This window comes from Bradyrhizobium centrolobii (genome assembly GCF_001641635.1).
Classification (GTDB): domain Bacteria; phylum Pseudomonadota; class Alphaproteobacteria; order Rhizobiales; family Xanthobacteraceae; genus Bradyrhizobium; species Bradyrhizobium centrolobii.
Window position 1 is genome coordinate 1 of the sequence record NZ_LUUB01000094.1, and the last position, 57,671, is coordinate 57,671.

44 protein-coding genes and 1 pseudogene (1 of these 45 running past the window's edge) are annotated in these 57,671 nt (G+C 63.7%); 15 read left to right on the plus strand and 30 right to left on the minus strand.

Features of this window, described 5'->3' with window-relative positions:
• Window positions 1–245: pseudogene (locus AYJ54_RS34330) on the minus strand (IS110 family transposase); the annotation flags it as partial.
• A gap of 1,284 nt (window positions 246–1,529) precedes the next feature.
• Here AYJ54_RS34330 and argE point away from each other — a divergent pair.
• From argE to AYJ54_RS34345, 3 genes are all read left to right on the plus strand, one after another.
• Window positions 1,530–2,702, plus strand: coding sequence for an acetylornithine deacetylase (gene argE / locus AYJ54_RS34335; RefSeq protein WP_063706144.1), 1,173 nt, complete (start codon window positions 1,530–1,532; stop codon window positions 2,700–2,702).
• A 111-nt stretch (window positions 2,703–2,813) separates the two neighbouring features.
• Window positions 2,814–3,059, plus strand: a complete 246-nt coding sequence (locus AYJ54_RS34340; protein WP_063706146.1) for a hypothetical protein — start codon at window positions 2,814–2,816, stop codon at window positions 3,057–3,059.
• A gap of 191 nt (window positions 3,060–3,250) precedes the next feature.
• Window positions 3,251–3,547 (plus strand): GIY-YIG nuclease family protein, encoded by a 297-nt coding sequence (locus AYJ54_RS34345; RefSeq protein ID WP_063706148.1) that lies wholly within the window; start codon window positions 3,251–3,253, stop codon window positions 3,545–3,547.
• Between the two features lie 101 nt (window positions 3,548–3,648).
• Here AYJ54_RS34345 and AYJ54_RS34350 read toward each other — a convergent pair whose 3' ends face one another.
• Both AYJ54_RS34350 and AYJ54_RS34355 read right to left on the minus strand, forming a co-directional pair.
• A complete protein-coding gene (locus tag AYJ54_RS34350; protein WP_063706149.1) occupies window positions 3,649–4,707 on the minus strand; it encodes a phosphotransferase family protein in 1,059 nt (352 codons plus the stop codon).
• A gap of 133 nt (window positions 4,708–4,840) precedes the next feature.
• Entirely contained in the window at window positions 4,841–6,076 is a 1,236-nt protein-coding gene (locus tag AYJ54_RS34355) for an acyl-CoA dehydrogenase family protein (protein ID WP_063706151.1), read from the minus strand.
• Window positions 6,077–6,394: 318 nt separating this feature from the next.
• Between AYJ54_RS34355 and AYJ54_RS34360 the strand changes: the two genes are divergently transcribed.
• Entirely contained in the window at window positions 6,395–7,066 is a 672-nt protein-coding gene (locus AYJ54_RS34360) for a TetR/AcrR family transcriptional regulator (protein ID WP_063706153.1), read from the plus strand.
• 3 nt (window positions 7,067–7,069) lie between these two features.
• Here AYJ54_RS34360 and AYJ54_RS34365 read toward each other — a convergent pair whose 3' ends face one another.
• The 6 genes from AYJ54_RS34365 to AYJ54_RS34390 all read right to left on the minus strand — a co-directional run bounded on the left by AYJ54_RS34365 (window position 7,070) and on the right by AYJ54_RS34390 (window position 12,081).
• The gene (locus tag AYJ54_RS34365; RefSeq protein ID WP_063706155.1) at window positions 7,070–7,462 is read right to left on the minus strand and encodes a RidA family protein; all 393 of its coding nucleotides are present in this window, start codon (window positions 7,460–7,462) and stop codon (window positions 7,070–7,072) included.
• A 96-nt stretch (window positions 7,463–7,558) separates the two neighbouring features.
• Window positions 7,559–7,774, minus strand: a complete 216-nt coding sequence (locus AYJ54_RS34370) for a hypothetical protein (protein ID WP_063706157.1) — start codon at window positions 7,772–7,774, stop codon at window positions 7,559–7,561.
• Between the two features lie 159 nt (window positions 7,775–7,933).
• Complete coding sequence (locus AYJ54_RS34375; RefSeq protein ID WP_063706159.1) at window positions 7,934–8,218, minus strand: autotransporter domain-containing protein; 285 nt, start codon at window positions 8,216–8,218, stop codon at window positions 7,934–7,936.
• Between the two features lie 148 nt (window positions 8,219–8,366).
• The gene (locus tag AYJ54_RS34380) at window positions 8,367–9,245 is read right to left on the minus strand and encodes a beta-keto acid cleavage family enzyme (RefSeq protein WP_063706161.1); all 879 of its coding nucleotides are present in this window, start codon (window positions 9,243–9,245) and stop codon (window positions 8,367–8,369) included.
• Between the two features lie 219 nt (window positions 9,246–9,464).
• Entirely contained in the window at window positions 9,465–10,694 is a 1,230-nt protein-coding gene (locus AYJ54_RS34385) for a CaiB/BaiF CoA transferase family protein (RefSeq protein WP_063706163.1), read from the minus strand.
• Window positions 10,695–10,875: 181 nt separating this feature from the next.
• Window positions 10,876–12,081 carry an MFS transporter gene (locus AYJ54_RS34390; RefSeq protein WP_063706165.1) on the minus strand — a complete coding sequence of 402 codons (1,206 nt, stop codon included), beginning with the start codon at window positions 12,079–12,081 and terminating at the stop codon, window positions 10,876–10,878.
• Between the two features lie 185 nt (window positions 12,082–12,266).
• Here AYJ54_RS34390 and AYJ54_RS34395 point away from each other — a divergent pair, with 185 nt between their 5' ends.
• Window positions 12,267–12,524 (plus strand): type II toxin-antitoxin system Phd/YefM family antitoxin, encoded by a 258-nt coding sequence (locus AYJ54_RS34395; protein WP_063706166.1) that lies wholly within the window; start codon window positions 12,267–12,269, stop codon window positions 12,522–12,524.
• Window positions 12,521–12,904 (plus strand): type II toxin-antitoxin system VapC family toxin, encoded by a 384-nt coding sequence (locus tag AYJ54_RS34400; protein ID WP_063706168.1) that lies wholly within the window; start codon window positions 12,521–12,523, stop codon window positions 12,902–12,904. Before AYJ54_RS34395 ends, AYJ54_RS34400 begins: the two co-directional genes overlap by 4 nt.
• Before the next feature lie 79 nt (window positions 12,905–12,983).
• On the opposite strand, the gene AYJ54_RS51575 is transcribed toward AYJ54_RS34400, so the two are convergent.
• From AYJ54_RS51575 to AYJ54_RS34415, 4 genes are read right to left on the minus strand one after another with little or no spacing between them, the layout of a single operon-like run.
• A complete protein-coding gene (locus AYJ54_RS51575; RefSeq protein WP_201724295.1) occupies window positions 12,984–13,154 on the minus strand; it encodes a hypothetical protein in 171 nt (56 codons plus the stop codon).
• A 52-nt stretch (window positions 13,155–13,206) separates the two neighbouring features.
• Window positions 13,207–13,410: a DUF2188 domain-containing protein gene (locus AYJ54_RS34405; RefSeq protein ID WP_063706170.1), complete on the minus strand. Its 204-nt coding sequence runs from the start codon at window positions 13,408–13,410 to the stop codon at window positions 13,207–13,209.
• A 58-nt stretch (window positions 13,411–13,468) separates the two neighbouring features.
• On the minus strand, window positions 13,469–14,803 hold the full coding sequence (locus tag AYJ54_RS34410) for a PQQ-dependent sugar dehydrogenase (protein ID WP_063706171.1): 1,335 nt from the start codon (window positions 14,801–14,803) through the stop codon (window positions 13,469–13,471).
• Window positions 14,800–15,252: a DUF2231 domain-containing protein gene (locus AYJ54_RS34415; protein WP_063706173.1), complete on the minus strand. Its 453-nt coding sequence runs from the start codon at window positions 15,250–15,252 to the stop codon at window positions 14,800–14,802. The genes AYJ54_RS34410 and AYJ54_RS34415 overlap by 4 nt, the downstream gene beginning before the upstream one ends.
• Window positions 15,253–15,817: 565 nt before the next feature.
• Here AYJ54_RS34415 and AYJ54_RS34420 point away from each other — a divergent pair.
• On the plus strand, window positions 15,818–18,151 hold the full coding sequence (locus tag AYJ54_RS34420; RefSeq protein WP_201724296.1) for a polysaccharide biosynthesis tyrosine autokinase: 2,334 nt from the start codon (window positions 15,818–15,820) through the stop codon (window positions 18,149–18,151).
• A 15-nt stretch (window positions 18,152–18,166) separates the two neighbouring features.
• Here the strand turns inward: AYJ54_RS34420 and AYJ54_RS34425 are convergent, their stop codons facing one another.
• From AYJ54_RS34425 to AYJ54_RS34465, 9 genes are all read right to left on the minus strand, one after another.
• Window positions 18,167–18,535: a helix-turn-helix domain-containing protein gene (locus AYJ54_RS34425; protein WP_063706177.1), complete on the minus strand. Its 369-nt coding sequence runs from the start codon at window positions 18,533–18,535 to the stop codon at window positions 18,167–18,169.
• A gap of 245 nt (window positions 18,536–18,780) precedes the next feature.
• Window positions 18,781–20,241: an undecaprenyl-phosphate glucose phosphotransferase gene (locus tag AYJ54_RS34430; RefSeq protein ID WP_082905992.1), complete on the minus strand. Its 1,461-nt coding sequence runs from the start codon at window positions 20,239–20,241 to the stop codon at window positions 18,781–18,783.
• A gap of 155 nt (window positions 20,242–20,396) precedes the next feature.
• The gene (locus AYJ54_RS34435) at window positions 20,397–21,446 is read right to left on the minus strand and encodes a peptidylprolyl isomerase (protein ID WP_063706179.1); all 1,050 of its coding nucleotides are present in this window, start codon (window positions 21,444–21,446) and stop codon (window positions 20,397–20,399) included.
• Complete coding sequence (locus AYJ54_RS34440; RefSeq protein WP_063706180.1) at window positions 21,443–22,036, minus strand: hypothetical protein; 594 nt, start codon at window positions 22,034–22,036, stop codon at window positions 21,443–21,445. Before AYJ54_RS34440 ends, AYJ54_RS34435 begins: the two co-directional genes overlap by 4 nt.
• Window positions 22,037–22,038: 2 nt before the next feature.
• Window positions 22,039–23,850, minus strand: a complete 1,812-nt coding sequence (locus tag AYJ54_RS34445) for a putative porin (RefSeq protein ID WP_063706182.1) — start codon at window positions 23,848–23,850, stop codon at window positions 22,039–22,041.
• Between the two features lie 52 nt (window positions 23,851–23,902).
• A complete protein-coding gene (locus tag AYJ54_RS34450) occupies window positions 23,903–24,619 on the minus strand; it encodes a TonB family protein (protein WP_063706184.1) in 717 nt (238 codons plus the stop codon).
• A 9-nt stretch (window positions 24,620–24,628) separates the two neighbouring features.
• Entirely contained in the window at window positions 24,629–25,033 is a 405-nt protein-coding gene (locus tag AYJ54_RS34455; RefSeq protein ID WP_063706186.1) for an ExbD/TolR family protein, read from the minus strand.
• A 4-nt stretch (window positions 25,034–25,037) separates the two neighbouring features.
• Entirely contained in the window at window positions 25,038–26,984 is a 1,947-nt protein-coding gene (locus AYJ54_RS34460; RefSeq protein ID WP_063706188.1) for a DUF2341 domain-containing protein, read from the minus strand.
• Complete coding sequence (locus AYJ54_RS34465; RefSeq protein ID WP_245329202.1) at window positions 26,985–28,769, minus strand: ShlB/FhaC/HecB family hemolysin secretion/activation protein; 1,785 nt, start codon at window positions 28,767–28,769, stop codon at window positions 26,985–26,987.
• A 307-nt stretch (window positions 28,770–29,076) separates the two neighbouring features.
• Here AYJ54_RS34465 and AYJ54_RS34470 point away from each other — a divergent pair, with 307 nt between their 5' ends.
• Window positions 29,077–29,736 carry an RNA polymerase sigma factor gene (locus tag AYJ54_RS34470; RefSeq protein ID WP_063706190.1) on the plus strand — a complete coding sequence of 220 codons (660 nt, stop codon included), beginning with the start codon at window positions 29,077–29,079 and terminating at the stop codon, window positions 29,734–29,736.
• 16 nt (window positions 29,737–29,752) lie between these two features.
• Window positions 29,753–29,950, plus strand: coding sequence for a DUF4880 domain-containing protein (locus AYJ54_RS54150; protein WP_063706192.1), 198 nt, complete (start codon window positions 29,753–29,755; stop codon window positions 29,948–29,950).
• Between the two features lie 36 nt (window positions 29,951–29,986).
• Here the strand turns inward: AYJ54_RS54150 and AYJ54_RS34480 are convergent, their stop codons facing one another.
• The 3 genes from AYJ54_RS34480 to AYJ54_RS34490 form a co-directional block, all read right to left on the minus strand.
• Complete coding sequence (locus tag AYJ54_RS34480) at window positions 29,987–30,832, minus strand: lytic transglycosylase domain-containing protein (RefSeq protein WP_063706194.1); 846 nt, start codon at window positions 30,830–30,832, stop codon at window positions 29,987–29,989.
• Complete coding sequence (locus AYJ54_RS34485; RefSeq protein ID WP_136624119.1) at window positions 30,832–31,206, minus strand: hypothetical protein; 375 nt, start codon at window positions 31,204–31,206, stop codon at window positions 30,832–30,834. The genes AYJ54_RS34480 and AYJ54_RS34485 overlap by 1 nt, the downstream gene beginning before the upstream one ends.
• Window positions 31,207–31,406: 200 nt before the next feature.
• Window positions 31,407–32,537, minus strand: coding sequence for a polysaccharide biosynthesis/export family protein (locus AYJ54_RS34490; protein WP_063706197.1), 1,131 nt, complete (start codon window positions 32,535–32,537; stop codon window positions 31,407–31,409).
• A gap of 28 nt (window positions 32,538–32,565) precedes the next feature.
• Between AYJ54_RS34490 and AYJ54_RS50920 the strand changes: the two genes are divergently transcribed.
• Window positions 32,566–32,730: a hypothetical protein gene (locus tag AYJ54_RS50920; RefSeq protein ID WP_161491928.1), complete on the plus strand. Its 165-nt coding sequence runs from the start codon at window positions 32,566–32,568 to the stop codon at window positions 32,728–32,730.
• Between the two features lie 249 nt (window positions 32,731–32,979).
• Here AYJ54_RS50920 and AYJ54_RS34495 read toward each other — a convergent pair whose 3' ends face one another.
• Window positions 32,980–33,192 carry a hypothetical protein gene (locus tag AYJ54_RS34495; RefSeq protein ID WP_063706199.1) on the minus strand — a complete coding sequence of 71 codons (213 nt, stop codon included), beginning with the start codon at window positions 33,190–33,192 and terminating at the stop codon, window positions 32,980–32,982.
• A 193-nt stretch (window positions 33,193–33,385) separates the two neighbouring features.
• Between AYJ54_RS34495 and AYJ54_RS50030 the strand changes: the two genes are divergently transcribed.
• Complete coding sequence (locus AYJ54_RS50030; protein WP_136624120.1) at window positions 33,386–33,673, plus strand: hypothetical protein; 288 nt, start codon at window positions 33,386–33,388, stop codon at window positions 33,671–33,673.
• A gap of 26 nt (window positions 33,674–33,699) precedes the next feature.
• Here AYJ54_RS50030 and AYJ54_RS34505 read toward each other — a convergent pair whose 3' ends face one another.
• From AYJ54_RS34505 to AYJ54_RS34515, 3 genes are all read right to left on the minus strand, one after another.
• Window positions 33,700–47,310 carry a filamentous hemagglutinin family protein gene (locus AYJ54_RS34505; RefSeq protein WP_063706203.1) on the minus strand — a complete coding sequence of 4,537 codons (13,611 nt, stop codon included), beginning with the start codon at window positions 47,308–47,310 and terminating at the stop codon, window positions 33,700–33,702.
• A gap of 321 nt (window positions 47,311–47,631) precedes the next feature.
• Window positions 47,632–48,447, minus strand: a complete 816-nt coding sequence (locus tag AYJ54_RS34510; protein WP_063706204.1) for a hypothetical protein — start codon at window positions 48,445–48,447, stop codon at window positions 47,632–47,634.
• A 270-nt stretch (window positions 48,448–48,717) separates the two neighbouring features.
• Entirely contained in the window at window positions 48,718–50,223 is a 1,506-nt protein-coding gene (locus tag AYJ54_RS34515; protein WP_063706206.1) for a substrate-binding domain-containing protein, read from the minus strand.
• 582 nt (window positions 50,224–50,805) lie between these two features.
• On the opposite strand from AYJ54_RS34515, the gene AYJ54_RS34520 reads away from it, so the two are divergent.
• From AYJ54_RS34520 to AYJ54_RS34535, 4 genes are all read left to right on the plus strand, one after another.
• On the plus strand, window positions 50,806–51,753 hold the full coding sequence (locus AYJ54_RS34520; protein ID WP_245329203.1) for a peptidylprolyl isomerase: 948 nt from the start codon (window positions 50,806–50,808) through the stop codon (window positions 51,751–51,753).
• 47 nt (window positions 51,754–51,800) lie between these two features.
• Window positions 51,801–52,715: a glycosyltransferase family 2 protein gene (locus AYJ54_RS34525; RefSeq protein WP_063706207.1), complete on the plus strand. Its 915-nt coding sequence runs from the start codon at window positions 51,801–51,803 to the stop codon at window positions 52,713–52,715.
• Window positions 52,716–52,758: 43 nt separating this feature from the next.
• Window positions 52,759–54,954 (plus strand): glycosyl hydrolase family 28-related protein, encoded by a 2,196-nt coding sequence (locus AYJ54_RS34530; RefSeq protein ID WP_136624121.1) that lies wholly within the window; start codon window positions 52,759–52,761, stop codon window positions 54,952–54,954.
• Between the two features lie 125 nt (window positions 54,955–55,079).
• Window positions 55,080–56,849 carry a carbamoyltransferase family protein gene (locus tag AYJ54_RS34535; protein ID WP_063706211.1) on the plus strand — a complete coding sequence of 590 codons (1,770 nt, stop codon included), beginning with the start codon at window positions 55,080–55,082 and terminating at the stop codon, window positions 56,847–56,849.
• 115 nt (window positions 56,850–56,964) lie between these two features.
• On the opposite strand, the gene AYJ54_RS34540 is transcribed toward AYJ54_RS34535, so the two are convergent.
• Window positions 56,965–57,671 carry the 3' portion of a GDP-L-fucose synthase family protein gene (locus AYJ54_RS34540; RefSeq protein ID WP_063706213.1) on the minus strand. The gene runs 238 nt beyond the window's last position, so the window shows 707 of its 945 coding nt (coding positions 239–945); its start codon lies beyond the right edge, outside the window; it ends in the stop codon at window positions 56,965–56,967.

A 57,671-nucleotide genomic window follows, 5' to 3' on the forward strand; every position in this document is an offset into this window, starting at 1 on the left:
GGCTTCACCAATTGCGGCGCGATCAGCTTGGCCGTGTGCCCCAGCTTGCCAAGCTCTCGCGCCAGGTGGTGAGCAGCCCCGCAGGCCTCGATCGCCACCACCGTCGGCGGCAGCTTGGCAAAAAACGCCAGCATCGCCTTGCGGCTCAGCCGCTTGCGAAGCACGACCGATTCCGATGCATCAACCCCATGCAATTGAAAAATATACTTCGACGTATCCATCCCAATGCGGATAATCTGGCTCACGGACGGCTCCTGCGAATGAGTTTCTGACAACCTCATTCTGGCACACTGATGCCGTAGGGGGCCGTCCACACCATCAACCGCGGAATCTATCGAGCGCGGTTGGCATGAGTACCGAACAACTAATCTTCGCCAAACTACTCCCTGGGGTTATGGGTCCCGGCCTTCGCCGGGACGACGTTGGGGAGATGATGTGCATTCTGCCTCGACAGACACCGTCATTTGCGAGCGTAGCGAAGCAATCCAGACTGTCGCCGCGGAAAGACTCTGGATTGCTTCGCTGCGCTCGCAATGACGGAGTACGGGGTAACTACATCCATCACTCTTGTGTCCCGGACGCGCTGCAACGCGTCGGCGTTGCGGCGCAGAGCCGGGACCCAGAATACCGCGCAGACCACTGCCGCGTGGGCCCCGGCTCTGCAGCGCATCACTTCGTGCTGCGCTGCGTCCGGGGCACGAGACGTTTCCTTGAACGGGCACACCCTCGCATTCTCGCGGCGCGTTTCGCCCGAGCTTTGCTTCGTCGCCTCACCCTCAATGAAAGAGGGCGCAGGGAAGACCGGGAGCCGGCTGGCTCCGATGGCCGCCTGTGCACCAAAATGTGCGTGTGCTTAAGCACAGGCGGAGAAACCACAGGGCAACCGGAGACATCCCGGCCTTCCCTGCGCGATGGTTGGAACGGCTTATGTCGCGCTCTCCCCGGGGAGCGATGCACTATTGCCCCCGTCACCTTGCGGATGGCTGATGCGCGTGTCCGGTTGGATCGTCACATCACCGCAAGACTTGGCGCACAGGCTCCGGGCGCCAGGACCACACGTTTTTGCCGTACGCTGATCGCACCGGTCGTGTGCGCGACGCCTCCGCTCACGGTTGCCCGCCCTGCGAAGGCCTTCGCGCCGATGCTGCCAGCGTCCACCGCCGTCCGGCCCGCGTGTCGTGACGATCGCGATACGCCCACTCTTCCTTGGGCCGGAGTGAGGCGAAACATACGATAATTCCGAATTTCGGTAAAGTGAAATATCTTTGCACCGGCGAGTTGACCCAGCGCTCGTGTGCTTTGCCCGTCGGGCAGCGCAAGGTCTTGTAGCGCAAGGTCTTCCCGGATGGAGCGAAGCGCAATCCGGAGGCTTTGGCGAAAGGGAGGCCGAAGTCCCGGATTTCGCTCCGCTTCATCCGGGCGACGAGCTGCATCCGACCCACCGTCTTGATTTGCTCATCGGACCGCGGGGTTGGTATGGTGTGTGCAAGCCGCCTCAGCCTCCGCAATCCCCTGACCAGACCTGGAAAATGCCAAGTTCAAGACCCGATCGTATCCGCAAACTCCTCGCCGACCTCGTCGCCTTCGACACCGTCAGCGATCGTTCCAACCTGCCCTTGATCGCCCATATCGAGAGCTACCTCGCCTCACTCGGCGTCAGGTTTGAGCGCATCGTCGATGAGACCGGGCAGAAGGCTTCGCTGTGGGTCACGATCGGACCGGAGGATCGCCCCGGCCTGGTGCTGTCGGGACATACCGACGTGGTGCCTGTCGTTGGGCAGAACTGGAGCCACGATCCATTCAAGCTGGTCGAGCGCGACGGCAGGCTCTACGGCCGCGGCACCACCGACATGAAGGGATTTGTCGCCGTCTGCCTCGCCATGGTGCCGGAGATGCTGGAGGCGAAGCTGAAGACGCCGATCCATCTTGCGATCTCCTATGACGAGGAAATCGGCTGCGTCGGCGTGCGGCCGATGCTCGGCGAGGTCGCGAAGAAGAGGATCAAGCCGCTCGGCTGCTTCGTCGGCGAGCCGACGCAGATGCAGGTCATCATCGGCCACAAGGGCAAGCATGGTGTGCGCGCGAGCTTCCGCGGGCTTGCCCGCCACTCCTCGATCGCGCCTGATGGCGTCAACGCGATCGAATATGCGGCCGAGCTGATCACCGAGATCCGCCGCCGCGCCGTGAAGCTCGCCAGCAATGGTGCGCGTGACGATCTCTACGACGTCCCGCACACCACGCTGCTCACCAGCATCGTGCACGGCGGTGCTGCCCTCAACATCGTGCCCGATCACTGCACCGTGGAGTTCGAATGCCGCGGTATCGGCATCACCGAGTCAAAACAGGTGACGGACGCGATCATTGCCTGGGCCAGGGCCGAGCTCGAGCCGGCGATGAAGACGAAGCATCCGGAATGCGGCATCGATTTCGAGGAGATCCTCGACTATCCCGCGCTCGACACTGCCGCTGACGCCGCCATCGTCACGCTGGCCAAAAGCCTCGCCGGGCGCAACGACCACGCCAAGGTCGCCTTCGGCACCGAGGCCGGCCTGTTCGTCAGCATGGCCGGCGTGCCGTCAGTGGTTATCGGGCCGGGATCGATCGCGCAGGCGCACACACCGGACGAGTTCGTCGAGATGGCGGAGCTCATGAAGTGCGCGGGCTTCGTCGAGAAGCTGATCGCGCATTGTACGAAGGATTGAAGCGCAGCAATGAGCTGGGATCAATCCGAAGTAGTCGGTGCACGCCGATTGCTTCTCGAAACGGCCCGAGATCTGGTATCGGGGAGGACATCCCCAATAGAAGGTGCGAGAATGATCGCGAAGTGCCGTTTCAAGGCGAAGCTTGAGGACGATCCTGACATTCTTCCCTTCGTTGGCATCGCTTCGGAGACTGAAACTCTTCCGCTTGGTAACGATCGAATTCACTGGCAGGCGCAAGCGTTGGCCGATCTACAGCGCACGCTTAACGAAGCGCAGAATTGGGCGCGCGAGGTTGGGACCACCCACTGCCAAAATCTCTTGGCGCGCGAGGCATTTCTTCTACGTTGGCCCGATTAGTTTGTAGGTCGAGCAACGCGAAGCGCGCCTACCACTTTTTCGGGCCGAGTCCGTGAAACGAAGATATCGTGTCCCGGACGCGGTGCGGCACGAAGTGACGCGCCGCAGAGCCGGGACCCAGAAGGATTGGCGCCACCGCTCAAATATGCAATCCTAGGTCGTGACGCTCGTCAACGCCAGTTGCATGGAACATGCCCTTCTTCGTGTACATCCTCGCGAGCAAGCGAAACGGCACTCTTTATGTCGGGGTCACTAACGACCTCGCTCGCAGAATGACGGAGCACAAAGCCAAACTCATACCCGGCTTCACGCGTCAGTACGGTGTAACCTTGCTGGTCTATTTCGAATCCTTCGATTCGGTGCTTGAGGCGCGCGCGCGCGAGCATTCGCTTAAGCGTTGGCGACGTGCGTGGAAGCTCAAACTAATCGAGCAACTCAATCCGAACTGGCGCGATCTTACGCACGAGTTGAATTCTCTAGCGACATAACTGGGTCCCGGCTCTGCGGTGCATCACTTCGTGCTGCACCGCGTCCGGGACACGAGAGGAGCGCAAGAAAAAAGCGCGGCCATCGGCCGCGCCTTCGTTCCCTAAACCGCGCCCGCCTTCTGCGCGTATTCCCATGATGCCTTCGACAGCGGCACGGTGCGCTTGGCGGATTCGAGCGCCTTGGCGTTTGCGGCGGTGCCGTCGCGGATGCGGCCCGCGATACCCTGCGTGATGCCTGCGAGGCGGAAGAGATTGTAGGAGAAGTACCAGTTGAGGTCCGGCACGCTCATCCTGGTGACGTTGCAATAGATCTGCGCCGCCTCTTCCAGGCTCGGGATGTTGAGCGCCTTGAGATCGACGCCCTGCAATCCCGGCATGATCCACTGCATCAACAGATAGGTGAAGTCGGCCATGGGATCGCCGAGCGTCGACAGCTCCCAATCCAGCACGGCCTGCACGCGCGGTTCCGTCGCGTGGAAAATCATGTTGTCGAGGCGATAATCGCCGTGGACGATCGAGACGCGCGCCTGCTCCGGCACTGTCTTCGGCAGCCACTCGGCGACCTTCTCGAACTCCGGAATGTGCTGCGTTTCGGACGCCCGGTACTGCTTGGTCCAGCGGTCGATCTGCCGCGCGAAATAATTGCCGGGCTTGCCGAAGTCGGCGAGGCCAATCGCGTTGGGATCGAACATGTGGAGCTTCGCAAGCGTCTCGATCTTGCTGGTGAAGATTTTCCGCCGCGCATCCGGATCCTGGCTCGGCAGCGTCGGATCCCAGAACACGCGGCCCTCCTCCATCGACATGATGTAGAAGGCAGCTCCAATGATGCTGTCGTCCTGGCACAGCGCATAGGCCCGCGCGACCGGAAAGCCCTGCTTGCCGAGGGCTGCGATCACCCGGTATTCGCGGTCGACCGCGTGCGCCGACGGCAGCAATTTGCCAAACGGCTTGCGGCGCATCACGTAGGAACGGTTCGGCGTGTCCAGGCGGTAGGTCGGGTTGGACTGACCGCCCCTGAACTGCAGGACGACCAGCGGGCCCTCATAGCCTTCGACGTTCTCGCGCAGCCAGGCGTCGAGCCGCAGCTCGTCGAAACGATGCCGCTCCTCGACCGGCTTGGTGCCCGAGAACTCCTCGTCTTTCCTGACGCCGTCAGCCACGATGACGCTCCCTCTTCAGTCGGTGCATGATCCTAATCGGTAACCGCTGACGCACTTGCGTCAAGCGGTCATTCCGAATGCGGATCGTGCCCTGTCGTTTCTTCAAGTCGGGAGCACCACCGTGCTCTCCCGCTTAATGATTGGGAGAGTTTGCATACTTCCGGATCTCAAGTCTGGCAATGGCGCGATTGTGCACCTCGTCCGGGCCGTCGGCGAGCCGCAGCGTGCGGATGTGGGCGTAGTCCTTGGCAAGGCCCGCTTCGTCCGAGACGCCGGCGCCGCCAAAGGCCTGGATCGCCTCGTCGATGATCTTCAGCGCCATGTTGGGGGCTGCGACCTTGATCATGGCGATCTCGGCCTGCGCGGTCTTGTTGCCGACCTTGTCCATCATGTCGGCGGCCTTGAGGCACAGCAGACGCGTCATCTCGATGTTGGTGCGGGCTTCGCCGATGCGCTGCTCCCACACCGAATGCTCGACGATCTTCTTGCCGAACGCGGTGCGCGAGGCGAGCCGCTTCACCATCTTCTCCAGCGCCTCCTCGGCCTTGCCGATGGTGCGCATGCAGTGATGGATACGGCCCGGGCCGAGACGGCCCTGTGCGATCTCGAAGCCGCGGCCCTCCCCTAACAAGATGTTCTCCTTCGGCACCCGCACGTTCTCAAGCAGCACCTGGGCGTGCCCGTGCGGCGCATCGTCGAAGCCGAACACCGGCAGCATCTTCTCGACCTTGATGCCAGGCGTGTCGAGCGGAACCAGGATCTGCGACTGCTGCTGATGCTTGGCCGCCTTGGGATCGGTCTTGCCCATCAGGATCGCGATCTTGCAGCGGGGATCGCCAACGCCGGACGACCACCATTTGCGGCCGTTGATGACGTAGTGATCGCCGTCGCGCTCAATGCGGGTCTCGATGTTGGTCGCATCGGACGATGCGACCGCCGGTTCCGTCATCAGGAAGGCGGAGCGGATCTCGCCATCCATCAGCGGGCGCAGCCATTTGCGCTTCTGCTCCTTGGAGCCGTAGCGGATGAACACTTCCATGTTGCCGGTGTCGGGCGCGGAACAGTTGAAGACTTCCGAGGCCCAGGAGATGTGGCCCATCTGCTCCGACAGCAGCGCGTATTCGAGATTGGTCAATCCCGCGCCGCGGAATTCATCGTCCTCATGCTCGGACGGCGGCATGAACATGTTCCAGAGGCCTTCGGCCTTCGCCTTCTTCTTGAGGTCTTCCAGGATCGGAATGACCTTCCAGCGGTCACCGCTCTTGTCCTGCTGGTCGTAGATCGGCACCGCCGGGCGCACGTGCTTGGTCATGAAGGACTGCACGCGATCGAGCCATTCCTTCTGCTTGGGCGACAGATCGAAATCCATGGGACGCTCCTCGTCTTCTTTGCAAAGCGGTTTTGCGCCGGACTGTCCTCCCGCCGTGCGCGACCAGCAAGCGCCATTCGGCGGCTTTGCGGATGCTGGTGGAACCATCGCCGCGGGCGGCAGCATAATTCCATCAAGCGGATTGACTTTTCCCGGCCTTCAAACGATAGTTTCATACAACTGTTTGAATTGCAACCCTTGAGGCCCCGCCCTCGTCATTCCGGGGCGACGCGCCAGCGTCGAACCCGGAATCTCGAGATTGCGGCGCGAGATTCCGGGTTCGCGCTACGCGCGCCCCGGAATGACGGAAAAAGAGCCATGGCCAGCGATCACACCCGGTCCGCCATTCTCGCCGCCGCCGAACGGCTCTATGCCGATCGCGGCTTCGGCGACGTCACGCTGCGCGACATCGTCGCGGATGCCAATGTCAACTTAGCTGCGGTGAACTATCATTTCGGCTCGAAGGACGAATTGATCGCGGAGCTGTTCGTGACGCGCTCGATCGCGACCAACCGCGAGCGCTTGCGCGAATTGAAGGCAGCGGAAGAACAAGGCGGCGGCCGCGCGCCGATCGAGGTGATCCTGCATGCACTCGTCGGCCCGACGCTGCGCGGCTGCCTCGGCCCTGAGAACCAGCGCTCGACCGCGGCGCGCTTCATGATCCGTGCCTCGATCGAATCCGTGCCGCCGATCCGCCGCATCAAGAACCGCGAGATCGACCATTTGCGGAAATTCGTCTCGGCGATGCGCAGGTCCCTGCCCGACCGCAGCGACGTCGAGATCTATTGGGGCCTGAATTTTGCGCTCGCGATGGCGCACCACACCATCCGCGAGAGCGAGCGGCTGACCAAATTGTCCGAAGGCAAGTGCGACCTCGACGACGTTGAGGACGTGATCGCGCGCGTGGTCAGCGTCGCGACGATGGCGCTGACCGCCGGCAAGGCGGAGACCAGGCCCCCGGCGCGCGCGCTCGCACGCGACACGCGTTGAACCTCACACCATCGCGATGCAGTCGATCTCGATGTCGAAGGGACCGGTCCATTCGGGGATGCAGACGAAGATCCGCGCCGGCGGCTGCTCCGGGAAGTAGCGCGCATAGACGGCATTGAAGACGGCGAAGTGTTTGACCGAGGTGCAGTAGACGTTGCACTTCATGACGTCGTCGAGGCTCGCGCCCGCCGTCTGAAGGCACAGCTTCATCTGCTCCATGATGAGCTCGCTCTGCCGCTCGATCGGTGCCGCCGCGATCTCGCCCGTGTCGGGATCGAAGGGCGGCAGGCCGGAGACGAAGATCATGTTGCCGGCGCGCGTCACCGGCGAAGCCGGCGCCTTCCAGCGGTCGAGATAGGTCGAGATCGGTTCGACGCGGAGCGCTTCGCGTGTCATGGGCGGCCACCTTCGATTCAAGCGTGATGGCGGCTGCCTACATCATCTTGCGGCCGCCATGTTTCGCCTAAGCTCGAAGTGTGATCGCGGGCGGGACTACACCCGCTGCGGCATCTCCTCGGCCTCTTCCTTGGCGAGCAGCAGCAGCATCTCGATGCCCATGTCGCCTTCCTGCGGCGAGCGGATGAACTCGATGGCGCTGGCACTCTTCTGCAGCGCCGCAACGACGGCAACCGCCTGGTTGGCCGTGGCCGCCTCGGTCGCCATGACCGCCTTCTGGTTCTTGGCCTGGAACCCGATCGTGTAGGACATTTGTTCCCTCCCGCACCCTGATGCGCATGACGGGAAGATCGCATCAGAGTCGGGCGAGAAGTGGAAGCCGGGTCGACTACGGACCGGGTTCACCTGAGACTTATCGCAAGCCCCAGGCAAGCCCAAGCGACGCGCGCATCGACCGCGGTCACGATCCCGCTACCAGCTTATCCGCAACGATCCGGTTCCCGCATAGCTCTGGCCCGCGTTCGAGAATTCGCCGGAGAAGCGCGCCGAAAGTTCCGACCAGCGGTTCAGCGCGAGGCGCGAGCCGAGTTCGACGCGGCCGGCGTCGCTAGCCGCCCGCGCGCCTTCGGCGATGAAGGCCGGAACCGGCATTGACACCAGCGTCGCCGTGACGTCGCGGCTCGGCGAGAACTCATGCACCCAGGCGAGGCTTGCGAACGGCATCCACGTCATGCCGTTGCCGAGGAAGGTCGGCAACGAGGACACATTGCGCGAGGCGTAGCTCAGGCCAACCGGCGACGTCTCCTATTTCAACCGCGCCTTCCGTCGCCAGTTCGGCAGCCGCCCCTCGGATGTCCGCGAGGCGGCGAAGTGCATCTGGCGCGAGCAGCCGGAGTAAGGCGTTTCAGCCAAGCCTGAGCATCGCCCGCGCCTCGTCCGCGGTCGCGACGGACGCACCAAGGCTCTTCAGGATGCCCGCGGCATGCGCGACCAGCTCGGCATTGGTCTTCGCCAGCACGCCCTTGGACATATAGAGGTTGTCCTCCATGCCGACGCGAACGTGGCCGCCGAGCAGGTACGCCTGCGCGACCATCGGAAATTCAGCGCGGCCGATGCCGAAGCCGGACCAGATCGCGCCCGGCGGCAGGAGGCTGCGTGCATAGAACATCGTCTCAGGCGTGGCGGAGAAGCCGTACTTCACCCCTAACACGAGCGAGAACAGGCCCGGCCCCTTCAGCGTACCGTCGGCAAACAGGTCGCGAGCGAGATGACAGTCGCCGGAATCGAACAGCTCGATCTCCGGCAGCACGCCGGCCGCCTTCATGCGCTCGGCCATGATGCGGACGTTGCGCGGGGTGTTGATCACGACCTCGCCGCCGGAGTTCATGGTGTTGAGGTCGAGCGTGCAGATGTCGGGCTTGAGGAGCTCAATATGCTCGACGCGCTTCTCGGGCTGGAGCAGCGTGGTGCCGGGGCCGGCGATGCGCGGATCCTCGATCGACGGCACGAAGCGTCCGCCAGGGCCGGTCGTGAGGTTGATGACGAGACTCTTGTTGCGGGCGCGGATCTTCTCCATCACCTCGCGGTAAAGGTCGATCGACATCGAGGGCCGCCCCGTCGCGGGGTCGCGCACATGGATATGAGCGATCGCGGCGCCGGCTTCGGCCGCTTCCAGCGCGGATGTCGCGATCTGCTCGGGCGTGATCGGCAGATATGGCGACTGCTCGGGTTTTGTGAGATTGCCGGTGATCGCGCAGGTGATGATGGTCTTGCCGGTGGTCATGCAAATTACTCCGCCTTCGCAAACTCATTCACGTTAGCTAAATCCGTCGCCGCAGAGCAGCTGCGCCCCCTCGCCCCGCTTGCGGGGAGAGGGTTGGGGTGAGGGGGACTCTCCGCGGGGACGGTGCGAGTTGGACTCGCGGAGAGTCCCCCTCACCCGAATTCGAGCTCCGCTCGAATTCGGCCTCTCCCCGCAAGCGGGGAGAGGCGAAGAAAGCGGCTAAATCACGCCCTGCTGCTTCAGCGCTTCGATCTTGCCGGCATCATAACCGAGTTTGCCACCGAGCACCTCCTGGGTGTGCTCGCCGAGCAGCGGCGGGGCGCGGTAGTTCTTGATCGGGGTCTCCGAGAGGGTCAGCGCGTTGCGGATCAGCGAGAGATCGGGCTCGAAGGGATGGTTGACCTTCACCCGCATGCCGCGCGACTGAACGTGCGGATCGCTAAACACCTGCTCGAAATTGTTGATCGGACCTGACGGCACGCCGGCCTCCTCAAGCTTTTCCAGCCAGTAGGCCACCGGCTTCTTCAGGAACAGGCCAGCGAAGATCGCCATGATCTCCTTGCCGTGCACGACGCGGTCGTTGTTCTTGATGAAGCGCTTGTCGTTGGCGAGCTCAGGCTCGCCCAGCACGGCGCAGGTACGCTGGAACTGGCCGTCATTGCCGACCACCAGCATCAGTTCGCCGTCGGCGCAGCGGAACACGCCGGCCGGCATGCCACCGTTACCCCAGGTGCCGCGGCGCGGCGGTGTCTTGCCGTTGACGAGGTAGATCTGGAGCCAGTGGCTGAGCGAGGCAATCACGGTGTCGAACAGGCAGACGTCGATGTGCTGTCCTTGCCCGCCATTGGCGTCGCGATGGTAGAGCGCCGACAGAATCCCGATCGAGGTGTTCATGCCGGTCATGTAGTCGACGATCGACGGTCCGACCTTCATCGGGCCCTCGCCAGGCTCACCATCGATATGACCGGTGACGCTCATCAGGCCGCCCATCGCCTGCAGGATCGCATCATAGCCGGCGCGCGGGGCGTAAGGGCCGGTCTGGCCGAAACCGGTCACCGAGCAGTAGATGATGCCGGGGTTGATCGCCTTGATCGTCTCGTAGTCCAGGCCGTACCGCTTGAGATCGCCGACCTTGTAGTTCTCCATGAAGACGTCGACGTCCTTGGCGAGTTGCCGGATAATCTCCTGCCCTTCGGGCTTGGCGATGTTGACGGTGACCGACTTCTTGTTGCGGTTGGCGCAGAGATAGAACGAGTTGTTGTTGTTCGCCTTGCCCTCGGGATCTGTCAGATAGGGCGGGCCGAAGGCGCGCGCGTCGTCGCCGGTGCCTGGCCGCTCGATCTTGATCACCTCCGCACCGAGGTCGCCCAGCATCTGGGCCGACAAGGGCCCGGCGAGCACGCGTGTGAGATCAAGGATCTTGATGCCTGAAAGCGGCAAGGCCGACATGTAGGTTTCCTCCGGGGAACTGATCTTGGCGCGGCGGCTGAAGCCCTAGCCACGCCCCCTGCGGATACACCATTTTTGTCCCCTGAGCACTGCACTGGCGGCATGCGGCCATCCCCCGCCCCGGCAGCAAAAGCAGCCCGCGGCGGCGAATTTCCGCGCCACGAATATTATCCTGTCGGGGTCAGGTCGCGGCCGCAGCGGCGATCTGCGGACGACGACGCCCGAGCAGAACCAGGATCAGCACCGTTGCACAGGAAAATACCAGCGTCAGACCAAGCGCGCCGCGGCTGCCGAACTGGGTGAGCAGGCCGACGAGAACGGGCGGAGAGACGGCGGAGGCGAGATTGAGCGGCAGCGCGATCATCGACATCGCCTTGGCGAACTCGGCCTGGTCGTAGAAGACGAGCGGGATGGTCGCCCGCGCCACCGCCATCGCGCCGCTGCCGGCACCATAGAGCAGGATGAAGATCGCGACCGCCCAGGTCGCCCCCTCGCTCATCATCAGGAGCAGCATGGCCACGGGGAGCGCCGTGCCTGCGACGAGCCCGGTCGTGATTCCATCCCACCGCCCGCCGCCGAGGAAATCGAGCCCGCGGGCGCTGACCTGGATCACGCCGAGCATCGAGCCGAAGGCAAGCGCCTGCGCGGGCGCCAACCCCTCTGCCCTCAACAGCTCGATGAGGACAGCGCTCAGGCCGAAATTGACGAAGGCATTGAGGGTGATCGCGGCGACGACGAGGCCGAATGTGCTCCGAGGAATCGAAGGTGTATCCGCGCGCTTTGCTTGCGCGCCGCCATCATTCTTCGCGATGCTCCGGCGCGGAGCCGCGAAGGCATAGAGCGGAAGCGAAACGAGGATCAGCATGGCCGCATAGACCATGCACGTCCCACGCCAGCCGACGAGACCACTCAGGAATGACGTGGTCGGCCAGAAGATGCTGCTGGACAGCCCCGTCACCAGCATGAGCGCGCCGATCGCGCTCTTGGCCTGTCGTCCAGCGACCTCGTTGAGCATGATATAGGCGCCGGTCGAGAGCGTGGCGCTGCCGGCCGTACCGAGAACGACCCAGGCGGCGAAATAGAGCATCGGCTCCCGCGCAAAAGACAGAATGACGTAACCCGGCACGGCAACAACCGTGCCCACCATCATCACTTTGCGTGCGCCGTGCCGCGCAAAGGCCCTGGCGAGCCACGGCGCACACAGCCCCATGGTGACATAAAGGACCGACGTGCCGGCAAATACTGCCGGCAGGGTCATGCCGAGATCGGCCGCAAGGTCGCGGCCGACGATCGCCGGAAGGCCTATCGTGCCCCATCCGATGAGTTGGGTGATTGCGAGCACCAGCAGGACGCCGATGAGCCTACCGTCAGATTTCCAGAACCGCATTCCGCCAGTCGCCCGCCCCAAGGGTGCAGATCACATCGATAGACATCTCTTAGCTGTAGATCGCGGAGTCGAGGGATGTCGGTTCCGAATGGCATAGAGGCGTCATTCGCAGGGCAAAAACGCTGGCGCAGTTGATATGGACCATTATCTAGACCATTTTAAGAACTCATAGGAGAGGCAATAAGATGCGGGTCTCCGTCACGGACGCCAAAGGACAATTGACCGATCTCGTCCGCCGCGCAGAAGCCGGCGACGAGGTGATCCTGACGCGGCATGGACACGCCGCAGTGCGGCTCGTTCCGATCAAGCTTCCGCCGGACCGAGCCACCCGACGGTCCGTGCTTGAAGCGGCGCGGAGGAGCGGCGCAGCGAAAGCGACGCCCGGACCAAGTGCGGCGCGCAGCCAGGACTTCCTCTTTGGTGACGACGGCCTGCCCGAATGATCGCAGTCGACACGTCGGCGCTCATGGCGATTGTACTCGATGAGCCGCAAGCCGATGCCTGCATCGCGGCGCTGGAAACTGCCGACGAAATTCTGATCTCGGCCACTACGGTCGCCGAGAGCCTGATCGTTGCGGCCCGGCGCGGCGTGGACCAAGAGATGAAGAGCCTGATCAACGATCTGGGCTTGAACGTGATATTGGTGACGCAAGCTTCCGCCGAACGAATAGCGCAAATCTATTCACGTTGGGGCAAAGGCCTCCATCCTGCCAACCTCAACTTCGCTGATTGCTCAGCTTACGACGTAGCCAAAGAGCACGGCTGCGCGTTGCTCTATGTCGGCGACGACTTTGCGAAAACGGATATCACAAAGGCAACCTAATCTGGGCGACCGCCGATACGGCAACCTTGCCGCTCGGTCGAATAGAGAGAGCTACGGTGCATACTCCCGCTCGGCCCGCTCAGGACGTGTGGCCGGGATCGATGTGCTTGGGCGTCTTCTTGTCGCGCTGCGGGGTCATCTTGGCCGGGTCCGGCGCTCCGGGCACGCCGCGCGGGCCGAGCTGGTCCCGCTGGATGTCCTCTTCGGACCGGGACGGCTCGACGCCATTCTGCTCACGAGGCTTGGTCATCACAGCCTCCTTTTCGAACTTTGCTTGAAGACGGCGTTTCCGCGCTGCCGCATTAGCTACTGACCGCGTTCTCGCCCGCCTCGCGGCCGGGCACGCTGACATGAACCTCATGTCCCTGGCGAAGGGCCAGCGAGGCGGCTGCCACCGCGGATTCGAAGGCGGATTCCTTGGTGGCATATTTGCTGTTGACGTTGCCGTCGTGCAGCACGCCCCATTCATCCTGGATCGGCACGACCGCGTATTGAGCGAGACCCATTGTCCAGCTCCTGGCTTGGCTTCCAGAGATCGTCTGATGCAACAACGCGGCGCCGAGCTTAACGTTGCGTGAGCTGCGGATGGACGGAGGTCACACGCCACACCGTGTTGCCGCTGTCGTCGGCGACCAGCAGCGCGCCGGTCTTGTCGATGGCGACTCCGACGGGGCGTCCGCGCGCCTGATTGTCGCTGTTCAGGAAGCCGGTGACGACGTCCTGCGCCGGCCCGCTCGGCTTGCCGTTGCTGAACGGCACGAACACGACCTTGTAGCCGTTCAGCACCTGGCGGTTCCAACTGCCGTGCTCGCCGACGAACGCGCCGCCGCGATACGCGTCCGGCAGGCTGGTGCCGGTGTAGAAGGCAAGGCCCAGCGGCGCGACATGCGAGCTCAGCGCGTAGTCCGGCACGATCGCCTTGGCGACGAGGTCGGGCCGCTCCGGCTTGACGCGAGGATCGACGTGCTGGCCGTAATAGCTGTAGGGCCAGCCATAGAAGCCACCGTCCTTCACCGAGGTCATGTAGTCGGGAACGAGATCCGGACCGAGCTCGTCGCGCTCGTTCACCACCGTCCACAGCGCGCCGGTCTGCGGCTCGAAGCTCAAGCCGTTGGGATTGCGCAAGCCGCTTGCGAAGATACGCCAGCGGCCGCTGGCGCGATCGACCTGGAGGATCGCGGCGCGATTGTGCTCGGCCTCCATGCCGTTCTCGGTGATGTTGCTGTTGGAGCCGACGCCGACATAGAGCATCGCACCATCGGGACTCGCGACCAGGCTCTTGGTCCAGTGATGATCGATCGGACCGCCCGGAAGCGGGGTCAACACCGTGCCGGGCGCGGTGATCTTGGTATCGCCCTCGGTGTAGGGGTATTTGATGATCGCATCGGTGTTGGCGACGTAGAGATCATTGCCGACGAGCGCGACGCCGAACGGCGAATTGAGATGATCGAGGAACACGCTCTGCGTATCCGGCACGCCGTCACCATTGCTGTCGCGCAGCAGCGTGATGCGGTTGCTGGGACCGGTATCGCCGCCGGACGTCGCCCACGACTCGACCCAGTCCATCACGATCTCCTTGGGTCGCTTGATCGCGGCAGCCTTCGGCGCCTTGGACTCGACCACCAACACGTCGCCGTTGGGAAGAACGTAGGGCACGCGCGGATGCTGCAGACCCGTCGCGAAAGGCTTGGCCTGCAAGCCCTGCGCGACCGTCGGCGTCTCGTCCTTCTTCCAGCCGACGATGCGAGCGATGTGTATCGGCGGGAGAAGATATTGCTGGATGTCCGGCAGGGACGGATTGGCTCCGATCTGCGCCTTGGGATCGCCGCTGCCATCATTGCAGCCGGCGAGACACAAGAGCGAGGCGCATAACATCAAGCGGGCAAATGTGGACGTCATCGCGCAACTCCCACGCCATGGCGATAGACCATCGCCCAGCCGAGCCAGCCGGTGACGGGCAGGATCAGGACGGTGACGATCGACAGGATGAGCCCCAATGGCCATACCGAGGTCCAGGCGTCGCGCGTGTGGATCAGCACGTTGAAGATGGCCAGGATCAGCACCACGGCATTGCCGATCAGATGCGGCCAGGCCGGCATCTGCGCCCGCACCAGGCGGTTGCCGAGGAAATCGATCAGGCCGGCGATGGCCGCCAGCACGCCGAAGATGACGCCGACAAGCAGAAGCCAGGCGGAGAAATTTGCCCACATCATCTCGGCGCTCACGCTATAGGCGATGTCGGTCAGCAGCGCGCCGGTGAAGCACGCGATCGGAATCGGCACCAGCATCGGATGAATGGGATGGCCTGCGATCTGCGCCGTGGAGCGCACGCGCACGTCTTCTTGCACAGTCTGCCTCGTGTGACGTCTCAGCCTGCCCGACCGGCCAACTCGTGCTTGCAGTGATGGTTCCTAGAAGTGTGCGTTCCACTCTCGTCAGCGAGAGTGCGGAAGGGAACATTACGGCTGTAACGATCCGCGCATCTCACGCCTCCCGGGCGTGACAAATCCGGCAAACGACCGAAGCATGATCGGATCTGCTTGATGTCGGTTGCGAGGACCTGCCCCGGAATTGGGCTCTTGCACGCCGCCGGTTCAAGTCGGTCAGGACATATCACTCCTTATGTTAACAAACGATACTTCATCACACCGCAGACGCGCCGAATTCAAGCCCCTCCAGCGCTTCACGCGGATCCTTGTTGCAATTGTGTATTATTTCTTCGTTAGAGATAACGCGATGAGCGTGATGGATCCGGTCTGACGGCGCGGTGGGGCGCGCCCTTGTGTCGCGGTCGCGCCGTTTCCTCCCAAGCAGCCGGTCCGACCAGTTCACGCCATCGCCGTCCGCGCGGCGGAAGGAATAAGTCACATGTGTCGGCCGGGCCACACGCCGAGGATTTGATCGACGATGGATATGCTGCCGCGCAGAATGCAGGTCGACTACGGCGCCGGGCGTGAACAGGCTTCGAGCTCGATGTCGACCGTGATCGATCAGTTGACCGGCCTTGTTCGACGGCAATACCGGGTCTTCGTCATCGTCCCCACTGCCGCGCTTGCGCTCGGCCTGCTCTATCTTCTGGTCACGCCCTCGCAGTACACCGCGACCGCCACCCTGCTGATCGACAGCAGCACGCTCCGCGTCCTCCAGAACCAGCTTCAGCCGCAGGGCGACGTGCCGCTCGATACGCTCCAGGTGGGGTCGCAGGTCGAGATTCTCGCCTCGCGCAAGCTGGGCCTCGCGGTCGTCAAGGACCTTCATCTTGCCGATGATCCGGAGTTCACCGGCGCGGGCGGCTGGAGCCTGTTCCCGCGTCTTGGCTCCGACACGCCCGACGAGCGCGAGCAGCGGGCGCTCGATGAATTTCTCGCCCGACGCACCATCACGCGCGCCGAGAAGACCTATGCTCTGAACATCTCCTATACGTCGAGGAGCGCCGCGACCGCTGCGAGGGTAGCCAACGCGATCGCCGAGGCCTATATCGACGATCAGCTCGGCGCCAAATACCAGACCGTCACCCGCGCCGGCGCGTGGTTACAGGACCGCATCAACGAGCTGAAGTCGAAGGCGACGGCGGCCGACCGCGCGGTGCTGGAATTCAAGGAAAAGAACAACATCGTCGATGTCGGCGGCGGCAGCGCCTCCGCCGGCGCGGGCACCTCGAGCCGGCTGATCGGGGAGCAGCAACTGGTCGAGCTGAACAGTCAGCTCGCCGCGGCCCGCGGCGCGACCAGCGACGCCAAGGCGCGCCTCGACCGGATCGAGCAGGTTCGGAAGCTGGACGTCAGCGAAGGCGCGGTCGCAGACACCCTGAAGAACGACGTCATCACGCGCTTGCGCAATCAATATCTCGACCTCTCGGCGCGCGAGGCCAATATTTCGGGACGATACGGCTCCGATCACGCCGCGGCGGCCAATTTGCGCGACCAGATGGAGGAGGTCCGCCGGAATATCGGCGCCGAGCTCGGCCGGATCGCCGGCAGCTACAAGAGCGACTACGAGATCGCCAGGACGCGCGAGGAGAATCTGGAGCGCTCGCTCGCCGCGCTGGTCTCGGAAGGACAGCTCACCAATCGCGACCGCCTCGGGCTTGCCGAGCTCGAGAGCTCGGCAAAAGTCTATCACACGCTGTTCGACAACTTCCTCCAGCGCTACATGGAGGCGATCCAGCAGCAGTCCTTCCCGATCACCGACGCGCGTATCATCAGCCCCGCGGTCGCGCCGACGAAGAAAAGCAAGCCGGTGACGTCGCTGGTTCTCGCCATCGCGCTCTCGCTGGGCTTGATAGCAAGTGTCGGGATTGCGGCGCTGCGCGAAGCGATCGACGGCGTCTTCCGCACGGCGCGGCAGGCCGAGCAGGAGCTCCGCGCCCGCTGCCTGTCCGTGATCCCGCTGGCGTCAGCGTCTGCCTCTCCCGTCCCCGCGCTTGCGCGATCCAGCGCCGCGGTTTCGGGCGACCAGGCCGATCCGGCCGGCCTGCCCTCGCCGCAAAGTGTGGCGCAGCACGCAACCCCAGACGCACAACACTACACGTTCACCGATTCCCTGAAGCGGCGCGCCGTCGACGATCCAATTTCCGTGTTCACCGAGGCGTTTCGCGCGATCAAGGTGGCGGCATGGCTGCAGGCCAGCGTCCGCGACACCAAGGTGATCGGCATCACCTCCACGTTGCCGAGCGAAGGCAAATCCACTGTCGCGTCAAATCTCGCCGCCTTGATGGCCGACGCTGGCCGGCGCGTGGTCCTGATCGACGCGGATCTTCGCAACCCCACCCTCGCCCGCTCCCTGACCCCGCGGCCGCAGACCGGCTGGCTCGAGGTGCTGAGCGGCAAGCTCGATCTCGCACAGGCCACGGGCCGAGAGTCCACGACCGGACTTGCGCTGCTTCCGCTGCTGCTGACCGAAGCCCCCGTCCATTCCGACGAGATTTTGGCTTCACAGGGTTTTCGCGATCTGCTGGACCGGCTGCGCCAGACCTATGATTACATCATCGTCGACCTTCCGCCGCTCGCGCCGGTCGTCGACGTTCGCGCGATCGTCCCGGTGATCGACTCCTTCGTCTTCGTCGTGGGGTGGGGAAATACCAGCGTCAAGACGGCGCGGCGTCACCTGATGGCCGAGCCCGAGTTGCACGATCGCCTGCTCGGCGTGGTCCTGAACAAGGCAAACTTGCGGATGCTCGAGAGGTTCGAGCAGCCCGGCGTCTATCAGAATGGGTATTATATGAGAGGCGGCTACAGCATACCGTAACCGCCCGGCCCTGCGCTAGCCGTTGTCCGGACGCCGCATGCGCGGCGCCTGACGCGCCCGCAGCTCTTCTTCATATTTCAGCTTTTCCAGGAGCATGTCGGTGACGAGACGCCGCAACTGGGCATTCTCGACCTCCAGCCGCTTGATGGTCTCCTCGGAGCTCGCGTCGGTTGTAACGGTACGCGGTACAATTTCCGCGGCGCGGCGCCCCATGTCGGGGGACGGCTCGGAAGATTTGAGCATCTTCTTCCAGCGATGGTAGGTCATGATGCTGACGCCAAGCGCCTTGGATATCTCACGTTGGGTCTTGCCTTTGGCCGCGAGTTCATTGGCCTGCGCCAGCTTGGCGGAAATCTCGTCCGAGGCATGCCTCTTGCCAACCATAATGGGTCCCCTCAGGCCCGAATTGCGCCAGCCCGGGTCTAGTAAGCGCGAATCGTGAACCTTTTCAATAGGCCCGCCGGACGAGCCGCAGCCATGATTACCCGCACGGGCAAACACACCACGCGGTGAGACCAACAGGGCTTGAGCCCAGTGTCGGTCGAACACACCGCAAACCGGGCTCACCAATGAATCAATGTTAACTATTCTGTATCGTTTCGAGACGCAGCGCGACGCGCGGGTTCACGTCAATATGCGTTACGCGACCGTATCAATTCGAATGCCGTCCTGAACATGATATAGAGATCGAGCATCAGGCTCCAGTTATCAATATACCAAAGATCGAGCGCAATCCGCCGTTTCATGAGCTCGAGCTGTGGCGTACCGCCGCGATAGCCGTGGACTTGCGCCCAGCCGGTGATGCCCGGCTTCACGTGATGGCGGAACGCGTAGTTCGCGATCATGCTGCCATACTCGTAGTCGTGCACCAGCGCGTGCGGGCGCGGCCCGACGATCGACATATCGCCCTGAAGCACGTTGAGCAATTGCGGCAGCTCGTCGATGCTGGTCTGGCGGAGCAGACGTCCGATGCGGGTCACGCGCGGATCCTGCCTGGTCGCCTGCACCACCGTGCCGCCATCTTCCTGCACGCTCATGCTGCGCAATTTGTAGATCACGAAGGGCTTGCCGTTGAAGCCGTGGCGGCGCTGCCGGAAGATCACTGGCCCTTTCGACTCGAGCTTGATCGCGATCGCCACGATGACCAGCCCGGGCGACAGCAACGCCAGCGACGTCGCCGCCACGATCATGTCGAGCAGCCGCTTGGCCAGGCGATCGAGCGTCGACAGCGGCGTCGGCTGCACCTCGACCATGTAGAGCCGCTGGGGCATCGAGGTCTGCCGGCGCAGCACGGTCGACACCGCGCGATCCGGCAGCAGGCGAACGGGAAGCGGGATCACGCGTAACTGGTCGAGCACGGCCTCGATGTCCTGCGGGCTCGACCAGGACAGCGCCAGCACGATCTCCTCCGCCGCGGCGTCCCGTATGCGCTTCATCAGCGCCTCATCGTGCTGGACGGCATTCGGCGAGGACAGCCTTGGCACCTCGTTGCGCGGCAGGGCGATGCGCTCGGCCTCGTCGAGGCCGAACCTGGTGAGGAGATCGCCCCTGGCGAACTGCGCCAGCTCGGCCTGAGTCCCGATCACCACCGCGCGGCGGCCGCGGATCGTCCCAGCGACGAGCGCCGATCGAAGGCAGCGCTTTCCCAGCCAGCGCGTCAGCAGGAGGGTGGCGCCGCCGATCGCGAAGAAACATACGACCGCACCGCGCGAGGCATCGCCACCGGATTTGAACAGGAAGAGCAGCACCGCAAGAACCAGCGCGGCGAGGCACCAGCTGGCCCACACCCGCCCACCGTCGCGCTCGTCTTCCAGGAGCAGGTTCAGCCGATAGAGACCGAGGAAGTGCGCCACCAGCACATAGGCGAGGCTCGCCACCAGGCCCAGCCCGGCATAGAAGCCGGCATCGCCGACATTGCCGCCAACCGCGCGCTGATAGATCATTCCGCCGACAGCCCCTGCCGCGACGATGAGGGCGCAATCGACCGCTGCGAACAGGGGCTCGATGAAGCTGAACGGAAGGGCCAGGCGAGCTCGCGGGCGGCTCTCAAACGCTGACGTCGATTCACCCGCGTTAGTCAGATCGGTCACGGCTCGCCCCCGAGGTCGGTATGCGATCCCGATATCACGCCGATTGTACCATAATTATGATATTTTTTATCGTTCGTTAACTAACGTATCGCCGACGCATGACGGCGCATTCGCGCCGTCACTGAACTGACACAAAATCCGGAATCCGCCGCACTCTAGCGCGACGGCACAGCGTCCGGCTTCGCATCGGATTTGGACTCCAGCAATTTGGACAAGGCGATCTCATTGACGACCGGCGGCGTCTGCTTGAGCAATTCGGCCACATAGGCACGGCGGTTGGCCTCGACGCGCTCGGCCCTCATGCGCTGCACCAGGCCCTCCCTCACATCTGCGAGCGGCCGCGTGTGCGACGCCTCGGTGTCGAGGAGCTTGAGGACGTGCCAGCCATCCTCGAGCCGGATCGGATCGGTGATGCCCGATTTCGGCAGGCCGGTGACCTGACCGCGGATTTCGGTACGCAGGTCCGGCTCGGCCACCCAGCCGATCTCCCCTTCCCGACCCGCGCTCGACGCATCGTCGGACGAGCTGCGCGCGATGGCGCCGAACTCCGCGCCCGGCTGCTTGATCTTCCTGACGACGTCGTCGAGCTTCTTGCGCGCCGCGTCCTCAGTGGACTTGTCGGCATCCTTGGCGAGGTTGACCACGACCTGCGCCAGACGGAAGCGCCGCGGAACCAGGAAGGCGCTGGCGTTCGCCTCGTACACGCTTCTGATGTCGGCATCGCTCGGATAATTGTCGCCCACCGTCGTCACCGATTGCAGATAGGTTTCGACGATCAGGGTGTCGCGTGCGCGCGCAAGCTGCGCCACCACAGCCGGCTGCTGATCCCACTTCTTGGCCATCGCTTCCTTGAGCACCAGGCGATTGGCAAGGATCGCGCGCACGGTCTGGCTGAGCAGCGCCGGATCGCGCGCCATCGCAGCCTGCTGGCGTGCATCGAGAAGCTGCATGGTGGCGCGCACTTCCTCGGCCGTGACGTCGCTGTCGCCAACCCGGGCGATGACCTCGCCGCCCTTCACGGCCGCATTGTCCTGCCCTGCCGGAGCCGGCTGCGCCGCTACCGGTGACGGCGTGGCCGGCGCAGGCGTTGCTGCGCGCGGGGCTGCGGGCTGGGGCGGATTGCGTGTCTGGGCCATCGCCGGCGACGATACCGTGGCGCACAGCGCGCCGGCGAGCATCGCGAGTTTCAAAACGTTCCAGGTCATGGCTTGGCCTTCTGTTCGATGATCTTGTCGCGAAAATCCTGGGCCGCGTTCTGATGCTCGACCCGTTTCAATCCGAACACGGGATCGTGGTCGAGCACCTTCTCCATCGGATCCATCGCCTCATATTGCTTGACGGCATCGTCGGCGATCTTCACCAGGCGGACGTTCTTGGCCTCGCAGGCCTTGGCGCTCGCCTTCCATGTCGTCGCCTCGCTCTCGAGCTTGGCGCGCTCGGCATCCTTGGTCCGCGCCACGTTCGCCGCCTCGCCATAGGCGCCCTTCCACTTTTCCAGGGAATCGTCGCGTTCGGCGATGCGGTCGTTGAAATCCTTCACCGCCTGCCGATAGGCCTGCTCGGCCTCCTTGACCTGGGCACGGTAGGCCTCGTTCTGCTTGCGCAGACGATCGCGCTCCTGCTCGGCCGCGGTCAGCTTGGCCTGCACTGCGGCGCGCTGGTCCTCGGCGGTGCGGGCCTGCGCAGTGGCGCTGCGCAGCGCCTCGCGCAAGCGATCGCTTTCCTGGTCCGCATGGGCGGTCGAGGCGACCGTCAGCGCCAATGCGGTGACGAATGAGAGACGCAACAGCCGCATGATCAGAACCTCGCGTTGAGATCGAGCTGGACGATGTCGACGGCGTAAGGCAGGCCGGCGATGTTGTTGGCGCTCATCCAGCGCACCGAGGCCCAGATGTTCTCGCCGAGCCCGACATTGCCGCCGATGAAGTAGCCCTTGAGGTTGGTGCCGCCGAGGCCAAAGTCCGAGTCGACGAACGCGTCCACCATCGCGTCGGATTCAAGATATTTGTAGCCGACATGCGCGTTCCAGTCCCAGAGATGCTTGATCTCCTTGTTGCCGACCGTCATGCGCGCAAGCCAGCCCTGGTTGCCGCCGTTGAAGGGACCATCTCCAGTCGGTGCGCCAGCGAAATTGTTCACTGCAACGGCAGCGACAGCCGCCCGATCGAACGCGGTGTTCCAGATGTATTCCGCGTCGAGAATGACGTGAATGGGATTGAATTGGGAGAAGTCAAGCTGAGCGCTCGCGACAACAGGCCGGAAATCGCTGGCGAGGCCGTAGTACTGGAAAGCTAGGGTCTGCACCGGGAATTGCACGTCCGGAATATTGCGCAACCGCATATAGGTGTTGCCCTTCTGGGCAAAGGACGGGCGAAGCAGATCGGTATCGCAAGTGTCGCTCGCCAGATATACAAGACACGCGCTCGACAGGCGTCCTCTGACGTTCGTGAAATCGTAGTAGGCGACCGCCATTGACAGATTGGTTTCGGCGTCGAACCTCGCGGCGAATCCGGTCTGCGCACCGAACAGCCATTTGTCGCGGCTTGGTAGCTTGACCGGTACGACGTTGTTACGTTCCAGATCCGCGATGTTCAGGCCGGCGTTCAAATCGGTGTTGAACACGGGGAAGGCGCCGCCAACGAAGAACGGTGTGAAGCCCTCGTCCACCTCGTGCGTGGCCTGCACGGCAAAGCCGTCGAAGCCGAGATGGTTGTACCACACCAGATCGGTGGGCGACCAGAACGGGTTGTCGAACCGACCGATCGAAGCCACGACATCCTGCACGGGCTGATACTTGATGAATGCTCGATCGAGCCAGACCGCGTATTTCGAGAAATCACCGCCATTGCCGCCGAACGTCTGATTGGTCGAGACCGGTGAGCTGCTATCGCCCGTCGCGATCCTCAGACCCGCAGTGAAGCCATCGAACAGATCGACATCGGCGCCGAGCCTGGCCCGGAAACGGAAACGATTGCGATCCTGCGAGACATTATAAGTCGGCGGAAAATAGGGGTTAGGGATGGCAGAGTTGTCCTCCTGGAATGGAGACCCCGTGTTGATGGCGTTGAAATTGGTGAGCGGTGCGTTTCCAGCCGGAAAATGGTCCCCCTCATAGCGCGCGCGGATGTCGCCGTAGAAGCGGATCCGCTGCGCCCACTCCGGATACATGCCCGGTGAAGCCCAGTTCTCCTTGTGGGCGCGGTCCATGACCTCGGCCCTGATCTCTTCGCGCAGCTGCTTCTTGACGATTTCGGGAACGTAAGTCACGCGTTTGGTACCGGGCGGCGAAACCGCATCGGCGGCGGTCGTTGCCTTCTTCTCCGCACCTTCCGCCTTCGCCGTCGCATCGCGTGTGGCCTGGCGGGCGACGTAGGCCTCGTCATCGGCCTGCTTGATCAGCGCAGCCGCCTGCTCCTCGGTGAGCGTCCCCTGCTTCACCAAGAGATTGATCAGGTTGACCGTCGCGTTCGACGATGGCGGCGCGTCGCGCGACACGGTCGGACGCTTGCCCTGCGGCATCCCGTCGTCCTGCGCCGCGGCGGGGGCTGCGAACGCGATCAGCATCAAAGCCGTCGCTGCCAGCTCTCGCGTCTTCATTTCACGCCACATGACGTCACCTCTTCTGCTCTCAACTCACTCACGGTCACTCGTCTCACCGCGCTCAGCTCGGGCTTCGGGCCGAGAAGCGGGTAATGATCGGCATCGGCATGTCCTTGGGCGGCGGTTCGCGCACGCGCATGCCGCCCACCACCTGGTCGCGGATCTCTGCATCGAGCGCGCTGTCCCCCGTCGATGGCGACAGCTGCACGCGGGTGACTTTGCCCGAACTGTCGAGCCACACTCTGACTTCGGACCGCATCACGGCGTAGCGCGTTTTTTCGTTCGCTTGCCAACGGGCTTCGATCTGCGACTGCAGCATGCTCGCGTACCAGCCGAAGCGGCTGTTGCCGCCGCCTCCGCCGCCACCACGACCTTTGCCCTGCGCCAGACCACCACTGCCCGGCCCGTTGCCGAGGCCAAGATCCGGCGGCCCCGGCGTCGGGTCCGGTCCCGCATCGGGCGGCGCGTCCTTGGGAATGTCGACGGGCTTCTCCTCGACGACGTCCTTGACCGGCGTCTGCTCCATCACCTTCTGCTCGGGCTGCTGTTCCGGCTGCTGCTCGGGAGGCGGCGGTGGAGGCGGAGGCGGCGGCGGTGGAACGATCATCGTCACCTGAAGCTCGTTCACCTTGCGCGGCCGATCCTTGTCGCCGCTCATCACCAGGATGATGCCGCCGACCATCAGCGCGATCAGAACGAGGGCCGAGCCGCCCAGCAGCAGATAGCGCCGCCATGCCGGCGGGCCATCGTCGTCGTTGCTGTCGTCGCCGAAGGCCATCGTCGCGTCTCATCGCGCCGCCGGCTTGGTCGCCATGCCGACCTGGGTGAAGTTGAGGCGGCCCAGCAGATCGAGCACGTCGACGACGTTCTGGTACTGGGTCTGGCTGTCGCCGCGCACCACGATCGGAAACTCGGGCGTCAGCGCGCGCTGCTGCACCAGCCGTTGCTCGAGCTCGGGCAGCGTCACGGGAATCGTATCGAGGAACAGCTTGCCGTCATTGGCGACCGTGATCGCCTTCGTGGTCTGCTGCGCCAGGCTCGGCGCCGCGCTGGCCTTCGGCAGGTTCACCTTCATGCCCTGCACGGTCGCGGTGGTCATGATGATGAAGATCACCAGGAGCACATAGGCGAGATCGAGCATCGGCGTGATGTTGATGTCGTCGTACGGCTTGCTTTCGGACTGAACTTGCATGGGATCACTCCGCCGCCTGCTTCACCGGCTCGTCCGGCAGTTCGTAGGACTCCGCGATCCTCGTGATGAACTCATCGACGAAGACCTGCATCTCGCTGCTCACGTCCTTGATGCGGATCGTCAGGTAGTTGTAGGCAAACAGCGACGGGATCGCGACGCCGAGGCCGGCAACGGTGGCGACCAGCGCGGCCGCGATGCCCGGTGCGATCGCGTTGACGTTGACGTCGCCGCTGGCGGCGATCGCCGCGAAGGTGATCATGACGCCGACGACGGTGCCGAGCAGGCCGAGGAACGGACCGCCGGAGATCGCGATCGTCAGCATCACCATCAGGCGGTTGAGGCGCTGGTTCTCCTGCACGAAGCCGCTGTCGAGCACGGCGCGGATCGACTGGATCGCCTGCGGCGACAGCCGGCGGAAGCCGCCGTTGCCGGAGAAGCGCCGCCGGATCTCGTGCGCGCCGGCGGCGAACAGGCGATAGAGCGGCGCGGCGTGGACCGTCTTGCGCTGCTTCGCACCGAGCTCGCCGCCGAAGCTCGGATCGTTCTCCTGGCTGTCGAGCTGAAGCAGACCGCCGATATCAGTCGACGTCTCGCGGAAATGCTTGAGGAAGATCTTGTTGCCGGCCGCGACCCGGTTCAGGTACGAGACGCGATCGACCATGACGTACCAGCTGATGAACGCCATGATCGCGAGCAGGCCGATGACGACCCAGCCGTCGAGCGTGACCGAGCGCAGGATCACGCCGAAATAACCGCCGCTGAACCAGCCCGACGTTTCCTCGTCGACGCTGAAGGAGATCAGCTTGGCTTGGTCGGGTCCCTGCCCGATCGCCGCGAGCCTGATGAAGCCTGCGGGGCGCGCGACCTTGGCAATCTCGAGTTCGTCGACGTCGCCGGCAAATCCTGCGACTGAGCCTGCCGGGGCTGCCGCTGGCGGCGTTGCCTGCGTCGCGTCGGCTGCGGGGGCGGCCGACGACGACGCATCCGCGGCCGGAGCCGCTGGCGGCGCGGCCCGGCCAAGCTGGGCCGCGCCGGTCATCGTCGGCAGACCCGCGGCGAGCGTCGCGGCCTGGTTGCCGTCGACATAGAGCGTGATCTGGCTGCCCTTGGCCGTGAACGCGATCTGATGCCAGCTTCCGGCCGCGATTGCCGCGCCACCGGCGCTGCGCTGCGTGTTGCCGCCGTTCGCGACCTCGACGAACGCAACGCCATTGTCCAGTCCGACCGTGAGCCCGTTCGCGCCCTCGGTGCGCGCGAACAGCACGGCGCCGGGCTGCGGCGCGGTCATCTTGACCCAGAGTGACCATGTCAGCTCGCCGCCTTCCGCGACCACGAGCGAGGGCGAGCCAGGAAGCGTCAGCGCGGTCTGACCGTCGAAGCGCGCGCCCTGCCCGATGATCGCGCCATCGGCAGCCGGCACCGCGTTCAGCGCGGTGTTCGCCCAGGCCGTGATGTCCTGCGCCGGCGTCGAGCGATCGTTGAAATGATAGACCAGCAGCGTATCGGGATCGTAGGTGCCCTTCGCATCGACCGCAGTCGGCGCCTTCTGGTTTCCGTAGTAGAGCCAGATGTCATTCTTGGTGCCGGGCTTCAGATCGGGAACGCTGACCCAAACCAGCGCCTCGCCGAGCAGCGAGTCGTATTTCTCGACATGATGCTTGAGCGGCGTCTTGTCGTCGCCGGCGACGAAGCGAAGATCGCCGCCGTCCTCCTTCGCCGCGCCGAAGCGGAAATTGCCGACATGCAGGCGGACCAGGATCGGCGTCGTGCCGATGGCGTCGCTGACGCCGGCGCCCGACGCACCGGTGTCGATCGTGATCTTCTTGCGCAGCGTCCACTGATCGTTCCACCACGCCGCCGCAGGCCTCGGCCACAGCGCGGCGAGAAGAACGAGCACGAGCATCAAAGGCGCGCTCAGGCCAAATCGTGATCCAAAGCGAAGGAGCGACATCTAGAATTCTCCCCAGACGCGAAAGCCGAACCGTGGATGATTGGCGACAGTGACCTGCTGGCTGGTCAGCGGCATGCCGACGAAAACGATGCTGTTGAGGTAGCGAAGCGACTTCATGCGCATACCAACGCCATAGCTCGCGAGGTCGAAATGCGACTGCTGATCGGGCAGCGGCTCGTGGATCCTGGCATTGCCAGCGTCGGCGAACGCAAAGAAACGCCAGTCGTCGAAGGCATTGTACTTTATGGGGTCGCCGAGCGGATTGGGCAGCTTCTGCTCGAGATACTGCGCGAGATTTGGCGTGCGCAGCTCCAGCGTGCCCGCAACGCCATAGTCGCCGAGCACCTCGGATTCGAGATAGCCGCGCACCGTGTCCTGTCCGCCGAGACTGAACTGCTCGCTGGACACCAGCGGCTGGTCCGCCGCCTGGCCCTGGAGCCTGGCGTAGAGCTGGAAGCCCCCGGCGAAATCCTGCGTGTGGGAGATGTCGGCATGCAGCGTGATGAAGCTCGCGGTCGCGTCGAACCGCTTGGCGTCGAACTCGTCGCGGCTGGAGCCGATGCCGCGCAGGCCGGCAGTAATGGTGGCGTTGAGCTGCGTGAGCCGGCCCTCACCCTGCCAGGTCGCACCATAGGTGCCGACCAGCGGCACATAGGTCACGGGCGAGTCGAAGGCATCCGAGCCGAGCCTCAGCGTCTGCTTGAAATCCTTGTAGTCGACGCCGAGCGACAGCGTGTGGAACAACTCGCCCTTGGACGGCAGCGTCAGCACCGCGCGACCCCCGACCACCTGACCAGGGCCGACGACGTTCGAGCCGCCGACGGTCGCGACCGAACTGTCCGACGACAGACCGTAGACCATCACGCTGAGCCAATCGATCTCGGTGCGCGCCAGATATGATCCGGACACGACCATCGCGTCCTTGGGATTCATCGGCGCGAACTGATAGGTCCAGGTCATGGAATGGCCGAGCTGCCACAGATCGTCGTAGCGCATCGAGATAATGTTGCGCAGCGGCGTGGTGCTGGGGCTCTGCTTGTTATTCAGCTCGATGCTGCCGTGGAGCGGATACGTATCCTCGACATTGAGATCGACATCGACCGTGCCGGGCGCGACGCCCGCCCGCAGCGCGGGTGTGATGCGACGATCCGGCCAGCGATTCAGGGCAACAATGTCTTTCGTGACCGACTGGAAATTCGGCAGCGATCCTTCCTTCAGCGAGGGCGCGCTACTCTTGATGTTGTCGAGATCGAAATAGCGCGAGCCCTTGACGCGCAGGCGCCCGATCCGGTTCTCGGTGACCTTGAGCACGACGAAGCCGCGCTGCGCATCCTGCTGCGGCACCGCGACGCTGACGGTCTGGAGGCCCTTGTCGTGATAGGCCTTCTCCACTGCCGCGCGCGCCTTCTCGACATCCTGCGCGCTCTTGTTCGGACCAAGGAAGGGATAGACCGCGGCCTCGACCTCGATCTGCGGCAGATTGTCCGCCCCCTCGACACGATACTCGTCGATATCGAAATGCGCTTCCGGCGCCGCGGGCTTTGCGGCCTCTGCGCCGCCCTTGGCAGGCTTGGCGCCGGCGGCCGAAGGCTTCGCCGCAGCCGGCTTGCTCGCATCGGACTCGGATTTCGCCGCCGCCGGCCCCGCGCAGATCGCGCAAACGATCAGGCCGCAGACGGCAAGATGCGAAGCGCGCGCCGCAACGAGCCGGCCCTTCCGCACGGCGTGCAATGGCAGCGGCGTATGGCGGCGCGCGCTCCTCTCATACAGACCACGCGAATTCACCTAAGCCTCGATATCATGCTCGCATTGCGGTCGGCTCACGCGCGGCCGCAGTGTACTTCGGACAGCCCGAACCGACCGGAACGAACCGTCCTGTCGGGCCTTATCCGGTAGACGTCGCGCGGGAGACGCTTGCGAAAAAATTTTCGCGATCACTTGTGATATGCACCAATCGCCTCTGTGATGATTCCGCGCAACATAACGCTACTATCATTCCAACTCTGTTAGTCACTAACTATTCGTCACATTACCGTTGTGCGGCCTCACTACGGTCCCGCGTAATTTGGGGACTGAGTGAAGTGGGGCGTACATGACCATCGATAACATCACCAGCTTGCGCAGCCTGCTGCTCGCCGAGTATGTCGACTTCGACCGGCGGTTGACGCGGCGCCTGGGCTCGCCGGACCTCGCTTCCGAGGCGCTCAACGAGACCTATCTTCGTCTTGAGGGCATGCGGGAGATCGGGCCGGTGCGCAGCCCGAAGGCCTATCTGTTTCGGATTGCGCTCAACATCGCCAGCGACCGCCGCCGCGCCGAGAAGCGCCGCCTCACCGCCGACGAGGTGGACAGCCTGCTCGAGATTCCCGATGACCGGCCCGACGCCGCCCGCGTGATCGAAGACCGCTCCGAGATCAACCTGCTGCGGCACGCGATCGCCGAGCTCCCCGAGCGGCGGCGGCGCGTCCTGATGCTCTCGCGCATCGACGGCATGCCGAACCGCGAGATCGCCGCGCTGCTCGGCGTCACCGTCCGCACGGTCGAAACCGACCTCAAGCAGGCGGTCGAACATTGCGCCGATCGCCTCAAACATCCCACCCGCGTCAAATTCGCTTGTCAGCGTCCCGCATCGTCTTACGTACAGAGATATGTCGATCGGGAGCATCCGCTCGCGACCGGCGTCTGCGGGAAAGCGCTGGATCGTGACGAAGCGAAGCCATCAGGTCGATCACTTAGATCCCTTAATCCGTGAAGCCCTTTCATGGATCATGCGCCTCAAGTCGGGCGAGGCGACGCTTGCCGACGCAGAGCAACTGATGGACTGGCGCGCCCGAAGCGCCGCGCATGAACACGCGTTCCGCGATGCCGTGAAATGCTGGCGTGCCATCGGCCAGGCGCTTGCAACGAGCCGTCCGGCGCCAGCGGTCCGGCGGCGGCGCCCTTCCAACGCCAAAAAGCGGGCATGATGCGCCGCGCCTGACCTTAGGGCCGCGCCCTCTTCCTCAGCGCAGATCGGGCTTGCGCTCGACCAAGCCACGCAGGCGGGTGTTGAGCGCCGCGAAATTGACGTTGCTGATCGCCAGCGGGACACGGCCACGGACCGATCCGCCGCCCCCGGACGGCCTTCCGAAACTCGGCTGGGGAACGGAGCCCGTGACGGCAATGCCATTCGCAGCAAGATGCGCACGCACGCGCATGCAATACTCCACCGACAGGAAGGAGAATCGCGTCTCGCCGTGTCCGGCGCGATATTTCATCGTCGCTGTGCAAAGATCGCCGGCGGCGCGACGCCAGGCCCCGGCGAGGTATTGAACGCCGTAGTGAACATTGACCTCTGGGGCGGCGAGCTCCGCTGACGTTCCGGTAAAGCCCATCATCCGCGCGGTCGGCAGCATCACCTGCATCAGCCCGACCTCGCCGTCCATGCCGACCACGGCCGAATTGTAGCGGCTCTCGACCGCCATCACCGCGTCGACGAGCGCCGGCGGCAGGCCGAACGCCAGCGACTCTCGCTCGATGAGCTGCCGGTATTGCGCGCGGCCGGCGCGCCAATCGCGGCCGAACATCGCGCTGGTGCGGTAGGTGTAGTTGCCAAGAAGCGGATTCGACGGAGGAAAGTCGGCGGCCGTGAGCGGCCTCGGCGCAACCGGTTCGAGCACCAAGGGGGCCGGCATGTCCTGATCGGCCTCGTCGGCGGCAGCGGCGGCGTCACTGGGGACGGTCTTGGGGGTATTCTCGTTGTCTTCCGCGCGCACTTCGCCGGTCAGGATGAGGAGCAGACACAGCGCGGTCGATGCCCACCGGCCTGCCGCACGAATGCCCTTCTGCTGTGACGAGGATCCCGACATCAGCGGTGCGGCAACACGTTGGTCGGAATGGACGGCGGCCGATAGGGAATGGCCGAACGACCGTAGTTGGAGCCGTATTGCTGGCGAACGGCGGCCTCATTGACGTTGCCGACGCGCACGTCGGGCGAGCGCGCATCGATCGGCGGCATGTTGAAGGACGGGTTGACCTTGTCCACCTCGCGGCGGAGTTTCTGATTGAGGCAGCCGAACGCGCTCTCGTTCCCTATCTGCACATCGACGCAGCGTTCGATATTGGTCGTCGGCTGACCGCCGATGATCGTGCCCTGCCGCTCCGCCGGCGGCTTGGCCGGACCGAGGGACTGGGCGGAAACAGGTCCCGCCGTCGCGAGCGCGACGAAGCCGGCCAGCAGCAAGCGTTCGCCTGCGCCTTCGAACCCATGCAAAGCTCGGCTCACGCCCCGTTCCTCCGCTCGCCAACGTGCCCGCTCAGCTGGCCACGGTCACATTAACATAATTCGGTGCGACCGGCTCAATATCTCGTTGCATGAGTAACATTTGCAATCTCGCCGTCAAGGCACGATCCGCCCGCCCCACGCGCCCGCAAGCTTCGTGCTCACGGCCCGATGGTGGTGATAGTCGTCGTCGAGGACGTCGGCCCGGGGAATCTGATGTTGTTGACCAGAGTCACGCCGCTTTCCGCGGTGACCAGCGTCGTGTTGATGAAGTTCAGGACCTTCGTGATATCGACCTGCGGCGCGTTGGCGGCGTAGAGCACGTCGAAGGGCCGCATCGACAGCTTGGTCGCGATGAAATATCCGGCCGGGTCCTGGAAGTTGACGTTGAAGACGATCGGCACGGAATCGCCGTCGAACTTCGAGCAGTCGACGCCGAGCCGCTGCGCGACCTCGCGCGGCTCGCGCCGATAAAGGAAGACCGATGCCGGGTCGGCCTGGAGATCGAGCAGCCCGCGCGCCTTCGCCACCGCCTGCGTCAGGTTTATCCGCCATGCATCGAAATTGAACTCCCCCTGCTGGCCGGTGGCGCCGAAGGCAATGAATTTCATCGGCTCGCGGTAGAGATAGATGCGATCGCCGGGCTGCACGAAGATGTTGCTCGACGGAAAATAGACGAGATTGCCGAACGGCACGGTGGCGCGCTTGCCGTTACGCTCCAGCACGACCCAGGTCTCCCAGCCGGCCCCGCTGATGCCGCCTGCGCGCGTGATCGCGTCTGTGATGCGATCCTGCGCGCCGGCCAACGGCATCGGGAAGCGCACCGGCGTCCTGACCTCGCCGAACACGCTGACGAGCGAAGAGCGCTGCTGGCTCGACGTGACCACCACCTGCGGATCGATCGCGCGCTTCTTGATCTGCTGGAGGATGTCCTCCTGGACCTGCACATTGGTGCGGCCCGCCGCGCGGATCCGGCCGGCGTAGGGCACCGTGATGTTGCCGTCATTGTCGACGGCCTGATCGGGCAGGTTCACATAGTTGCCCGGGCGCACGCCGGCCTCCAGCGGCACGTAGAGCCCGCCCGCCGAGGCCTCGAAGATCGTGACGCTGATGATGTCGCCGATGCCGAACTTGATGCTCGAAGGAGGACGCGTATCGGCCAGAATTCCGGGCAATCCATTGGGCTCGTATTTTTCGAGCACCTGGACGACCTCGGGATTGAGCTTGACGACGGCAAACGGCAGCACCGTCGTATTCTCGTTCTTGACGTCGAGACTCGCCGGCCCGGCCATCGGCACGAATCCGCAGCCGCCTAGAACGGTGGACCAGATCAGACAGCATGCGATCGCCAGGGAATTCTTCAATCGCATGCTGTTCGTTCACACCAAGCTGACGCACGCCCAGACAGGCCTGCGCGGCGCCTTGCAGCGCCTGCACGCCTGCCGCGCCACCGGCGCGGATCAATGTGCGGTTCCTGCTGAGTAGACGCTGCGCGCACCGCGATCGCGAAAACAGACGCAGTCGATCGCGGGAGTTTTCAGTCGACGCCGCGAAATTACGCGGCAGTTGTCGCGCAACGACGCGCAAGGGCGCCCGGTTCGCGCAAGAAGCGCCCTCCCCGGATCGGTTCAGCCGAATGCGTCGACGCGCCGGCAGAAAGGCGCAGGCGTCCTGACCGTTCGATGACGAGGGCAGTGTTATCGCCCGCCTTCGAGGACGGACGAGCGGATCGCTTCAGTTCGAGGACAAGAGCTCACGCAGGCGTGCGATCTCGATCTGAGTCTCCGACACCATGCGCATCAACAGCGCGTTCTCGTGTTCAAGATCCTTGATGCGCCGAAGCCGGATGGCTTCGTCCTGTTTCAGGCCGAGATCGTAGACATTCGCGTTCGACCCTAGCAGCGCGGACTCAAGGCACTCCGGTTCGATCGGATTTGTCGCGCGCATTTCAACCCCCAAAAACAAAAAACAAGAACAGGCCGACTTGCAACATTCGACCGGACAGCAGCCCACCGCCCGCGTCTACGAAGCCTGTTGCCCTCCTTGTAGGTATGTTTCTTATCGTTGCTGTGACCGATCTTAAACAAAAAGTCAGATTTCTGGACGAAAAGCGATTGTTTAGTGGCGGGAGTGTTTCAGCGTGCCGCAGATCTGGCTAAGTCATGAAGAGCTTGCGGCCCTGCTCGCGTGTGACATTCCGCAGGCCTGCGCCGTCGCCTCTGCCATTCACCTTGATCGCCGCAAGAGCCGCGACGGAACGACGCGCGCAAAACTGACGCCGTCGCCCGCGGTCGCCTTCCTCGACGGACTGTTGCAGCAACGCTTCGAGCAGGAAATCGCGGCCTGCGCGGGAGATTTGCGGACCATGCACGAGCGCATGGCCAGGCGTGGGCCCGCGCGGCGGCTGCCCGCCGCGATCGCCGGCTGATTGCTCGCCACGCGGCACGCACATCATCATTGCCTGCCGTCGCCGGATGGCGTGCCGGACTCCCTCTTGTCGTTCGCCTGCTCATCCTGGCCCTGACCGTCGCCACCACCATACCCGATCACTTCGACGATGAAGATCGAGGCCGGCTTGCTGGCGCCGGATGATGTGGGCGCTTCGGCAGTCTTGGCGGCGGCGCCAGCGGTGTTTGAACCGGCGGTCAGCGCACCGACATTGGGGACCGAAACGGTCGGAATACCGGTCGTGGTGCCCTGGACCGAGGCATTGCTGGAATTCGCTATGACCGGCGCGAAGAAGAACGCATTGCCCGAGGCGCGCACGCCGGCCGTGCCGAAGTCGATCTTCCCGCGCGGAGCAAGCAGATAGAGTTCGGATTTGGCGGCTACGCTCGAGGCCTGTAGCGTGCCGATGCCGGCGCCGGTCACGAAGCCGCCGAGGTCGATCGACTGATAATCGTCCTGGTCGTACAGCACCTGCAGCGCCGGCGCCGAGAACGTCGTTTTGGATCCGCGGCCGGCATCGAGATCACCGTTCGAACTCCACATCACGATGTCGCCGCCCTGGGTCGTGAGCACGCGGCTCGAATTCACCAGCACGCTCGCGTCGGTGAAGGTGTTGATCGCGCCGCCACCGAGGGTGAGGATGCCGATGTCACGCAGCTTCAGCGCCGTATTGGGCTCGGCCGCGAGCGTGCCGACGTTGAGGTTGCCGCCGGGCCCGAAGATCGAGATATCGCCGCCGAGCTTGGTCTGTACGGTCGCGTGCAACAGATTCATGTCACCGGTCTTGACGAGCTGATTGGCGCCGTTGCTTCCACCGTCGAGCGCGTTCTTCGTGTAGCCCCACTCCGCCGGGAACATCGCGTTGATGATCTTGTAGCCGCGCTGGTAGTCCGAGGACGTGCCGGCCGCCTGGATGATGCCGACGGTCTTGAGCTCGCCGAAGAACACCTGATCGACGAAGATATGCTGGAGATCCGGGCTCAGGGCTTGAAATGCCGCCCAGGCGCTCGCCTGATCCAGCGGAAGCAGCCCGAAGCGAAGGAGGAAGGACCCCAGATCAACAAATCCGCGCTGAACCTCCGGTGAGACGACGCCGGCAAAGAAGGGCCAAGGAGTACTCAGCTGATCTATGTAGCTGTTCAGCTTGTTACGATCGATCACCTGCGGATTTCCATCCGCGCCGACATTGATGTTGTTGCGGCTAAGTGCGTCCCGACCGGCTTTGGTAGTCAGGTAATTGTAGACAGTGTCGCTCTTCAGATAGCTGCGGAGCGCATCGGTGTTGAACGCATAGTTGTGATCAACGCCGGCGGCGTTGGCCGGATTGATATAGGCATCGACGACCGCCTGGTAATTGACACCGAACTTGGTGCCGAACAGCGTGATGATATCAGCGCCCTGCTTCGTGCCGGCCGCTTCGGTCAGCTCCGCATTGCGGCGCGGATTGTTCGCCGGGCCGAGCAGCGACTGGTTGTAGATGCCGACCGAGCTGCCTCCCTTGGAATTCGTAACATAGAAGTTTCCGACCGGCGTCGTGCTGGAATTGCCCACCGACAGGATGCCTTCCTGGACGAGAGCTTCGCTCGCGTTGTCATGCGCCGCCGGCAGGAACGGACCGATGTCGCCGCCGGCCTGCACCACGAGGAAGCCAGGTCCCGCCACCTGCAAACCGCCGCCATTGGCGTAGCCGCTATATGTGATGTTTCGGCCGGCCTCGATCGTGCTCACGTCGCTGGTGTGGATGTTCTGAACGATAACGTTGAGATCGACAAGGTCCCGCCCAGCATAGATCTTGGCAGGACGGTTGATCTCGATGCGCTGATAGACTCTTTCGCTCGGCAGTGAATCAAGGGTCAACCTGCCGTAACCTCCCGTTCCCGTGATGTCGCCGGTCGCAGCGTAGATCTTGGCCGTCGTATCGAGCCCGTCGGCCACGTCGTTCTCATGCGCCAGGATCGCGCGGCTGGAAGGTTCGTCATTCCCGCTATTGGGGCGGAACGGATCAAAAGCGGCATCGATCAACGATGGCCCGGCAGAGATGAACGGACGAGAGATCGACAACGTCTTCGACGTCTCTGCGGGGTAGCCGAACGTCAAGTCGATGCTGCCCTGTGCCAACAGATCGAACGTGCCGTGTTCGGATGGGCTCAACACAATGCCCGGTACCGGAACCGTCGCACCTCCGACATTCATAATCTCGGTGAGGCCGGTCGTTATCAAGTTGCCCTGCAGGGCAACGGCCTCAAAGCTCGCAGGATATGTCGCCGCCCCCGCAAGGCTGAATTGACTGTTCGTGGTGATCGTCGGCAACGCGACGGTGATGGTCAGGTCGCCCGACTCTGCCACCAGCCGCACCTTGCTGTCCGGGCCGTAGGTGTCCATGTAGAGCGGCGTGACCGCAGCGGTCCCTGTCTCGAGCGGATTCGCGCTGCTCGGCTGCTGGGCATGCAGCGCGGCCGGATTGACGACTCCAGCCATTGTGATGGCACCGTTCGCCGTCATCGTAATCTGTCCGGTGTCGACGGCAAGCAAGGGAATGTCTGGACGCTTGAGCGCACTCGTTGCGTATCGGGAGACGGTGACGGTGCCGTTCTGGCCAATGTTGCCGCCTGCCACGATGCTGGCATGGCCGGATCCTTCATAGAAGGAGCCACCCAGAATGTCGTTGCCCGCGCGGACGATCATGTTGCCGCTACCGTAGAGGTGCGTCACGGGCGTGCTGTTCGCCGACAGGCCGCCGCTGACCCGACCGGTCGTCGGTGCCGACACCGACACGCCGATGAGGTCGTGCCCTGCGAGGACGCTCACATTGCCGCCGGCGCTGAGAATGCCTTGCTGGAAGCTGCCGTACTGGATCCACCACGCGGTCTGCGACGCAATCTGCGCGCCCGAGGGCGCGAAAACGCCGGCACCGAAAGTCGAGATGTTGGCGCCGGGCGTCGTACGCGTATCGGACAGCAGCCAGGGCTGATAGTACTGCACGACCTTGTTGCCGCTCCGGGTGTCGCCCACGATATCCCGCTGCGCGTCGATGACGACGTCGCCACCCTTCTCGGGGAATGCCGCTGCGATCGGCGGTCCGTAATAGAGTTCGGGTGCGACATTGGCAGCCGCGCTGCCATAGCCCAGGACCCTCGGCTCGAAGAAGCCGTCTGGATCGTTGACGACAGCGGTCGACACGCCATTAACGGTCTGCACGCTGTAGGGATCGCTGGACTTTTTCGTGTTTACGCCAGCCGCATAGATCACGCCGGGGGCAACGATGTCCTGCAAGATTACGTCTTGGCTGGCCGCGATGGTGATGTTGCCGGTGCCGGTTCGCACCATGGTTGGAATGTTGACCGGGACCGAAGCGGTGTTGTCCATGACGGGCTGGGAATAGCTGCCGTGCTTGTCGACGATCACGTTGCTCGTACCGTTCGCGAGCCTGGCGGTCGGATTGGCGCTCGAGACGTCGGCGCCTGCCGTGATGCTGTAAGACCAGGAGGACGGAGCTGTCACCGTCTTGATGTTTGCCTGGCTGCAATCGGTGGTGCAAACGCGCAAGGTGTGCGGGAAGAGGTCCGCAGTGACAAGATCCTGCGATGTCGGACTGATACCGTTGCCGATATCGCCGGCCTGGTAAGGGGCGATCGGGGCTGCAGTATAGTCGTTCAGATAGTATTTCAACCCGTTGAAATCGACCAGACGGGAGGTTGCGTAGTTTGCGACCGCGCTGATGTAGTCCTTGTCGAGGTAGTTTCCGAACTGGAAGAAGCCGTCGGAAATCGAGGCGTTGACGTTGATGTTTCCGGCTGTGCGCAGGGTCAGTGCACCGGCGTCGAGCCCACCCCAAGGCGTCACGAGCCTGTACGTGAAATTCACGTAGCTGCGAGCCAGATCAAAATACTGGATAGTCTTGTTATTCCCCGAGCCAACCGGCAGGGAAGCGGTCTGCAAATCACCTGCCGTGCCGGCCGCCAGGTTCCAGTTGCTCGCAACCGTGATATTGCCGGAGTTTTTCGCGGCGCTGGTGTTGACCAGCTCGATGCCGGGCTGAACGTGCACGACGTCGGCACCGAGCTGCTTGACCAGACCGTTCTTGAGCCTGTCGAACAGGCCGGTGAACTCGTAGCTGCCGGTCAGCCCGACGCCCTGGATGCCGTTGCCCTGGACGAAGTCCGCGAGGACGTCGGTATAGAGCAGTTGGTGATCCTGATTGGGCGTGATCGTCACGATCGCGCTGTCTCCGCTGCCGTTGAACACCTTGCTCGTCGAGATTGGTATGAAGTTCAATCCCGGTGTCGGCACGAACACATGACTGCTGTCGGACGTTCCGGTGAGACCTGCCATCGCTAGCCCGAACGAGGCACCCGCCCCGCTGCCGCTACCGCTGAATTGCAGGGACGGAAGATTTGCGCCGGTGTACCCCTTGGTCACACCAGTGATCGTCACGGCTGCTCCCATCTTCGCGGTCAAGGTCGCGTTCACAGTCGCGCCGCCGCCGGAGAGTGTGACATTGACGGGACCAGTGTAACCACTCCCGCCCGCAGTCAAATTGACGGACGCCACACTAAGAGTCGCGGAGGAGACTTTTGAGGCTGACACATCCGGGGGCAGCTGTCCGAACCCGCCCCAATGAAGCGTCGCAAGGGTGCCTGAGGCGCCGCCAGTCGCTGCAGAAATATCGGTGACGCTCACGAGCATTCCATCTACAACGTGAGCCTTTCCTTGACCGATCGATTGGTTGTTCGCATTCCACAACACGATTGTTCTGCCGTCGAATCCCTGGTCGACGGCGACGCCGCCGATAGAAAGCGAATTGTATTGCATCGCTACCGTGGCAGCGGCCTTGCTACCCCAGGAGGGAAGCTCCTTGCCGTCCGCCGTAGTCACTACGACTGTCGGCGCGCTGGTGTAGACGCCCCCGATCTTGTTATCGATCTCGATGGATACAACTTGCAGACTGGACAGGAACGTCGTGCCCGTCACGGGATCGGTGACCTGGTTGTAGACTCCGCCTGTCGTCGGATCGACATAGGCGGAGCCGACGATCGTGCTGCCGCCTCTCACGACCGATATCATAGGCACTGCCCCATAGCCGGTGCCCGGCGTGACATTCAGTTTCTCGCCGGTGACGTTGGTCCACGGTCCAAAATCGATCAGCTTGCCGTCGTTGGTCACCGATCCCGCCGGATCGACATAGCCGTCCCAGACGACGTTGACGCCGCTCTTCGTGGTGAGCTGGCTGCCGTCGATGCCGTTGACGTTGTTCGGAGTCTTCTCGGTATTGATGGTCACGAACGCCTGGACGTTGACGGCGCGCGCGCCGGTGATCGTCGCATCGAGCCCCTTGATCTTGACGTCGTTATTGCCATCGAGCGGCGCGCGCAGCGTCACCGTTCCCCCCGATAATCCGCCCTTGGTGCCGCCGGAGACGTCGATGAGCGAGCCCGCTTGCAGATCGATCGCACCGGCCGCAGACCAGGCGGTGCCGATCATGACGTCGCCGCCGCGCTCGTCAGCATGCGTGGAGCGAGCGAGAATCTGTGCCGTATTCTTCAGCACCACAGCGTTACGGCCGAACAGCCCCACCTGCCCGCCCGCCTGCCCGGTTCCGTCGGCAGTGTTGCCGGCGTAGCCGTCGGCATCCAGCGTGCCGGCGATGATGAGCTGGCCGAATTGCTTGCCGGGATCGCCGGCGTCCCAGGCCGCGTCGTCGGCGGTCAGCGTGACGGCGTTGGCCTTCAGCGTGTGCCCTTGCAGCAGTTCGAGATTGCCGGTGCGGGTGTGAATGTCGATCGCGCCGGTGATGCCTCCGGCGAGCAGAGTGTCGGCAAGCGCCGTCAGGTCGGCATCACCATTGATATCGAGCTTGAACCGGCCGCCGAGGCCGGGACCGCCGGCACCTCGCAGGATGCCCGCGATCATCGCACCGCCCCTGAGCGCGTTCACGTCGATTTCGCCGCCGTAACCCAGACCACCCGCGGGCTGCGCCACGTCGATGACGCTGTTGGCATCGAGAATGACCTGGCCGCCGCCGGGCACCGGCGGCAGGAAGGACGTGCCGATGTCCGCATTGAGCACGATCTTGCCGCCGGGCGCATAGGTGTCGACGTCAACCAGCGTCTTCTTGTAGCCGCCGGCCGAGAGATAGGCGCCGGACTTGAGCTCGACATTGCCCGCGATGGCATTCAGCGTGATCGTGCCGCCCTGCGCCTGAACCGTGCTCGCGATCGTGATGTTCGACGCCGTGACCTGGAGACTTCCGCCGACCTCGGTGCTGTCGCCGGGCCGATCGGCGACTCCGCTGCGCGCAGCACTGTCCTGAATGGTTACATTCCCAGCATAGCCCCTGATGGCAAAGCTTTGGGAATTGGTCCCGGTCGCGCCCGCGATCAGCATGCTCGGCGTGGTGACCGTGAGATCGACCTTGTCAGTGGTGCTAATGCCAAGAGCCAGCATGCCAGGGCCTTTGACGAGCACGCGATCGCTGGCGGACATGCCGACGCTGGAGAAACCGGCGATGGTCATGTAGCTGGCGGACGCAGTGCCGTTCACCGCGCCACTGCCCAGATCGATTTCCCTGGCAACCAGTTCCAAGCTGTTGCCGTTCGCGGCCGTTCCGCCGCTGAATGCCGGGCCGGCCGTATTCGTGAGCGTAATGGTGTCGTTCGCGCTGATCCTGGCGTCATGCGCCACCCCACCATCAATGCCGAGCGCGATACCGTTGGCATCGAGCGTGAGGCTGCGCGCGCCGGAATTGAAATCGCCGTAGACCGTGATCGGACCAAACAGCGCGCGTAGGGCCAGCGTCTGCACGTCGGCGAACTGAGCGTTGTTGGTCGGCAGGACCAGGCTCTTGCCGGTGACCGCGCCGGCAGCGCCGACGCCGATGCTCGGCGCGACCAGGTTGACCTGGTTGGCGTGCAGGTCCGTGGTGTTGATCGCGATCGCGTTGTTGGACGCGGTGGCTTGCAGCGTCAGCGTGTTCGTCGAGATCCTGGCGCCATCGGCGATGACGACCCTTCCGCTGTCGGCCGTATTGCCGCCGGGCAATGTCAGGCTCCCGCCGGCATTCGTGAAGCTGATGGTGAGCGCCGGAGCCGAAACGCCGGTCTTGCTCGGCCCTGTCAGTTGCAGGCTCGGGTCATTGCTTGCCACGAACAAGGCACCGCGCCCCGGCTGTTGCGGACCGCCGTTGGCGTAGTATGCGAGAGCCTGCAGGGTGGCGGCGTCGGGAGCGATAAGCTTGGTCAGATCGACGCCGGTGATCTGCGTTCCCGAGAGCGTCCCGCCCAAAGCCGCAGCAAGGCTTTCGGCCGTCACAGCCGCCTGCCCGTCGGACGGGACGACATAGTGGCGTCCGAGCTTGGCATGAACGGTGCCGGTGGTTTCGATGATGCTGCCGGACCTGACGGTCACCGTGCCGCTGCCATCGACGGGAACATAGATCGGAAAATCAAACAGAACCGAGCCGGATCCGCCCCCTACCGCCTTGACCTCCCCCCATCGTCCCGTCTGCTGGGCGACGAGCAGGATCTCCGGCGCACTGAAGGTCTCGCCGCGGGTGTCGACGACGACATTGCTCGCGGTCGGCGTGATCGACGTCCCATTGGCGAAGTCGCTGCGGCTGCCGCCGATGAGAATGCTCTCGAAGCTGTTGATCTGACTGACGTCGACGCCGACATAGCCGTCCGGAATATCATTGGCGATGTACTCGGCATGGCCGACCACGGCAATCTTGGGCGCGCTGAGGTCGAGCTCGCTGCCGCGGCCGGTATTGCCGCTGCTGTCCTGCCCCGGCTGCGTCAGCGCGATACCCTTCAGCGTGATCGACTGGATCGCGGAGATCGACAGCCGGCCCGCATCCATCGGCAGCCGCGGTGCCGTGGTGTTCGTCTTTGCGGCGAGCTTCTCATAGAAGCTGTTGGCGCCGTTGAACTTGTATTCGCTGTATTGCTGCCAGACTGAATTGGTCTGCACCGCGAACACGGTTTGGCCGGACGACTGCTTCCCGGGGACGGTCGACTGCGTATAGTGGCCCGTCACCAGAACCGTGCCGTCAGGCAATTTGCTCCCCGTCGAGAGGTTCTTGCCGGTGTTGTCACTGGCATAGACCACGACGCGCATTGCGCCCGGCAGCGTCGCGTAGTGTGCGGGATAGAGCGTATAGGTTCCCGCCGGAATGCCGCCGCCGCCGTCGAGCGTGATCTGCTGGCCTGGCAGCGGAATTGCGTCACCCGCGGTGATGGTCGTGCCGTTGTCGGCGCTGCGCGCGGTGGCGAAATGGATATCATAGGCGGCGATCGGATCGCTCTGCGACGGCACCAGCGCGTAGACGGTCTGCTTCAACGGGGTCGTGGTCAGGGTATCGCGCGATCCGCCGTTGCCCGGGACAAATTCCATCGCCTGGAGATCGCCGCCGCCGCGCAAGTCGATCGTGGAGCCGTCGGCGCGTGTCACGCTCGTTCCGGCGAGGATCAGACCCTTCGAGGGTGGCGCCGACAGCGTGTTCAGGCTGGCGTTGTAGTACCAGCTCGTGCCGTCGTCCGCCGTCGCGCCATAAGGAACCGTCATATCAGCCAGCGACACCGAGGTGAGGCTTCCCGGCTCCAGCACCACCGACTGGGTGATGATGGGCGAGACCGTGCTGTTGGTGCTGCCGAGCGCGATGGTGCCGAGCGGCGCGAACAGGTTGCCGCCCTGATCGATGGTCTTGGCGTAGACGGTGATGCCGCCGCCCGCGGAAAGCGGAATGCTCGTGTTGCTGTCCGCGGGCGCCGAGAACTTGACGTTGCCGGGCGTTTCGATCGTGAAGTTGACGGCACTCACCGGATAGATGCGCTCGGCCGAGAGCAGGACATCGCCGGCGGAGACCATGTTGCCGGTGAAGCTGGACTGCTCCGCCGTCGGGGCGTTGTCGTCGCTCTTGGTCTTGAGACCGTCCATCACCTTGAGCGTGCCGAGGCGGATGTCGCCGCTCGCGATCAGATTGACCTGGCTGAAGCCCGAGAAATCGAGGCCTGGACGCGCGTTGCCGGATTTGAACCCGGATGGTGTGGGCGCGCCTTCGAGATCGATCGTCTGCGCGTTGACCGTCAAGGTGCTGGTCCCGGTCACCGGGCTTGTGCCGGAGCCGGCGAGCGAGACATAGGCCGCCGAAATGCGAGCATCGACCGCACCGGACGTCGGCGCTCTGAACTCACCCGCAGCAATGTGCAGGCGGTTGGTCACGTTCCAGTTCAGCGGGCCGGAAATCGTGAGCACATTCCAGGTAATTGCCGGCGGGGCGACGCCACCGACGCCACCTTTGTCCGTGATGCCATAGTTGGTGCCCGGCAGGTCTGTGAAGAGGAGCGACGCGCCGCCCACCGCCTTCCCTGCATAGAGATAGACGTTGTCGAATGGCGCGAGTTGATCGGCAGCAACAAGGAGAGATTGCGGCCCGTGTCCGGGCTGATACGCGGCCACCGCATTCACGACATCGGTCATGTCCTGCCGCAGGGATACCGCTCCGCCGCCGAGCAGGATCGTGCCGCCATTGGCGCGCGAGTCCGCCTGCACGCTGCCGTCGCCGGCGGCATAGCGGCCGCCGGCCGCAGCGAAGCTGCCGCCCCACGCGAAACCGCTGACATCGGCGTTCACCGTTCCGGCGTCGCTCCATGACCATTGCGATGTTGTGGCATTACGCCCGGTCACCACCTGGACATTGCCGGCCGCGCCTGAGACGTCGACCAGCGCGCCGGCATCGGCGACAAGATAGCTGGAAGTAGAAGGCGCAAAGTACTCGTAGTAGTCCTTGCCCGCCACCGGGACCGTGCCGATCGCCCCGGCCTCAACCGCGAACGTGCCGCCAGCAATGTAAGTACCGCTCGTCCTCGAGCCGTTCGTTCTCCCGAACAGCGAGTCGGCAATGAACGTCCCGGACAGGTCGACCTTCGCGTCTGACGAGAGATGCGTCGCAGCCGAGTTGATGAAGATGGAGCCACCATGATCGATGATCGTGCCGCGCAGCTCGACGGATTTCGCCGGCACAACCCAATCCGGAGTGCTTGGTTTCGGATCGGATGCCTCGCCCTTTATATTGTTTGTGACCGCTCCCATGGTGATGCTCGCCTTGGGATCGGTGACTATCTTCGAATCGGTGTCGAGCAGGATGTTGTCGGCCCTGAGCGTGAGATCGACCGGCTTGCGCTGATTGTCCGGAAGCAGCGCCAGTTGAGGCGTGGCCTGCTGGCCGAGCTTGGTGCCGGTTGGTGTCGCCCTGTAGTCGGCGAGGCTTGCCAGGTTTTGCTGCTGCAGGGTCAGGCTGGTTCCGGCGGAGACGATGATGTTGGCGGTTGCGCCGGACCAATCGTCCGTCACCGTTTCGATCGTGTAGGAGCCGAAGCCACCTCCCGTCAGCACTGAAATGGGCAGCGTGCTCGCCAAACCGCCGATGCGGATCGACGACGTCTCATCGTGCTGGAGCGAACCACCGATCCGGATGGTGTCAGCTCCCGCTATTCTCAAGCTGCCGTTGCTCTCGAAACCGTAACCGCGCAGAGTACCATCAAGCTGGAGGACCGCCAATTTGCTGACGTTCGGATCCGGCCGCGTCGGAGCGCTCTGACCCGGCTCCTGCCAAAGACGCCCTTGATAAATTCCAAGCGATATGCTGCCCGCCTTACCAGCCATCACGCCCGTGGACGCAGTCTTGGGCTTGCCCTGCGACGAGACGTAGCCGCCGCTCGAGACGTCAAGAACGCTGCCGGTGGCAAGCAAAATGCTTCCGGTGGTATCGCGATAGCCTGTCCCGACGCTTTCGCTGCTCTTGTATGTCGTGATCGAAATGCTGCCGCCGTTGATGAAGGCAGAACCGACCGCATCAACTCCCGGCACCCGTCCGCTGTCGTTGACGAACCGTCCACTGACATCGATTGTGCCTTCGACGAAGACGTTCGCGGCAATCACGTTGCCTGACGTGTCTCTTGGTGCCTTGAACAAAGCCGAATTGAAGCTGCTACTGATCGAAACCCGGTCAGTGACGAGGTTGACGCTTCCCCCTGCGGCGGAAACCGTGCCGGCGATGTCGATAGCGCCGCCAGTGGTGACGGAGAGGCTGCCGCCCGCCGCGAGATTGAGCGAGCTGCCGCTCGACAGCACGAAATCATTCGCCGTCACGGACAGCGAGCTCAGCCCGTACTTCGACAGGATGTCGGCCGACAGATTCGTCGTATAGGCGCTCTGCGTCGCGTAGTTGGCCGAGGCCGCCGCGCCAATCTGCACGCTCGACGGGGTCGTCAGCGCCAGCGAGCCCTGCAAGGGCAGCGTTCCCCCGCTGATCTGGCGCTCGCCCGCGGTCGAGCCGAAATAGATGGTGCCGAGCAGCGAGGGATTGACGGTCACGACATTGACGCTTCCGGCGTCGTGCCCCTCGGTATAGCCCGGCGAATAGATCTGGCCCTGGGTCGTCCAGATTTCCTTGATGCCCCAGCGCGCATGGTTGACGGTGAACTGGCCAGCAATCCCGAGATAAGTCATGTTCGGATCGGCGTTGGCCATGCCGTAGATGCGGCCGTCGCTGCCGATCAGACGCGTGGTGTTCACCATGCCGGGCAGGAATTTGACGCTGCCGCCCGCAACGTTCATGACCGAACCGTCGGTCCGGACGCTGCTCGCGCCGTAATTGGTGTTGAGGTCGGTCTGGAGGCTGATGCTGCCGCCGACCGTCATCAACTGGTAGATGCTGCGCGGCACCTTCGCCACGTCACCGCTGGCATCTGCGAGCGGCGTGCCTACCCAAGTCGTACCGTCGCTGCGGGTGCCGGAGGCGCGGATGTCGATCCACAGTGTCTGATTGTACACCGGACCTTTTCCATCAAGTCCCACGCTGACGTAAGGCGGCCGCTGCAACGGCATGTCGGCGAATTGTGCGTTCGGCGTAAACGGGATGATGTTGTAGCTCGCCGGCACTTCGACATTTGCGAGACCGGCGACGTCGATCGTCGCGCCAGGCGCGAGCAGAACGCTTTGTGCGTCTTTCGAGTTGGAGGCGACCCCCTCCACGTTTCCGCCGCCGCTCGAAGACACACCCTGGTAGAACAGGTTTGGTACTCCGGTCGAGATGGTTGGCTGGAAAACCTTTGCGTTTAGCGCGACCACCGCCGATGGCGCAGAGATGAGGCCGCTCGATCCGATCGTGACGTTTGTTTGCGCCGTAGCCTCGATGTACGCCGGTGTAAAGCTCTGCGTGCTGCTCAATCCAGCCGCGCCGTCGTCGACCGGCAGGCTCGAGATCACGCCGTTCATGGTGACGCTGGTGGCCGCGCGGAGCAGCACGAAGCTGTTACGGTCGATGCTGGTATCGACCGAGATCACGCCCTGAATGAGATTGCCGGCGCTGTCGGTCAGATTGCGACCGCTTGCATCCCTGGGATTGTCGACCGCGATGGTATCGCCGATCATCACCACGATGCCGCGGGATGAGTCGATCAGACCGTCATGAGTGACGGCGCCCGTTCCCGGCAAATAGTGGTTGTCTCTGCCGTAGCCCGTACCGGTGTCATAAGACGTACTGAACTGTGAGATCCTGAATTCTGTTCCGGCGAACGGGACGGGCTGTCCCTGGTCATTCTTGCCGAGCACGTTGCTTGGCAGGTTCGAATAGCCGTTCGGAACGAAATCGATGGTGCGGGCCGCGACCATGGCGACTTCGCCGCCATTGACCGTGAGGGAGCCGGAATTGCGGACGTTGGCGCCGAACAGATAGACTGAGCCCGGCGAGCCTTGCGAGACCTGGTCGGACAGGAGGTTGCCGGTGATGGACGCGCCGCGCTCGACAATAATGTCGCCGGCCACCACATTGGTCGCTTTGCCCCCCGCCGGATCAAAGATCGAAAACGCGTTCGCGTTTCCGACGCCGATGTTCATGAAGAAATTGTTGCGCTGGTCGAGATCCATGCCCAGCTGGCCGATATCGAGGCTGGAGGCGATCAAGGTGTGGACGTTGACCTGCGAACCGCTGCCAAAGATGATACCATTGCGGTTGATCAGGTAGACGGCGCCCATCGCGTTGATCTGGCCGAGAATGCGGCTCGGCGCGACGCCCGGTTCCACCCGGTTCAGCGCGATCCAGTCGGACGCGGACTGAATGAAGTTGACGGTGGTGTTGGCGCCGACGTTGAACGTATCCCAGGAGAGAATGGCCTTCTTCTGAGTCTGGTTGATGTCGACCTCGACCTTCGCGTCCTTCGTCGTCTGCTTCGGCAGATCGGCGCCGCGCCATTTCGACATGTCGGCCTTGATGCCCGCCAGCGGATCGCTGGCGGTGCCGCCCGACGGCATCAACCCGCCGGTGGTCAATCCATCCGGAACGGCGGATGATGCCGCGGCCTGCGCGGCTGCCGCTGCGTCCGACTGGAGTTTTCGCGCGGCCGCGAGTGCTGCGGCGGCACGGCCGAGCGAGATCTGAGCCTGCGTTGCCGCGCCGGCGGCCTGCTGTGCAGCCTGGATCGCCGCCTGCTGCGCGGCCGCCGTCGGCGCCACCGCATTGGCACCCGGCGTGAGGCTGCGCGCATGGCCGAGGCCGGTCCCGACCGACAGCGCCAGCAGGCTGACGCCACACAGCAGCGACCGCTCAAAAGCGCGCCGCATCCCTTGAGGTTTCTCACCTTGGGGTTTCACAACGATTTCGCGATGGGGCACGCCGCAGCACTTTCCAATTGCAAATTCCAATCGAGCACGCCTGACGTGCAGACAAGCTCGCGCGGCGCATTTACTTATCGTTTACTAACATTGATATGTCAGATTTGTAGCATTGGTCGCGTTCGGTGCGGTTCCAGCGCCGACGATCTGTTATCGTAAACGCGAACGAAGCGACTGATATCGCGGGCAAAATCGCTACCCGCGACCACTCTGTTAGCCAATGTTATAGAAAGATATCCCCAGCGCCCCGCAACAACGTGGCCGGGCGCTCTAACGCGCGCCCTGGTTTGCCAGCGGATTGACGAGGCCCGGAGGCAGCTTGAAATTGGCGGGCTGTGTGCCCGGCCCTCCGCCTCCGCCGGCCGTGCGGTTGATCGGCAGGTTCATATTGGCGCCGGGATGCGGCGCGCCGGGCGGCGGCGGTGCCGACATGGCCATCGGCGGCGCGGCCGGAACAGGCGGCGGCCCCGCGAGCGTCGGCCCGCTTGGCGCTCCAGCCGCTTTGGTCTCCGGCGGCGGAATGTCGAGCACGGCGCTGTCGAGCCCCTTTGCCAGCTCCACCTGACGCCGCTCCACGGTCCGAAGGATCCATCCCTTGTGGGTTTCACCAGCCTTGAGCCGCACCACCGATTTGCTGGCCGAATCCATGAACAGGCCGATCTTCTCGCTGCCGACGATGGTGCCGAGCAGCGAGAGCTGCGGCTTCTCGGGTTCCGGCGGCTTCGGCGGCGGAGCGGCCCGCACGGGCGCCGGCATCGCGACCGGCGCCGGTGCCGGCGGACGTCGCGTCGGCGCGAACAGCGGCCGTTCGCGGCTCGCGGTCAGACGGCCGAGCGGGATCGCCCATAGCGGATTGTCGCTCAGGGCTCGTTGTGCTGCCGGCGGCGGAGCCGCCGGCCGTTCGACGGGGGATGGTGGCGGCACGACGATGGCCGGCGCCGGGGCAGCCGGCTTCGAGTCAAACAAATCGTCGCGCGAGTCCGCGGGAAGCGAATCCATCGAACCGGTCGCGCTGACCGCGAAAGCCGGGTCAGCTGCCATGGCAAGGACGCCGGCGAGCAAAGCAACGAGAACGCGCATCGACATGGCACCGGCCGCCCCTGATCAACCCCGAGCGATAGCGGCCGTGCTTGTCAGTGATGTGACAGCGCGACGTGAGGCTGCCGCATCGCCCCAAGTTGGGAACGGCACCGTGCGCGCCATGGCCTCTCCGCTGATTTATCATGTTGAGGGCGGCAAGCCCCCGCCTCCTGAATTTGCGCAAGCGCGCGAGAGGGGCCTAAAAAGAAAAAATGCACCCGGCAAACGCCGGGTGCATAAGTCTTGATCGTCGATCAGGCCAAGGCCCGAGCGCGATCAGTAGGCGCCGACCTTGCCGGTGCAGCCGCTGCCCTGCGGACCGTTAGCCGGGTCGTTGAGCAGCGCGTAGACCTGGTCGATCCACGGGGTCGGAACCTGAGCGAAGCCGTTCTCGTTCAGGATCGGGACCGAGCCCGTGCCGTAGAGGTAATCGAGCCAGGTCTTGAACCACAGATAGGCGTTGTTGCCGTTGCTGTGGGTCTGGTAGCACTGATACATCTCGATCCAGCTGAAGCCGGCGATCGGATACGAGCCCGCAACCACCGGGTTCGGATTGACACCCTGCAAGCTCCAGGTCAGCGGATTCGCGCGGGTCGTCGAGTCGAACTGCGGAAGAGCCGTCGCCATCGCCTTCTGCGCGCCAGCGAAAGTCGGCGGCTGGAACTGACCGGTCGCGCCGGTGATGTCCCACTGCGACTGGAGGTTGGCGGTCTTCAGGCCACCGGCCTTGACGGGCAGCCAGAAGTCGCCGGAAGCGTAGCCGATCGCGCCGTTCGTCGAGCCGACGAGAGCAACGAGGCTGCCGCTTCCCGAAGCGTTGGCGAAGTGACCGCCGCCGGGATTGGCAACGGCGGCGCCGCACTGGTCGGTCGAGAACTGATCGGGCCAGTTGAGCTGGTTGGCGCCACGCGCAACGAGCGGAGTGGTGCAAGCCTGCGAGTGGTCGGTCCAGGGGAAGGCGTAGGACACGACGGTCGAGTCGGTTTCGCTGTTCGGACCGAACTCGTAGCGGCACTGTTCGACCAGGGCATTGGAGAACAGGAAGGTGGTGCCGCTGCCGTCCTGACGGTGCACGAAGGTGATGTTGCCGGTGCCGAGGGTGCCACCGTTGAGGGCGGTCAGGATCGGGTTGTTCCACTGCGTGATGTGGCCCGACGCGATGCCGCAGAACGCGTTACGCGACAGGTTGAGGCCGCTGCTGCCGCCGGTCGGGGTCGCCGGCAGGATGTTCAGGGTCGCGCCGGCGCCGTCCTTGCCGTTGAAGCCGAGCGCAACCGCGCCGATCACGCCAGGGAACTGGATCAGGTTGCCGAACTTCGACTGCGGGCTGCTGGAGCCGCCGGTGTTCCACGCGGTCATGTCGGCCGCGTTGACGACGTCATCGCTGCCGATGAACTGCACGCCGTCATAGTCGGTGATGTTGCTGACGCCGATGTTGCTGCTGGTGTAGGGAATCGAGTTCGAGGGCGTGCCGATCTGGGTCTTGTCGTTGGTGCGCAGAACGGTCTTGCCGTTGCCCGAACCCGTCGGAGCGTAGAGGATCATGCCATGGTAGCCGCTGGTGTTGAAGCCCGAGCAGTTCGCGGCCTTGGCGAGCGGACCCGGCTTGCCGGTGCTGCCCTGAGCCTGGTCGTACATGCAGTCCATCAGCTGGCGATAGACGATCTGCGGGAACGTCGCGCCGGCGCCGAACGCAAACGACTGGGCCTGGGCGGACTCGGAAGCGACGCCCATCGCGGCGAACGCAACCGATCCCATAAGTAAAGCTTTGAAGTTTCGCATAGTCACAGTCTCCCTGTTTGGATACCCCTCACCTGCCACGATCAGCAGCCGGGCTCCGGAGCGCGGCGGACGCTATCGGCAATATGTGAGACTTTCATTGTTGTTTTGTGAATTATGTTATCCGACTCCATCATAACGCAAGACACGTACGCAGAGAGCGCGGAGAAAGCAGAAGAATTTCTGCGCAGAAAATTTCGATCACTGCACCACATCGAATGTTATTCACAGGAAAGATGCGCGAAGCGCGTTGCGCAAATGACGGTGCGAGATCACGTGCCTTCCGCGCAACCGTGATCGTTCGCGCAAGCGCGAGCAGCGCGTGAGCTCATCCCTTGATCGCGAGCGGAAAATGCAGTCCCCATTTGTCGCTGCGACATCAACACGTACGACATCCACGCCAAGAATCGCGCGTCGAACGCCGTCCGCAGGCTGTCTTCACAGAGCTGTCTTATCGACATCACATCACCGTTAATGTCGCATCGTTAAAAAGCGCCCCGGCAAAAGCGACCGTGCTGCATCTGACGCTGCGAACGTTACATATAACGTTGCAGCCTCGTAAGTGCTGTTCGGATCGGAGCAAGTATGAAGAGGACCTACGAGATGAACGTTCTGGCCGCTTTCCGCATGCCTCGTCCGACAAGGAAGTCACGTGCCAGCGTGGCGGCCGTCTGTCTCGCCGCCATGCTCGGCGCCGGAGGATCGGCGTTCGCTCAGTCGGCGGCCGATCCCGTCATCGTCGTCATCAACGGAAGCCAGATCCACGAAAGCGATCTGCAAGTGGTCGACGAGGTCATCGGCCGGAATCTGCTGGTGCGTGAGCCCGTTGAACGTCGCGAGACCCTCGTGAAGATGATGATCGACACCATCCTGCTCGCGCAGGAGGCGAAGGACCGGCACATCGAGGACAAGGCCGACCTCGCGCGTCGGGAAGCTTTCGCACGCAACCAAGGGCTCATGAACAATCTGCTGGCGGTCGTGGGCCAGCAGGCCGTGACCGAGGAGGCGATGCGCAAGGCCTATGAGGAAGTCGTCGTCAAGGGCGCGGCGGCGAACGAACCCGAGCTGCATCTGCGCCATCTCGTCTTCATGATCGCTCCGCCCAAGGACGATGCCGCGATCAAGGCCGCCGAACAGAAGGCCAAAGCGGCGATGGACAGGATCAACAAGGGCGAGGACTTCGCGCTGGTCGTCGGCGAGATGTCCGAGGATCCCGTGACCAAGGCCCGAGGCGGCGACTACGATTGGCGCATGCGCGGTGAAATGGGCAGGGAATATGCGGATGTGGCCTACAAGTTGAAGAAGGGCGAGGTCTCGGCCCCGTTCAAGACTGCTGTCGGCTGGCACATCCTCAAGCTCGAAGACATGCGCACGCGCAAGCCGGCCGATTACGACAAGATCCGCGACCGCCTCGCCGCCATGGTCGCAAGTGCCGCGCAGCTGGAGCTGGTCGACAAGCTGCGCGCCGCGGCGAAGATCGAGCGCCCGGACCAGAGTCATGAGGCGGACAAGGGCACTGTCGGCCTCAAGTAGCACCCTGCGATCTTTCCGATCCAGAACATCCCGGCAGCGAGTGGATCATGAGCCTTGCCGCGATCATCCTGACGTACAATGAGGAGCGCCACATTTCGCGGGCGCTCGCCTCGATTGCCGGAATCGCAACCGAGGTCTTCGTCGTCGACAGCTTCTCGAGCGACCGGACCGTCGAGCTCGCGCGCGCGCAGGGCGCCACCGTGCTGCAGAACAAGTTCGTCAACTACGCAAAGCAGTTCCAGTGGGGGCTCGACAACGCGCCGATCACAGCTCCATGGATCATGCGGCTCGACGCCGATGAGGTGATCGAGCCGGATCTCGCCGCCAGGATCCGCGACGAGCTGCCGCGTCTCGGTGAGGACATCGCCGGCGTCAACCTCAAGCGCAAGCACATCTTCCTCGGGCGCTGGATCCGCCACGGTGGACGCTATCCGCTGCTACTCTTGCGGATCTGGCGTCGCGGCCAGGGGCGGATCGAAGACCGCTGGATGGATGAGCACATGATCCTGTGGGGCGGCGGGACGGTCACGTTCGACGGCGGATTCGCCGACCATAATCTCAACGACCTGACGTTCTTCACCGACAAGCACAACAAGTACGCCACGCGCGAGGCGATCGACGTGATCAACGCGCGTCACCAGCTGTTCCAGCGTGACGTCGATCTGGTGACGGAGGAAGGCTCGCGCCAGGCCGCCGTCAAACGCTGGATCAAGGAGCGGCTTTACAACCGGATCCCCTATCAGATCAGCGCGCCGGCCTATTTCCTGTTTCGCCTGATCTTCCAGCTCGGATTTCTCGACGGCAAGGAAGGCCTCGTCTATCACGGACTTCAGGGCCTCTGGTACCGCTTCCTCGTCGGCGCCAAGGTCGACGAACTCGAAGCCGCCATCGCGCATCTCAAAGATCGCGCGGAAATGCGGGCGGAGCTCCGGCGGCTGACCGGCCTCGTCATAGACGCCTGATCCGCAATGCGCCGCGCCGGAACGACCTCGACGGGAACGCGACGTGACTCGTAGCCACGCAGTCATTATCGCCCTCCTGCAGTTCATGTGGATGGCGGCGGCCACCGCGCAGCCCGCGATGTTCTGGTTCAACGACCCTGTCGGTCCCGACGAGACGGTGCTCGTCACCGGAGCCGATCTCGACAAGGTGACATCCGCGACGGTCACCCGGATCGCCGATGGTCCGAACGACGCGGCCGGACGGGAAACCTCCGTCCCGATCCTCCAGGCCAACCCCCTCTCCCTCAAATTCGTGATCCCCGAGGCTTTCAAGCCGGGCATCTACCGCTTCACGCTGAGCTATGCCGAGGGCGCGCTCAGCGGCCGCATCAATCTGCCGACGATCTACTGGCGCCAGGGAAACCTCGGCGATGAGGTCTCGCCCGGCGGCTGGCTTCAGGTTTTCGGTCGCAACATCGTTCGTCAGACCGGCCGCGCGCAATTGCTGCTGCTTCCCGATGCCGGCGGCGCGGCAATCAAGTCGGTTCTGACCAAGGGAGACCTGTGGCGAGGCGCGTTTCGCGTGCCTGAACAGCTCTCGCCCGGCCGCTACAGGCTGCGCCTGTTCAACGGCGACGGCGGCGATGACGAATGGGCCGATGCGGGCAGCATCACGGTTCGGGTCACCCAAGTCGAGACGGCCCAGTCCTTCGATGTCCGGGCTTACGGCGCAAACGGCGACGGCAGATTTGATTGCACCCGCGCGATCAGGGCCGCCATCGACGCGGCGAAGGATGCGGGAGGTGGCACCGTATACTTCCCGCGCGGGCGTTATCTGATCTCGGACATGATCGTCATTCCGCCTGGCGTCAGAATCAAGGGCGAGCGCACCGATCTCGTCAACCTGGTCTGGCCGGATTTGGCAAGTCTTCCGGTGGCCCTGCTGCAAGGAACGTCGCGATTCTCGATCGAGGACGTGACGATCTACGCGTCAAACCACCCGCATATCATATCCGGGGGATTCCAGTTCGGTGACACCCAGGCTCCGGGCGCCGCCGACATCGCGATCCGACGCGTCCGCATCCGCGCGTCCGCCTTCCGCGGCCTGATGGAGCCCGACGCCACCGTCCAGCGCATGAACGAATTCCATCGGATCTATCCCGGCACTGCTCCCGACACCATTCGATTGAGCGGTAATCGGATTGAAGTGTCCGATTGCGACATCCTCGGATCAGGCCATTCGCTGCGCCTGTTCAAGGCAACCAACGCGATCGTATCCGGCAACGTCCTGAACAACGGCCGCTACGGCACCTACTCCATCGTGGGATCGCGTCAGGTCATCTTTGAAAACAACACCGTGACCGCGGCCGACCTTCAGGGGACCGGCGGAGGCATCTCGACACTGTCGAAGTGGGTCAGCGCCTCGGAGAACATCTTCGTCGGCGGCAACACATTCAAGGCGATTTACGGCTGGGATCGCGAAGCCATGACGACAGACGGCCCCGGCGGCTACTATTTCGGCCACGCGGAAAGCACCCTGCCCGATCGCCTGTCGCTGCTGGATGCTCCCAATCCCTACCCCGCCGCCCAGGACTGGAGCGGCACGATTGTCATGGTGGTGAATGGCCGCGGTGCCGGCCAGTACGCCAGGGTCAGGACATTCGAAGGCAAGCCGCCCAACCTGTCGATCACGCTCGACCGGCCGCTCGCGGTCGCGCTGGACCGGACTTCGGAGATCACGGTTGCTCAAGCGCAGCAGAACTACCTGATCATCGACAACTTTTTCGAGGACACTGGCGTTGCGGCGCAGGCGTATGGGACGGCGCTGGGTCACGTCATCGCCGGCAACCGATCCAACAGAACAAGCGGCTTTGCCGCATTCGGCCTGTCCTACGAGCACTTCCAGCCGAGCTGGCGGATCCAGTTCCTCGACAATCACATCCTGGAAGGAAATGTCTATCGCGCGGGACCTGAGCGAACCGTGTTTTCCAATGAGGCATCGATACTCGTGCGCGGCAATCAGACCGCAACGGCCGCGGGCCGCCCGCCGATGGTGCAGGCGGTGATCGTTCGAGGCAATCGCCTCGATCAGGACGCCCATATCGAAATCAAGGGCTTTGCCGCCGCCTCGCCCGGCGTCCGCGATATCGTCGTCGAGGAAAACACGATCGGGCCGTCCCGCGAGGGACTGACGATCGATCGCGGTGTCGCCTGGTGGCTCAGCCGGAAGAACGTCGAGGAGCGCCGCATCCTGAAATAACACTGACCGTCTCGCATCGCCTAAAGCTAGTCACGGTAATGATAAGTTCCGTTGTTAGTTACACTTCAACTCTGATTGAGATCTCACACAATTATCTCTGTATCACAACGTGAAAGACTGCCCTGATGACCGCTATTCTCGGCCTCAACCTCAACCATCCTGATGCCTCCGCGGCGCTCATCCTCGATGGCAAGGTGGTCGCCGCGGCCGCCGAGGAGCGCTTCGGTCAGCGCATCAAGCACGATCCCTCGTTCCCGCAGCACGCGATCCAGACCGTTCTTTCCATGGGCGGCATCTCGTCGAAGGACCTCGACTTCATCGCGGTCGCGCGCGATCCCTCGCAAAATCGCGCAGCCCAGGTCGCATACGTCCTGCGCAATCCGATCAGCGGCGGCATGGCGGCGATGGAACATATGCGGCGCGCCAAGATCGATCTGAGCATCAGCGACATGGTCGCCGAGGCGTCCGGACAGGCGCCGGACATGGTCAAGGCCAGTGTGGTGAATGTCGAACATCATCTGTCTCACATCGCGAGCTCCTATTACTGCTCGCCGTTCGAGACCCTGACGGCCGGCTTTTCTTATGACGGCAGCGGCGACTTCACCAGTGCGATGGCGGCACGCTGCGAGGGCACGCGGATCGAGGTTGTCGATCGCGTTCATCTGCCGAACAGCCTCGGCTTCTTCTACACCGCGTGCTGCCAGTTCATCGGCTTCGATGGTTTTGGCGAAGAATACAAGGTCATGGGGCTCGCGCCCTACGGCACCGACAGCCATGTCGGCGTGATGCGTGACCTCGTCCAGACCAAATCCGACGGATGGTTCAAGCTCGCCGACGGCTATTTCGGCATGCATCGCGGCGGCGAAAGCGGCAAGATGGACGAGCACCACCGCATGGACATGCTGCGTCTGTTCACCGACAAATGGACCGACAAGTTCGGATCGCCTCGCCAGCGCGGCGAGGAGCTGACGCAGCGGGACAAGGACATCGCGCGCTCCTGCCAGATCCGTTTCGAGGAAGTCTCGCTGCACTGCTTCAAGAGGCTTCACGATCTGGTGCCGAGCACGCAAGTCGCCTATGCCGGAGGCTGCGCGCTCAACGGCGTCATGAATGCGCGCCTGTTGCGCGACACGCCCTTCCAGCAGGCCTATATGCAGCCGGCATCATCGGATGACGGCTTGTGCATCGGTGCGGGCCTGTGGGCCTGGCACAATGTCGCGGGCGGGCGCGAACGCTTCCACATGACGCATGCCTATTGGGGACCGGAGCACTCGGACGCGACCATGCGGCGTGTCGCGGAAGCGGCACAGAGCCCGATGCGCGAGCTGTCGCCCGGCAACGTTCCGAAGGCCGTCGCCGCGCTGCTGCATGCCGGCCTGGTCGTCGGCTGGTATCAGGGCCGGTCCGAATGGGGCCCGCGCGCGCTCGGCAACCGCTCCATTCTCGCCGACCCCACACGCCCTAACATGAAGGATGTGATCAACGCCAAGATCAAGCGAAGGGAGAGCTTCCGTCCCTTCGCCCCCAGCGTCCTGAAGCCGGCCGTAACGACCTATTTCGAGCAAGACGTGTTCAGCCCGTTCATGATGCATGTCGTCAAGCTTCGCCCGGAATGGCGCGAAAAGCTCCCCGCCATCACCCATGTCGACGGCACGGGTCGCCTGCAAAGCATCGAGCGAGACACCAACCCGCTCTACTACGAATTGATCGACTCATTCGGTCGGTTGTCGGGGATTCCGATCGTGCTGAATACCAGCTTCAACGAGAACGAGCCGATCGTCGACACGCCCGAGCAGGCGATGAGCTGCTTCCTGCGCACCGGGTTGGATGCCATTTGCCTCGGCCGCTACCTCGTGGTGAAGGGCGAGCACGCGAGCCTTCTGCCGGACGCGTAAGACGCTGGGGAGTGCATCGCGGCCATAGGCGGTGCACTCCCCGGTTCAGGCCTGGACGGCCTCGAGCAAATGGCTGGATTCTTTCTGCCACGCTGGAGTGCGAGCCACCGCAAGACTACCGAGCAGGAACCAGCGCGCCGGCGAGATAGGCCTCATAGGCCCGCCGGATTCCATCCTCCAGCGAGGTCGACGCGCGCCAGCCGAGCCTGGCGAGGCGGCTGACGTCGAGCAGCTTGCGCGGCGTCCCGTCGGGACGCGAAGTGTCGAAGCTGATCTCGCCGCGATAGCCGATGACGTCGGCGACGACGCGGGCGAATTCGGCGATCGTGATGTCCTCGCCGGTGCCGATGTTGATCAGCTCCGCGCCCGAATAGCTCTTCATCAGGTGCACGCAGGCATCGGCCATGTCGTCGACATAGAGGAATTCGCGGCGCGGCGTGCCGGTGCCCCAGACCGCGACGGTGTTCGCGTCCGCGATCTTCGCCTCGTGAAAGCGCCGGATCAGGGCGGCGACCACGTGGCTGTATTCGGGATGATAATTGTCGCCGGGGCCGTAGAGATTGGTCGGCATCACGCTGATGAAGTCACATCGATACTGGCTGCGATAGGCCTCCGCCATCTTGATGCCGGCGATCTTGGCAATGGCATAGGGCTCGTTGGTCGGCTCCAGCGGTCCGGTCAGCATGGAGTCCTCGCGCAGCGGCTGGCTGGCGAGCTTCGGATAGATGCAGGAAGAGCCCAGGAACATCAGCTTCTCGGCGCCGTTCAGATGCGCGGCGTGGATCACGTTGGCCGCGATCGCGATGTTGTCGTAGATGAACT

What these genes read in the sequence shown, in the direction of transcription:
- AYJ54_RS34490 (WP_063706197.1), bottom strand. Translation starts at nt 32,537, where the DNA reads ATGGCCGGGCCGGCGAGTCTCGACGTCAAGAACGAGAATACGACGGTG.
- AYJ54_RS34460 (WP_063706188.1), bottom strand. Translation starts at nt 26,984, where the DNA reads ATGTCGCTCCTTCGCTTTGGATCACGATTTGGCCTGAGCGCGCCTTTG.
- AYJ54_RS34535 (WP_063706211.1), top strand. Translation starts at nt 55,080, where the DNA reads ATGACCGCTATTCTCGGCCTCAACCTCAACCATCCTGATGCCTCCGCG.
- AYJ54_RS34480 (WP_063706194.1), bottom strand. Translation starts at nt 30,832, where the DNA reads ATGTCGGGATCCTCGTCACAGCAGAAGGGCATTCGTGCGGCAGGCCGG.
- AYJ54_RS34425 (WP_063706177.1), bottom strand. Translation starts at nt 18,535, where the DNA reads ATGGTTGGCAAGAGGCATGCCTCGGACGAGATTTCCGCCAAGCTGGCG.
- AYJ54_RS34445 (WP_063706182.1), bottom strand. Translation starts at nt 23,850, where the DNA reads ATGTGGCGTGAAATGAAGACGCGAGAGCTGGCAGCGACGGCTTTGATG.
- AYJ54_RS34385 (WP_063706163.1), bottom strand. Translation starts at nt 10,694, where the DNA reads ATGTCGGCCTTGCCGCTTTCAGGCATCAAGATCCTTGATCTCACACGC.
- AYJ54_RS54150 (WP_063706192.1), top strand. Translation starts at nt 29,753, where the DNA reads ATGCGCCTCAAGTCGGGCGAGGCGACGCTTGCCGACGCAGAGCAACTG.
- AYJ54_RS34390 (WP_063706165.1), bottom strand. Translation starts at nt 12,081, where the DNA reads ATGCGGTTCTGGAAATCTGACGGTAGGCTCATCGGCGTCCTGCTGGTG.
- argE (WP_063706144.1), top strand. Translation starts at nt 1,530, where the DNA reads ATGCCAAGTTCAAGACCCGATCGTATCCGCAAACTCCTCGCCGACCTC.
- AYJ54_RS34370 (WP_063706157.1), bottom strand. Translation starts at nt 7,774, where the DNA reads ATGTCCTACACGATCGGGTTCCAGGCCAAGAACCAGAAGGCGGTCATG.
- AYJ54_RS34495 (WP_063706199.1), bottom strand. Translation starts at nt 33,192, where the DNA reads ATGCGCGCGACAAATCCGATCGAACCGGAGTGCCTTGAGTCCGCGCTG.
- AYJ54_RS51575 (WP_201724295.1), bottom strand. Translation starts at nt 13,154, where the DNA reads ATGACCAAGCCTCGTGAGCAGAATGGCGTCGAGCCGTCCCGGTCCGAA.
- AYJ54_RS34505 (WP_063706203.1), bottom strand. Translation starts at nt 47,310, where the DNA reads ATGCGGCGCGCTTTTGAGCGGTCGCTGCTGTGTGGCGTCAGCCTGCTG.
- AYJ54_RS34345 (WP_063706148.1), top strand. Translation starts at nt 3,251, where the DNA reads ATGCCCTTCTTCGTGTACATCCTCGCGAGCAAGCGAAACGGCACTCTT.
- AYJ54_RS34525 (WP_063706207.1), top strand. Translation starts at nt 51,801, where the DNA reads ATGAGCCTTGCCGCGATCATCCTGACGTACAATGAGGAGCGCCACATT.
- AYJ54_RS34400 (WP_063706168.1), top strand. Translation starts at nt 12,521, where the DNA reads ATGATCGCAGTCGACACGTCGGCGCTCATGGCGATTGTACTCGATGAG.
- AYJ54_RS34365 (WP_063706155.1), bottom strand. Translation starts at nt 7,462, where the DNA reads ATGACACGCGAAGCGCTCCGCGTCGAACCGATCTCGACCTATCTCGAC.
- AYJ54_RS34440 (WP_063706180.1), bottom strand. Translation starts at nt 22,036, where the DNA reads ATGCGGCTGTTGCGTCTCTCATTCGTCACCGCATTGGCGCTGACGGTC.
- AYJ54_RS34435 (WP_063706179.1), bottom strand. Translation starts at nt 21,446, where the DNA reads ATGACCTGGAACGTTTTGAAACTCGCGATGCTCGCCGGCGCGCTGTGC.
- AYJ54_RS34395 (WP_063706166.1), top strand. Translation starts at nt 12,267, where the DNA reads ATGCGGGTCTCCGTCACGGACGCCAAAGGACAATTGACCGATCTCGTC.
- AYJ54_RS34515 (WP_063706206.1), bottom strand. Translation starts at nt 50,223, where the DNA reads ATGCGAAACTTCAAAGCTTTACTTATGGGATCGGTTGCGTTCGCCGCG.
- AYJ54_RS34410 (WP_063706171.1), bottom strand. Translation starts at nt 14,803, where the DNA reads ATGACGTCCACATTTGCCCGCTTGATGTTATGCGCCTCGCTCTTGTGT.
- AYJ54_RS34470 (WP_063706190.1), top strand. Translation starts at nt 29,077, where the DNA reads ATGACCATCGATAACATCACCAGCTTGCGCAGCCTGCTGCTCGCCGAG.
- AYJ54_RS34420 (WP_201724296.1), top strand. Translation starts at nt 15,818, where the DNA reads ATGCTGCCGCGCAGAATGCAGGTCGACTACGGCGCCGGGCGTGAACAG.
- AYJ54_RS34380 (WP_063706161.1), bottom strand. Translation starts at nt 9,245, where the DNA reads ATGACCACCGGCAAGACCATCATCACCTGCGCGATCACCGGCAATCTC.
- AYJ54_RS34450 (WP_063706184.1), bottom strand. Translation starts at nt 24,619, where the DNA reads ATGGCCTTCGGCGACGACAGCAACGACGACGATGGCCCGCCGGCATGG.
- AYJ54_RS34360 (WP_063706153.1), top strand. Translation starts at nt 6,395, where the DNA reads ATGGCCAGCGATCACACCCGGTCCGCCATTCTCGCCGCCGCCGAACGG.
- AYJ54_RS34355 (WP_063706151.1), bottom strand. Translation starts at nt 6,076, where the DNA reads ATGGATTTCGATCTGTCGCCCAAGCAGAAGGAATGGCTCGATCGCGTG.
- AYJ54_RS34520 (WP_245329203.1), top strand. Translation starts at nt 50,806, where the DNA reads ATGAAGAGGACCTACGAGATGAACGTTCTGGCCGCTTTCCGCATGCCT.
- AYJ54_RS34510 (WP_063706204.1), bottom strand. Translation starts at nt 48,447, where the DNA reads ATGTCGATGCGCGTTCTCGTTGCTTTGCTCGCCGGCGTCCTTGCCATG.
- AYJ54_RS34405 (WP_063706170.1), bottom strand. Translation starts at nt 13,410, where the DNA reads ATGGGTCTCGCTCAATACGCGGTCGTGCCGATCCAGGATGAATGGGGC.
- AYJ54_RS34340 (WP_063706146.1), top strand. Translation starts at nt 2,814, where the DNA reads ATGATCGCGAAGTGCCGTTTCAAGGCGAAGCTTGAGGACGATCCTGAC.
- AYJ54_RS34455 (WP_063706186.1), bottom strand. Translation starts at nt 25,033, where the DNA reads ATGCAAGTTCAGTCCGAAAGCAAGCCGTACGACGACATCAACATCACG.